50 protein-coding genes, 1 tRNA gene and 1 pseudogene (1 of these 52 cut by a window edge) are annotated in these 55,672 nt (G+C 70.9%); 34 read left to right on the top strand and 18 right to left on the bottom strand.

Features of this window, described 5'->3' with window-relative positions; genetic code table 11:
* Positions 1-15: 15 nt before the first annotated feature.
* Together V8J36_RS22900 and V8J36_RS19405 are read right to left on the bottom strand one after the other, a co-directional pair.
* Positions 16-438 (bottom strand): annotated as a pseudogene (locus V8J36_RS22900) (DUF6538 domain-containing protein); the annotation flags it as partial.
* 164 nt (positions 439-602) lie between these two features.
* A tRNA-Ser gene (locus V8J36_RS19405) sits at positions 603-692 on the bottom strand.
* 184 nt (positions 693-876) lie between these two features.
* On the opposite strand from V8J36_RS19405, the gene V8J36_RS19410 reads away from it, so the two are divergent.
* The 4 genes from V8J36_RS19410 to V8J36_RS19425 are packed head-to-tail and all read left to right on the top strand — an operon-like array spanning position 877 to position 5,879.
* Positions 877-2,127, top strand: coding sequence for a sarcosine oxidase subunit beta family protein (locus V8J36_RS19410; protein ID WP_336468976.1), 1,251 nt, complete (start codon positions 877-879; stop codon positions 2,125-2,127).
* A gap of 11 nt (positions 2,128-2,138) precedes the next feature.
* Positions 2,139-2,405 (top strand): sarcosine oxidase subunit delta, encoded by a 267-nt coding sequence (locus V8J36_RS19415; protein ID WP_336468977.1) that lies wholly within the window; start codon positions 2,139-2,141, stop codon positions 2,403-2,405.
* A complete protein-coding gene (locus V8J36_RS19420) occupies positions 2,402-5,338 on the top strand; it encodes a sarcosine oxidase subunit alpha family protein (protein ID WP_336468978.1) in 2,937 nt (978 codons plus the stop codon). The genes V8J36_RS19415 and V8J36_RS19420 overlap by 4 nt, the downstream gene beginning before the upstream one ends.
* Positions 5,331-5,879, top strand: coding sequence for a sarcosine oxidase subunit gamma (locus tag V8J36_RS19425; RefSeq protein ID WP_336468979.1), 549 nt, complete (start codon positions 5,331-5,333; stop codon positions 5,877-5,879). The genes V8J36_RS19420 and V8J36_RS19425 overlap by 8 nt, the downstream gene beginning before the upstream one ends.
* 166 nt (positions 5,880-6,045) lie before the next feature.
* Here V8J36_RS19425 and V8J36_RS19430 read toward each other — a convergent pair whose 3' ends face one another.
* On the bottom strand, positions 6,046-6,921 hold the full coding sequence (locus V8J36_RS19430; RefSeq protein WP_336468980.1) for a hypothetical protein: 876 nt from the start codon (positions 6,919-6,921) through the stop codon (positions 6,046-6,048).
* Between the two features lie 104 nt (positions 6,922-7,025).
* Here V8J36_RS19430 and V8J36_RS19435 point away from each other — a divergent pair, with 104 nt between their 5' ends.
* Both V8J36_RS19435 and metH read left to right on the top strand, forming a co-directional pair.
* A complete protein-coding gene (locus V8J36_RS19435) occupies positions 7,026-8,705 on the top strand; it encodes an ABC transporter permease (RefSeq protein WP_336468981.1) in 1,680 nt (559 codons plus the stop codon).
* A gap of 135 nt (positions 8,706-8,840) precedes the next feature.
* The gene (gene metH, locus V8J36_RS19440) at positions 8,841-12,584 is read left to right on the top strand and encodes a methionine synthase (RefSeq protein WP_336468982.1); all 3,744 of its coding nucleotides are present in this window, start codon (positions 8,841-8,843) and stop codon (positions 12,582-12,584) included.
* Between the two features lie 216 nt (positions 12,585-12,800).
* Here the strand turns inward: metH and V8J36_RS19445 are convergent, their stop codons facing one another.
* From V8J36_RS19445 to V8J36_RS19455, 3 genes are all read right to left on the bottom strand, one after another.
* On the bottom strand, positions 12,801-15,254 hold the full coding sequence (locus tag V8J36_RS19445) for a DUF3772 domain-containing protein (protein ID WP_336468983.1): 2,454 nt from the start codon (positions 15,252-15,254) through the stop codon (positions 12,801-12,803).
* Positions 15,255-15,292: 38 nt separating this feature from the next.
* Entirely contained in the window at positions 15,293-16,324 is a 1,032-nt protein-coding gene (locus tag V8J36_RS19450) for a cysteine synthase A (protein ID WP_336468984.1), read from the bottom strand.
* A 217-nt stretch (positions 16,325-16,541) separates the two neighbouring features.
* Entirely contained in the window at positions 16,542-17,864 is a 1,323-nt protein-coding gene (locus tag V8J36_RS19455) for a FliI/YscN family ATPase (RefSeq protein WP_336468985.1), read from the bottom strand.
* A 104-nt stretch (positions 17,865-17,968) separates the two neighbouring features.
* On the opposite strand from V8J36_RS19455, the gene V8J36_RS19460 reads away from it, so the two are divergent.
* From V8J36_RS19460 to V8J36_RS19500, 9 genes are read left to right on the top strand one after another with little or no spacing between them, the layout of a single operon-like run.
* The gene (locus tag V8J36_RS19460) at positions 17,969-18,346 is read left to right on the top strand and encodes a FlgB family protein (RefSeq protein WP_336468986.1); all 378 of its coding nucleotides are present in this window, start codon (positions 17,969-17,971) and stop codon (positions 18,344-18,346) included.
* Entirely contained in the window at positions 18,346-18,735 is a 390-nt protein-coding gene (gene flgC / locus V8J36_RS19465; RefSeq protein WP_336468987.1) for a flagellar basal body rod protein FlgC, read from the top strand. Before V8J36_RS19460 ends, flgC begins: the two co-directional genes overlap by 1 nt.
* 11 nt (positions 18,736-18,746) lie before the next feature.
* Positions 18,747-19,037, top strand: coding sequence for a flagellar hook-basal body complex protein FliE (gene fliE / locus V8J36_RS19470; protein ID WP_336468988.1), 291 nt, complete (start codon positions 18,747-18,749; stop codon positions 19,035-19,037).
* 2 nt (positions 19,038-19,039) lie between these two features.
* The gene (locus tag V8J36_RS19475; RefSeq protein WP_336469053.1) at positions 19,040-19,309 is read left to right on the top strand and encodes a flagellar biosynthetic protein FliQ; all 270 of its coding nucleotides are present in this window, start codon (positions 19,040-19,042) and stop codon (positions 19,307-19,309) included.
* Between the two features lie 17 nt (positions 19,310-19,326).
* On the top strand, positions 19,327-20,043 hold the full coding sequence (locus V8J36_RS19480) for a flagellar hook-basal body complex protein (RefSeq protein WP_336468989.1): 717 nt from the start codon (positions 19,327-19,329) through the stop codon (positions 20,041-20,043).
* A gap of 11 nt (positions 20,044-20,054) precedes the next feature.
* Positions 20,055-20,840: a flagellar basal-body rod protein FlgG gene (flgG, locus tag V8J36_RS19485; protein WP_336468990.1), complete on the top strand. Its 786-nt coding sequence runs from the start codon at positions 20,055-20,057 to the stop codon at positions 20,838-20,840.
* Positions 20,840-21,349, top strand: coding sequence for a flagellar basal body P-ring formation chaperone FlgA (flgA, locus tag V8J36_RS19490; protein WP_336468991.1), 510 nt, complete (start codon positions 20,840-20,842; stop codon positions 21,347-21,349). Before flgG ends, flgA begins: the two co-directional genes overlap by 1 nt.
* A 1-nt stretch (position 21,350) precedes the next feature.
* The gene (gene flgH, locus V8J36_RS19495; protein WP_336468992.1) at positions 21,351-22,085 is read left to right on the top strand and encodes a flagellar basal body L-ring protein FlgH; all 735 of its coding nucleotides are present in this window, start codon (positions 21,351-21,353) and stop codon (positions 22,083-22,085) included.
* 9 nt (positions 22,086-22,094) lie between these two features.
* Positions 22,095-22,619: a flagellar basal body-associated protein FliL gene (locus V8J36_RS19500; protein ID WP_336468993.1), complete on the top strand. Its 525-nt coding sequence runs from the start codon at positions 22,095-22,097 to the stop codon at positions 22,617-22,619.
* Positions 22,620-23,115: 496 nt separating this feature from the next.
* Here the strand turns inward: V8J36_RS19500 and V8J36_RS19505 are convergent, their stop codons facing one another.
* Positions 23,116-24,396: an Nramp family divalent metal transporter gene (locus V8J36_RS19505; RefSeq protein WP_336468994.1), complete on the bottom strand. Its 1,281-nt coding sequence runs from the start codon at positions 24,394-24,396 to the stop codon at positions 23,116-23,118.
* A 323-nt stretch (positions 24,397-24,719) separates the two neighbouring features.
* Between V8J36_RS19505 and V8J36_RS19510 the strand changes: the two genes are divergently transcribed.
* A complete protein-coding gene (locus V8J36_RS19510; protein WP_336468995.1) occupies positions 24,720-25,781 on the top strand; it encodes an aspartate-semialdehyde dehydrogenase in 1,062 nt (353 codons plus the stop codon).
* A 64-nt stretch (positions 25,782-25,845) separates the two neighbouring features.
* The gene (locus V8J36_RS19515) at positions 25,846-27,021 is read left to right on the top strand and encodes an MFS transporter (protein WP_336468996.1); all 1,176 of its coding nucleotides are present in this window, start codon (positions 25,846-25,848) and stop codon (positions 27,019-27,021) included.
* A gap of 267 nt (positions 27,022-27,288) precedes the next feature.
* Here the strand turns inward: V8J36_RS19515 and pnp are convergent, their stop codons facing one another.
* The 7 genes from pnp to rbfA all read right to left on the bottom strand — a co-directional run bounded on the left by pnp (position 27,289) and on the right by rbfA (position 34,833).
* Positions 27,289-29,430: a polyribonucleotide nucleotidyltransferase gene (gene pnp / locus V8J36_RS19520; RefSeq protein ID WP_336468997.1), complete on the bottom strand. Its 2,142-nt coding sequence runs from the start codon at positions 29,428-29,430 to the stop codon at positions 27,289-27,291.
* A gap of 191 nt (positions 29,431-29,621) precedes the next feature.
* Positions 29,622-29,891, bottom strand: coding sequence for a 30S ribosomal protein S15 (gene rpsO, locus V8J36_RS19525; protein ID WP_336468998.1), 270 nt, complete (start codon positions 29,889-29,891; stop codon positions 29,622-29,624).
* 216 nt (positions 29,892-30,107) lie between these two features.
* Positions 30,108-31,586 (bottom strand): calcium-binding protein, encoded by a 1,479-nt coding sequence (locus V8J36_RS19530; RefSeq protein ID WP_336468999.1) that lies wholly within the window; start codon positions 31,584-31,586, stop codon positions 30,108-30,110.
* A 456-nt stretch (positions 31,587-32,042) separates the two neighbouring features.
* Positions 32,043-32,606: a DUF1643 domain-containing protein gene (locus V8J36_RS19535; RefSeq protein ID WP_336469000.1), complete on the bottom strand. Its 564-nt coding sequence runs from the start codon at positions 32,604-32,606 to the stop codon at positions 32,043-32,045.
* Positions 32,603-33,502, bottom strand: a complete 900-nt coding sequence (gene truB, locus V8J36_RS19540) for a tRNA pseudouridine(55) synthase TruB (RefSeq protein ID WP_336469001.1) — start codon at positions 33,500-33,502, stop codon at positions 32,603-32,605. The genes V8J36_RS19535 and truB overlap by 4 nt, the downstream gene beginning before the upstream one ends.
* Before the next feature lie 147 nt (positions 33,503-33,649).
* Positions 33,650-34,396 (bottom strand): phosphodiester glycosidase family protein, encoded by a 747-nt coding sequence (locus tag V8J36_RS19545; protein WP_336469002.1) that lies wholly within the window; start codon positions 34,394-34,396, stop codon positions 33,650-33,652.
* Positions 34,393-34,833, bottom strand: coding sequence for a 30S ribosome-binding factor RbfA (gene rbfA / locus V8J36_RS19550; RefSeq protein WP_336469003.1), 441 nt, complete (start codon positions 34,831-34,833; stop codon positions 34,393-34,395). Before rbfA ends, V8J36_RS19545 begins: the two co-directional genes overlap by 4 nt.
* Before the next feature lie 205 nt (positions 34,834-35,038).
* On the opposite strand from rbfA, the gene dapB reads away from it, so the two are divergent.
* Positions 35,039-35,851 carry a 4-hydroxy-tetrahydrodipicolinate reductase gene (dapB, locus tag V8J36_RS19555; protein WP_336469004.1) on the top strand — a complete coding sequence of 271 codons (813 nt, stop codon included), beginning with the start codon at positions 35,039-35,041 and terminating at the stop codon, positions 35,849-35,851.
* Positions 35,852-35,934: 83 nt separating this feature from the next.
* On the opposite strand, the gene V8J36_RS19560 is transcribed toward dapB, so the two are convergent.
* Entirely contained in the window at positions 35,935-36,126 is a 192-nt protein-coding gene (locus V8J36_RS19560; protein ID WP_336469005.1) for a DUF1674 domain-containing protein, read from the bottom strand.
* An 84-nt stretch (positions 36,127-36,210) separates the two neighbouring features.
* Between V8J36_RS19560 and V8J36_RS19565 the strand changes: the two genes are divergently transcribed.
* The 8 genes from V8J36_RS19565 to mutL all read left to right on the top strand — a co-directional run bounded on the left by V8J36_RS19565 (position 36,211) and on the right by mutL (position 46,956).
* Positions 36,211-37,509: an RsmB/NOP family class I SAM-dependent RNA methyltransferase gene (locus V8J36_RS19565; RefSeq protein ID WP_336469006.1), complete on the top strand. Its 1,299-nt coding sequence runs from the start codon at positions 36,211-36,213 to the stop codon at positions 37,507-37,509.
* 90 nt (positions 37,510-37,599) lie between these two features.
* On the top strand, positions 37,600-39,369 hold the full coding sequence (locus V8J36_RS19570) for a heparinase II/III family protein (RefSeq protein ID WP_442902512.1): 1,770 nt from the start codon (positions 37,600-37,602) through the stop codon (positions 39,367-39,369).
* A gap of 15 nt (positions 39,370-39,384) precedes the next feature.
* Entirely contained in the window at positions 39,385-40,971 is a 1,587-nt protein-coding gene (gene purH, locus V8J36_RS19575) for a bifunctional phosphoribosylaminoimidazolecarboxamide formyltransferase/IMP cyclohydrolase (protein WP_336469007.1), read from the top strand.
* 19 nt (positions 40,972-40,990) lie between these two features.
* On the top strand, positions 40,991-41,482 hold the full coding sequence (lspA, locus tag V8J36_RS19580; protein ID WP_336469008.1) for a signal peptidase II: 492 nt from the start codon (positions 40,991-40,993) through the stop codon (positions 41,480-41,482).
* 95 nt (positions 41,483-41,577) lie between these two features.
* Entirely contained in the window at positions 41,578-42,135 is a 558-nt protein-coding gene (locus tag V8J36_RS19585) for a DUF3035 domain-containing protein (RefSeq protein ID WP_442902513.1), read from the top strand.
* Between the two features lie 161 nt (positions 42,136-42,296).
* Complete coding sequence (locus V8J36_RS19590; protein ID WP_336469009.1) at positions 42,297-43,703, top strand: M16 family metallopeptidase; 1,407 nt, start codon at positions 42,297-42,299, stop codon at positions 43,701-43,703.
* Positions 43,700-45,028 (top strand): M16 family metallopeptidase, encoded by a 1,329-nt coding sequence (locus V8J36_RS19595; protein ID WP_336469010.1) that lies wholly within the window; start codon positions 43,700-43,702, stop codon positions 45,026-45,028. The genes V8J36_RS19590 and V8J36_RS19595 overlap by 4 nt, the downstream gene beginning before the upstream one ends.
* Positions 45,029-45,090: 62 nt before the next feature.
* Entirely contained in the window at positions 45,091-46,956 is a 1,866-nt protein-coding gene (mutL, locus tag V8J36_RS19600) for a DNA mismatch repair endonuclease MutL (RefSeq protein ID WP_336469011.1), read from the top strand.
* On the opposite strand, the gene V8J36_RS19605 is transcribed toward mutL, so the two are convergent.
* The gene (locus V8J36_RS19605; RefSeq protein ID WP_336469012.1) at positions 46,953-47,594 is read right to left on the bottom strand and encodes a ChrR family anti-sigma-E factor; all 642 of its coding nucleotides are present in this window, start codon (positions 47,592-47,594) and stop codon (positions 46,953-46,955) included. The two genes, mutL and V8J36_RS19605, sit on opposite strands and share 4 nt — an antisense overlap.
* Before the next feature lie 5 nt (positions 47,595-47,599).
* Positions 47,600-48,106: a sigma-70 family RNA polymerase sigma factor gene (locus tag V8J36_RS19610; protein ID WP_336469013.1), complete on the bottom strand. Its 507-nt coding sequence runs from the start codon at positions 48,104-48,106 to the stop codon at positions 47,600-47,602.
* Positions 48,107-48,418: 312 nt separating this feature from the next.
* On the opposite strand from V8J36_RS19610, the gene V8J36_RS19615 reads away from it, so the two are divergent.
* The 6 genes from V8J36_RS19615 (at position 48,419) to V8J36_RS19640 (ending at position 53,368) form a co-directional block, all read left to right on the top strand.
* Positions 48,419-49,711, top strand: coding sequence for an NAD(P)/FAD-dependent oxidoreductase (locus V8J36_RS19615; RefSeq protein WP_336469014.1), 1,293 nt, complete (start codon positions 48,419-48,421; stop codon positions 49,709-49,711).
* A complete protein-coding gene (locus V8J36_RS19620; protein ID WP_336469015.1) occupies positions 49,708-50,466 on the top strand; it encodes a DUF1365 domain-containing protein in 759 nt (252 codons plus the stop codon). Before V8J36_RS19615 ends, V8J36_RS19620 begins: the two co-directional genes overlap by 4 nt.
* Positions 50,463-51,203, top strand: a complete 741-nt coding sequence (locus tag V8J36_RS19625; protein ID WP_336469016.1) for an SDR family NAD(P)-dependent oxidoreductase — start codon at positions 50,463-50,465, stop codon at positions 51,201-51,203. The genes V8J36_RS19620 and V8J36_RS19625 overlap by 4 nt, the downstream gene beginning before the upstream one ends.
* Positions 51,204-51,306: 103 nt before the next feature.
* Positions 51,307-51,636: a MucR family transcriptional regulator gene (locus V8J36_RS19630; protein WP_336469017.1), complete on the top strand. Its 330-nt coding sequence runs from the start codon at positions 51,307-51,309 to the stop codon at positions 51,634-51,636.
* 118 nt (positions 51,637-51,754) lie between these two features.
* Positions 51,755-52,180 carry a MucR family transcriptional regulator gene (locus V8J36_RS19635; protein ID WP_336469018.1) on the top strand — a complete coding sequence of 142 codons (426 nt, stop codon included), beginning with the start codon at positions 51,755-51,757 and terminating at the stop codon, positions 52,178-52,180.
* Between the two features lie 138 nt (positions 52,181-52,318).
* On the top strand, positions 52,319-53,368 hold the full coding sequence (locus V8J36_RS19640; RefSeq protein ID WP_336469019.1) for a flagellar motor protein MotB: 1,050 nt from the start codon (positions 52,319-52,321) through the stop codon (positions 53,366-53,368).
* Between the two features lie 82 nt (positions 53,369-53,450).
* On the opposite strand, the gene V8J36_RS19645 is transcribed toward V8J36_RS19640, so the two are convergent.
* Positions 53,451-54,530 carry a hypothetical protein gene (locus V8J36_RS19645; protein ID WP_336469020.1) on the bottom strand — a complete coding sequence of 360 codons (1,080 nt, stop codon included), beginning with the start codon at positions 54,528-54,530 and terminating at the stop codon, positions 53,451-53,453.
* Positions 54,531-54,749: 219 nt separating this feature from the next.
* On the opposite strand from V8J36_RS19645, the gene motA reads away from it, so the two are divergent.
* Positions 54,750-55,619 (top strand): flagellar motor stator protein MotA, encoded by an 870-nt coding sequence (motA, locus tag V8J36_RS19650; RefSeq protein ID WP_336469021.1) that lies wholly within the window; start codon positions 54,750-54,752, stop codon positions 55,617-55,619.
* Positions 55,619-55,672 carry the start of a hypothetical protein gene (locus V8J36_RS19655; RefSeq protein ID WP_336469022.1) on the top strand. 366 nt of this gene lie beyond the right edge of the window, so only the first 54 of its 420 coding nucleotides appear in the window; it begins with the start codon at positions 55,619-55,621; the stop codon falls past the right edge of the window. The genes motA and V8J36_RS19655 overlap by 1 nt, the downstream gene beginning before the upstream one ends.

Consider the following 55,672-nt stretch of genomic DNA (forward strand, 5'->3'; position numbering starts at 1 on the left):
GCTTCGCCATCGGGCTCAGCTCCGCCGGCCATTCAGGCCGTGGCGCCGACGCCCGTCATGCACTAAGATCGAATCCGGACCACCCGTTCGGGGCAGACCAGTGTCTTGGGCGGACACGCGAGGCATGGGGCGTCCCTTTCGTAGCCGCCCTACGAGCGATTCCACGAACTCCTCAACAGCGTGGTGGTCAGGGAAGCGAACGCCGTCACCCGGCTTCAGCCCAGCCGACGCTAGGGTAGCGACTGAGATCCTTGGATCTGCCCCAGAGGCCACGCCGTTCCGGTGTGTCGCCCATAGAGTATCGAGCCTCCGTGTCTCGGCATCGGCGCGTCGGCAGGCTTCAAGCTTGTCGGTGGTTTTCAGGCTGAAGAATAGCTTCGGGCGAGGTTTGCCAGTTGTTGGCTCACGGTGCAGTCCCCGGCAGTCTTTGGGAATGCGGCGGCGATAATATCAAGTGTTTGCCTTGAGTTGAATGTGCTCACACATGATCCGAAAAGCGCCGGTCTGAAGGAGGAGAACCACGGTGTGTAACCACGTGTGTTACCTGCCGCAACCCGGTTCTCTGGGTAAGATCTTGGTATTGGTACCGAATATCTGAGGAGTGGCGGACAGAGAGGGATTCGAACCCTCGAGACGGTTCCCCGCCTACACACTTTCCAGGCGTGCGCCTTCGACCACTCGGCCACCTGTCCGTGGAGCCGCTTCTACAGATGCGCGACCGACTGGGCAAGGGGCTCGGATCGCCGCTTTGGAGGTCCGATGATGCAAAAACGACGGCGGGCTGCCGCTTCCTGGCAAGGCTTCGCGGCGGCGTGACTTGAATACTCGCGGTCGGGGCGGTTCACTCCCCGACACGAGCCGCCAACGGAGTCGATCATGCGCTATTCAGGGGTCAGGGTCTTCGCGGAAGCCCTGCGCGGAAACCGCGGTTGGGGCGCGGCCTGGCGCACGCCAGAACCCAAGCCCGCCTATGACCTGCTGATCATCGGCGGCGGCGGCCACGGGCTCGCCACGGCCTATTACCTCGCCAAGACCCACGGGTTGCGCAACATCGCGGTGCTGGAGAAGGGCTACCTCGGCTCGGGCAACATCGGGCGCAACACAACCATCGTGCGCGCCAACTACTTCCTGCCCGGCAACTCGGAGTTCTACAGCCATTCGCTGAAGCTCTGGGAAGGGCTCGAGGCCGAGCTGAACTACAACGTCATGCATTCGCAGCGCGGGCTGATCAACCTGTTCCATTCGGACGGGCAGCGCGACGCGGCCGCCCGGCGCGGCAACGCGATGATCGCGCAGGGCGACGACGCGATCCTGCTGGACCGCGACGGCGTGCGGAAGATCCTGCCCTATCTCGACTATGACAATGTCCGCTTCCCGGTCTACGGCGGGCTCTACCACAAGCGCGGCGGCACCGCGCGCCACGATGCCGTGGCCTGGGGCTATGCCCGTGGCGCCGACCGGCTGGGCGTCGACCTGATCCAGAACTGCGAAGTGACCGGCATCGACGTGGAGAACGGCCGCGTCACCGGGGTGCAGACCAGCCGCGGCGCGATCCGGGCGAAGAAGGTCGGCATCGTCACCGCCGGCCGCTCGGGGCAGGTCGCGGCGATGGCGGGGCTGCGCCTGCCGATCGAGAGCCACATCCTGCAGGCCTTCGTGACCGAGGGGCTGAAGCCTGTCATCGACCATGTCGTCACCTTCGGCATGGGGCATTTCTACATCAGCCAGTCCGACAAGGGCGGCCTCGTGTTCGGTGGCGATCTCGACATGTACGCCTCCTACGCCCAGCGCGGGAACCTGCCGATGGTCGAGCATGTGATGGAGGCGGGGATGACGCTGATGCCGATGATCGGCCGCGCCAAGGTGCTGCGGCAGTGGGGCGGCATCATGGACATGACGCCCGACGGCTCGCCGATCATCGACCGCACCCCGATCGAGGGGCTCTACATCGACTGCGGCTGGAACTACGGCGGCTTCAAGGCCGTGCCAGCCTCGGGCTGGTGCATGGCGCATCTGATGGCGACCGACACCCCGCACGAGGTCGCCCGCCGCTTCCGGCTCGACCGCTTCCTCACCGGGCACCTGCTCGACGAGGAAGGCACCGGCAGCCAGCACAACCTGCACTGAGAGACCAAGGCATGCGCATCGACTGCCCCCTCTGCGGGCCCCGCGACATCCGCGAATTCTACTACAAGGGCGCGGCGGACTACCTCGACCGGCCGGCCGAGGATGCCGGCCCCGAGGCCTGGGACGCCCATCTGCACCTGCGCGCCAACCCCGAGGGGCCGCTGGACGAGCTATGGTACCACACCGCCGGCTGCACCTCGTGGCTGGTGGTGACGCGCGACACGAAGACCCATGTGATCTCGGCCGTGCGCGCCGTCGATGCGGGGGAGACGCCATGAGGATCGACGGCAAGGGCCTGATCGACCGCAGCGCGCCCCGCGGGTTCAGCTTCGACGGCGTGGGCTATCAGGGCTTCGCAGGCGACACGCTGGCCTCGGCGCTGCTCGCGAACGGCGTGCGGCTGGTCGGGCGCAGCTTCAAGTACCACCGCCCGCGCGGCATCCTGACCGCGGGATCCGAGGAACCAAACGCGCTGGTGACGACCGGGCAGGGCGCCGACCGCACTCCCAACGTCCGCGCGACGATGCAGGAGCTGTTCGAGGGGCTGCAGGCCGAAAGCCAGAACCGCTTCCCCTCGCTGGCCTTCGACCTTCTTGGGGTGAACGACCTGCTCTCGCCCTTCTTCGGGGCGGGGTTCTACTACAAGACCTTCATGTGGCCCGCGGCGTTCTGGGAAAAGCTCTACGAACCCGCAATCCGCCGCGCGGCCGGGCTTGGCGCGCTGTCGGGCCAGCACGACACCGCGACGCATGAGAAGGCCTTCGCCTACTGCGACCTCCTGGTGATCGGTGCGGGGCCCGCGGGGCTGATGGCGGCGTTGACCGCCGCCCGCGCCGGGGCCGAAGTCATTCTGGCGGACGAGGACGCGCGTCTGGGCGGCCGGCTTCTGTCGGAAACCCAGCTGATCGACGGCCGTCCCGCCACCGCCTGGGTGGCCGAGGTCGCGGCCGAGTTGGCGCAGCTTGGCGTGCGGGTGATGCCGCGCACCACGGTCACCTCGGTGCATGACGGCGGCAGCTTCGGAATGCTCGAGCGTGTGGGCCTGCATGTCGCGCGCGCCCCGGCCGATCTGCCGCGCGAATGCTTCTGGCGGGTCACGGCGCGGCAGGCGGTGCTGGCCGCGGGCGCGCAGGAACGGCTGGTCGCCTTCCCGATGAACGACCGGCCGGGCGTGATGCAGGCTGGCGCGGTGCGCACCTATCTGAACCGCTACGGCGTCGCCGCCGGCAAGCGCGTCGCGGTCTTCGGCAACAACGACAGCGCCCACCAGACCGCCTGCGACCTCATCGACGCCGGCATCGAGGTGGCGGCGCTGATCGACAGCCGCCCCGGCACCGTGCTGAGCGAGCTCGACATCCCGGTCTATGCCGGGGCGCAGGTCATCGACACCGCCGGCCGCCGCGGCCTGACCGGGGTCAGCGTCGCGACCGCCAGCGGCACCGTGCGGCTCGAGGCCGACTGCCTTGCCGTCTCGGGCGGCTGGAACCCGGCGGTGCACCTGACCTGCCACCACAACGGCCGCCCGGTCTGGGACGAGGCGATCGCCGCCTTCGTCCCGGCGCCGGCGGGCAGCCCCGGCTCGGTCCCGGACCTGATCCCCTGCGGCGCGGCCACGGGCAAGTTCACCACCGCCGCCTGTCTGCAGGACGGACAGCGCGCCGCGACAGAGGCGCTGGAACGGCTCGGGCTGACGGCAGGCCCCGCCGATCTGCCCGCGACCGCGGACGGCACCTATGCGATCGCCCCGCTCTGGGCGGTGCCCGGCAAGGGCCGTGCCTGGCTCGACATGGCCAATGACGTGACCACCAAGGACGTGAAGCTGGCCGCGCAGGAGGGCTTCCGCTCGGTCGAGCACATGAAGCGCTACACCACGCAGGGCATGGCGCCGGATCAGGGGCGGCTGTCGAACATGGGCGCGCTGGCGGTGCTGGCCGATGCCACCGGGCGGGGCATTCCCGACACCGGCACCACCACCTATCGCCCGCCCTTCACCCCGGTCTCGATCGCGGCGATGGGCGCGGGCGGCCGGGCCGAGGGCTTCGCGCCGCAGCGGTTCACCACCTCGCACCGCGCCTCGGTCGAACGCGGCGCCCCGATGATCGAGGCCGGGCTCTGGTACCGGCCGAGCTACTTCCCCCGCCCCGGCGAGACCAGCTGGCGGCAGGCCTGCGACCGCGAGGTGGTGACCGTGCGCAGCACTGTCGGCACCTGCGATGTCTCGACGCTGGGCAAGATCGACATCCAGGGCCGTGACGCGGGCCGGTTCCTCGACCTCGTCTATACCAACACCTTCTCGACCCTGCCGGTCGGCCGCGCCCGCTACGGGCTGATGCTGCGCGAAGACGGGCTCGTGATGGACGACGGCACCACCGCGCGGCTGGCCGAGGACCACTGGCTGATGACCACCACCACCGCCGCGGCGGGCGAGGTGATGCGCCATCTCGACTTCGTGGCGCAGGCCTTCTGCAAGGGCTGGGACGTACGCTTCGTCTCGGTGACCGAGGCCTTCGCGCAATTCGCCGTCGCGGGGCCGCTCGCGCGCGAGCTGCTGGACGGGCTTCTCGACGCGCCGGTCGACCTGCCGTTCATGGGCTGCGGCCCGGTCGCCCTCGGCGGGATCGAGGCGCGGCTGTTCCGGATCTCGTTCTCGGGCGAACATGCCTACGAGCTGGCGGTCCCCGCCCGCTACGGCGAGGCGCTCTGGCGCGAACTGGTGACGCGGGCCGAAGCCCTTGGCGGCTGCGCCTACGGGATGGAGGCGCTGAACGTCCTCAGGATCGAGAAGGGCTTCATCACCCATGCCGAGATCCACGGCCGCACCACTGCCTTCGACATCGGCCTGCAGGGGATGATGAGCCCGAAGAAGGACTTCATCGGCAAGGCCGCGGCCGCCCGCCCCGGCCTGATCGGCGAGACCCGCCAGCAGCTCGTCGGCCTGCGCCCGATCGAGCCGGGGCCGCTCCTGACCGCCGGCGCGCATCTCTTCGCGCCCGAGGCCGCGCCGGTCCGCGAGCACGATCTGGGCTATGTCACCTCGGTCTGCCATTCGCCGACGCTCGGCACCGCGCTGGGCCTCGGCTTCCTCGCCAATGGCCGCGCCCGGCATGGCGAGATCATCCGCCTCCTCGACCGGCTGCGCGATGTCGACGTGCTCTGCGAGGTGACGCATCCCGTGGCCTATGATCCTGAAGGAGCGCGCGCCCGTGGCTAACCTCTATGCCAGAAGCCCCGCCGAGGGCCTCGTCCCGCTCGCGATCGGCACCCTGACGCTGGACGAGCGCCTGCCCGGCCGCATCACTTCGGTCGCCCCCTACGAAGGACAGGAGGCCGCGACGGAACAGGCCCTGCAGGCACTGGGCCTCGGCTGGCCCGCGCCCGGCACCGGCCTGGCTGGCGCCGTCGCCGCCTGCCTCTGGACCGGCCGCGGACAGGCCTTCCTGACCGGCATCGCGCCCGAGGGGCTGGCCGGCCTCGCCGCCCTCACCGACCAGTCCGACGCCTGGACGGTGCTGACCCTGACAGGGCCCGACGCACGCGCGGCGCTGGCGCGGCTCACCCCCCTCGACCTGCGCCCGGCCGCCTTCCCCGAGGGCGCCGCCCAGCGCAGCCTTCTCGGCCACATGTCCGCGATCCTGCGCCATTGCGGCCCCGACAGTTTCGAGGTCTGGGTGTTCCGCTCGATGGCCGCCACCGCCGTGCACGAGCTGTCGGTCGTCATGCGCAGCCTCGCCGCCCGCGCCGCCCTGACCTGACCTGACGCCCGCCCCTTCGGCTTGGTAGAAATATTCCGAGGGAGCGCGGCACGCGCGGGGGCAGGGCCCCTCTTCGCGTCTTTCGCATTGGTGCAGATATCCCGGGGGAGGCGCCCGCAGGGCGGCGGGGGCAGAGCCCCCTGCACCGCTTCCCAAGGCCGCGCTTTCAGGGGGCGAGGAAGCTCACCCCCGGCATGGTCGCGATCGTCGCGCAATCCGCGTCGTAAAGCGCGGTGATCTCCTCGATCAGCGCGGCGTCCCAGCCGGGCAGCGCCACCTCGACCTCGATCTCGTCCTCGCGCCCGAACTTGCCGAGGAAGGCCGAGACGATCTTGCGCCGCTGCACCGCGCTCACCGGGCGGTGCTGGTCGAGATAGGCGCGCATCCGCTGCACGCCCTCGGGGGTCATGATCGACTGGGCGATCTCGTGATCGGCAGCCAGCGGCACCTCGGCGGGCAGGGCGGCGATCCCGTGCAGCACCTCGGGCCAGATCAGCGGCGTGTCCTCGTTGCACCAGGTCACGACCTTTGCCCGCGGCACTGCGTCGACGATCTGCTCGATCACCGGCAGCCAGCGCAGCGCCTGCGGGGCCATGCCCTCCATGAAGTCGCCGTAGCCCACGCCCTCGAGCCGCGACAAGAGCGCCGGCACCAGCGTCGCGGGGTTGCGCATCGCCAGGTGGAACTCGACCTGCGCCTCCGGGAACAGGTTCGCCAGCGCCGCGGCCTTCTTGCCGGCAAGGCCGTAGAAGGCGCCCTCGGCCACCACCCGGCGCGGGATGCACAGGAAGAACTCGTGGCTGAAGATCACCCGCTCGGCCCGGTCGTCATCCATCACCGCGTCCAGGATCACGTCCTGGATCTCGCGGCTGGCGGGCTGGCCGCGCAGCTTGACCAGCGTCTCGCGCAGCACGGCGCGGTAGCGGGCGGGGGGCGGGGCCACGGTGTGAACCTCGGCCAGCTCGACGCGGCCGCGCTGAAGCCCCCGCACGAGGCGATCCTCGTCGGTGCAATGCGCCCCAAGGTGAAAGACGACCTGCATCGCTGCCGTTCCGTTCGGTTTCTAAGCTGACCGTTGGCCCTGACTAGACCGCCTATATACGGCCATTTCTGGACAGGGAAACGTCATTCCTGTATCGGCGGGGCATGGATGTCCCCTCGACCGAAGCCCCCTACCGGCGCGAAGAGGCCCGGGCCGCGGCGGGCTGGGCCTGGTCGGCGGGCGCGCTGGCCATCGCCGCGCTGATCGCCGCGCCGATCCTGTCGGTGCTGTGGCTGGCCTTCCACCCGACCGAGAACATCTGGCCGCATCTGCTGTCCACCACCCTGCCGCGCTACCTTGGCAACACGCTGGCGCTGGCGGCGCTGACCGGGGCCTTCGCGGCGGCGGTCGGCACCGGGGCGGCCTGGCTCATCGCGATGTACCGCTTCCCCGGATCGCGGGCGCTGGAGTGGCTGCTGCTGCTGCCGCTGTCGGTGCCGGCCTTCGTCGGCGCCTGGGCGCTGGTCGACTTCCTGGAATACGCGGGCCCGGTGCAAAGCGGCCTGCGCGCGACCTTCGGCTGGGCCACGGCGCGCGACTATTGGTTCCCGGACGTGAAGACCCGGCTTGGGGCGGCGGTGGTGCTGGCCTCGGCGCTCTATCCCTATGTCTACCTCCTGGCCCGCGCCGCCTTCCGCGAGCAGCCGGGCGGCGCCTACGAGGTCGCGCGCGCCCTCGGCACCGCAGGGCCGCGGTTGTTCTGGCGCGTGGGCCTGCCGCTTGCCCGCCCGGCGATCGCCGCGGGCACCGCCATCGTGATGATGGAGACCGTCGCTGATTACGGCGTGGTCAGTTACTTTTCCGTGCAGACGCTGACCACCGGCATCTTCACCACCTGGCTCGAGCTGCGCAACGCCGGCGGCGCCGCGCAGATCGCCTGCCTGATCCTGGGGCTGGTGCTGGCGCTGGTCGCGGTCGAGCGCGCCTCGCGCAACCGGCTGCGCCACTACCAGTCAGCCCGCCAGCCGCGGCCGGTGGCGCGGATGGCGCTGACCGGCTGGCGCGGCGCCGCCGCCGGCCTGGCCTGTGCGGCGCCCATCGCCGCCGGCTTCGCGCTGCCGGTGGGGGTGATGGGCTGGCACGCGGCGCATGCGCCCGGCGCCTTCGTCGCGCCCGGGCTGGTCCGGGCGCTGACCCATACCCTGACCACCGCCTGCACCGCCGCCGCGATCACTGTCGCGCTGGCGCTGATGATGGTCTATGGCGCGCGGATGGCCGGTCGCGGCCTGCCGCGCCACCTGCTGCCGGTCACGGCGCTGGGCTATGCCGCGCCGGGGGCGGTGCTGGCGGTGGGGCTGCTGATCCCGCTCGCCGCCCTCGACCACTGGCTGGCCGATGGCCTGCTGGCGGCGACGGGGCATGACCCGGGCCTTCTGCTGACCGGCTCGGCCGCGGCGATCGTGCTGGCCTATGTCGTGCGGTTCTTCGCCATCGCGCAGGGCTCGACCGACGCGGCCTTCGGACGGGTCTCGCCCTCGCTGCCGATGGCGGCGCGCTCGCTCGGGCGCACGGCGGGGGGCACGCTGCGCGCGGTCTATCTGCCGCTGATGCGCGGCACCGTCGGCTCGGCCCTGCTGCTGGTCTTCGTCGACTGCGTGAAGGAGCTGCCGGCGACGCTGCTTCTGCGCCCCTTCAACTACGAGACGCTGGCCACCCGCGCGCAGGAACAGGCCAGCCTCGAACGGCTGTCCGAAGCCTCGCCCGCCGCGCTGCTGATCATCGCCGTCGGTCTTGTCGCGGTGGCCTTCCTCGCCCGCGCCACCCGCGAGAAGGCCCGCCGCTGAGCGCCCCCGGCGTCTTGGGACTTGAGCGGATTTCATCATCTTCATGTCGAACATGAATTTGGCTTCCGCTTTCGCAACGCCTATCTAGCGGCCGAACGCCCGCGAGCCCTCGCGCGGGCCGATGGAGTTTGCCCGATGACCAGCCCCCGCCGTTCCCCCGTCTTCGACCGCCTGATCGCCGCCGCGCGCGAGCGGATCCTGATCCTCGACGGGGCGATGGGGACGCAGATCCAGCAGCTGGGCCTCAGCGAAGACGACTTCACCGGCCATGGCTCGGGCTGCGCCTGCCATCACCACTCCGACCATCCGCAGAAGGGCAACAACGACCTTCTGATCCTGACCCAGCCGCAGGCGATCGAAGAGATCCACTATCGCTACGCCAAGGCCGGCGCTGACATCGTCGAGACCAACACCTTCTCGTCCACCACCATCGCGCAGGCCGATTACGGGATGGAGGGTGCGGTCTATGACCTGAACCGCGAAGGCGCGCGCATCGTGCGCCGGGCGCTCGACCGTGCCACGGCAGAGGATGGGCGCGAGCGCTTCGTCGCCGGCGCCCTGGGCCCGACCAACCGCACCGCCTCGATCAGCCCGGACGTCAACAACCCCGGCTACCGCGCGGTCAGCTTCGACGACCTGCGCGTGGCCTATGCCCAGCAGATCCACGGGCTGATGGATGGCGGCGCCGACATCCTCCTGATCGAGACGATCTTCGACACGCTGAACGCCAAGGCCGCGATCTTCGCCTGCGAGGAGGTGTTCCTCGAAAAGGGCACCCGCCTGCCGGTGATGATCTCGGGCACGATCACCGACCTGTCGGGGCGCACGCTGTCGGGCCAGACGCCGACGGCCTTCTGGAACTCGGTCCGCCACGCCGACCCGTTCACCATCGGGCTGAACTGCGCGCTGGGCGCCCGCGCGATGCGCGCGCATCTGGCGGAACTGTCGTCCGTCGCCGACACCTTCATCTGCGCCTATCCGAACGCAGGCCTGCCGAACGAGATGGGGGCCTATGACGAAAGCCCGGAATTCATGGCGAAACAGGTCGCGGAATTCGCGGCCGAGGGGCTCGTGAACATCGTCGGCGGCTGCTGCGGCTCGACCCCCGAGCACATCCGCGCGATCGCCGAAGCGGTGGCGAAATACCCGCCCCGCGCGATCCCCGAGGTCGCGCCGCAGATGCGCCTGTCGGGGCTCGAGCCCTTCACGCTGACCGACGACATCCCCTTCGTGAACGTGGGCGAGCGCACGAACGTCACCGGCTCGGCCCGGTTCCGCAAGCTGATCACCAACGGCGATTACGCGGCCGCGCTGGACGTGGCGCGCGACCAGGTGGAAAACGGCGCGCAGATCATCGACGTGAACATGGATGAAGGCCTCATCGACTCGAAGCAGGCGATGATCGACTACCTCAACCTGATCGCGGCCGAGCCCGACATCGCCCGCGTGCCGGTGATGATCGACAGCTCGAAGTGGGAGGTGATCGAGGCAGGGCTGAAATGCGTGCAGGGCAAGGCGATCGTCAACTCGATCTCGATGAAGGAGGGCGAAGAGGCCTTCCTGCATCACGCCCGCCTCGCCCGCGCCTATGGCGCCGCGGTCGTGGTCATGGCCTTCGACGAGCAGGGCCAGGCCGACACCGAGGACCGCAAGGTCGAGATCTGCAAGCGTGCCTACAAGCTGCTGACCGAGCAGGCGAACTTCGCGCCCGAGGACATCATCTTCGACCCGAACGTCTTCGCCGTGGCGACCGGGATCGAGGAACACAACGACTACGGCGTGGCCTTCATCGAGGCGACGCGGCGCATCACCACCGAGATGCCGGGCGTCCATGTCTCGGGCGGCATTTCCAACCTGTCGTTCAGCTTCCGCGGCAACGAGCCGGTGCGCGAGGCGATGCATGCGGTGTTTCTCTACCACGCCATCCAGGCGGGGATGGACATGGGCATCGTCAACGCGGGCCAGCTCGCGGTCTATTCCGAGATCGAGCCCGAGCTGCGCGAGGCCTGCGAGGACGTGGTGCTGAACCGCCGCGACGACGCGACCGAGCGGATGCTCGAGGTTGCCGAGAAATGGCGCGGGCAGGGCGCGGGTCCGGCGAAGGAGCGTGATCTGGCCTGGCGCGAGTGGACCGTCGAGAAGCGGCTGGAACATGCGCTGGTCAACGGCATCACCGAGTTCATCGAGGCCGACACCGAAGAGGCGCGGCTTCAGGCCGAGCGTCCGCTGCACGTGATCGAGGGCCCGCTGATGGCGGGGATGAACGTGGTGGGCGACCTCTTCGGGTCGGGCAAGATGTTCCTGCCGCAGGTGGTGAAATCCGCGCGGGTGATGAAGGCCGCCGTGGCGGTGCTGCTGCCCTACATGGAGGAAGAGAAACGGCTTTCCGGCGGCGAAGGTCGCCAGTCTGCTGGCAAGGTGCTGATGGCCACGGTGAAGGGCGATGTCCACGACATCGGCAAGAACATCGTCGGCGTCGTTCTGGCCTGCAACAATTACGAGATCATCGATCTGGGCGTCATGGTGCCCGCGACGAAGATCCTGCAGGTGGCGAAGGACGAGGGCGTCGACATCATCGGCCTGTCGGGCCTGATCACGCCGTCCCTGGACGAGATGGTGCATGTCGCGTCCGAGATGGAGCGCGAGGGCATGGCGATCCCGCTGCTGATCGGCGGCGCGACCACCTCGAAGGTGCACACCGCGGTGAAGATCCACCCGGCCTATGCCAAGGGGCAGGCGGTCTATGTCACCGACGCGAGCCGCGCGGTGGGGGTGGTGTCGCAGCTGCTCTCGCCCGAGCAGACGCGGGCCTATGTCGAAGGGGTGCGCGCCGATTATGCCGAGGTCGCCGAGCGTCACGCGCGCAGCGAGGCCGCGAAGAAGCGCCTGCCGCTGGCGGCGGCGCGGGACAATGCGCTCAAGCTCGACTGGGCCGGTTTCGCGGCGAAATCCCCCGCCTTCACCGGCGCGAGGGTGATCGACGACTGGGATCTGGCCGATCTCGCGACCTACATCGACTGGACGCCCTTCTTCCAGACCTGGGAGCTGAAGGGCGTGTTCCCGAAGATCCTCGAGGACGAGGCGCAGGGCGCCGCCGCGCGCCAGCTTTTCGAGGATGCGCAGCGGATGCTGGGGCAGATCGTGGCCGAGGGCTGGTTCAAGCCGCGGGCGGTGGTGGGCTTCTGGCCGGCGAATGCGGTGGGCGACGACATCCGGCTTTGGGCGGATGACGCGCGGACCAAGCCCTTGGAAACGCTGCACACCCTGCGCCAGCAGGTCGCCAAGCGCGACGGGCGGCCGAACGTGGCGCTGGCCGATTTCGTGGCGCCCGAGGGGCATCAGGATTGGGTCGGCGGCTTCGTGGTGACCGCCGGGGCCGAAGAGATTGCCATCGCCGACCGGTTCAGATCGGCGAACGACGACTATTCGGCGATCCTCGTGCAGGCGCTGGCCGACCGCTTCGCCGAGGCACTGGCCGAGGCGCTGCATGCCCGCGTCCGGCGCGAGCACTGGGGTTACGGCGCAGACGAGGCCTTCACCCCGCAGGAGCTGATCGCCGAGCCCTACAAGGGCATCCGCCCGGCGCCCGGCTACCCTGCGCAGCCCGACCATACCGAGAAACAGGCGCTCTGGCGGCTGCTGGACGCCGAGGCCGCGACGGGCGTGCAGCTGACCGAGAGCATGGCGATGTGGCCGGGCTCGTCGGTCTCGGGCCTCTATATCGGCCATCCCGACAGCTATTATTTCGGCGTCGCGAAGGTCGAGCGGGACCAGGCCGAGGACTATGCGCGGCGCAAGGGCATGACCCTGGCCGAGGTCGAGCGCTGGCTGGCGCCGGTGCTGAACTACACCCCCGCCGGGGCGGTGGCCGCGGAATAATCTTCCGAGACGGACGGAAAAGGCCCGCCCCTGCGAGGGGGCGGGCCTTTTGCTGCCAAGCGTCTGAGGCGGTTCGAAAATCGGGGGGTGATATCCGTGCACCCGCCGTACACCCCGCGGACACCCCCCGCGCGCTGTCCACCGACACCGCGTTAGGATTGCCGCGCCCAGGCGCAGGGGGGCGCGGGGGGGGGCGCGTCTCCCCCCGACCCTGTTTCAGCGGTTGTCCGGGACCCCGTCGCCATCGGCATCCACCTCGCCGCCGGCCTCGGGCGGGGCCTCGTCGCGCTGGGGGTGGACGGTGCGCGCCGGGGCGGGCGCGGCGGGGGCGGGGCGCAAAGCCTCGCCGTTCAGGATCCGGACCTCGCGCTGGGCGAAGGGGATCTCGATCCCCTCCTCGGCGAAGCGCCGGGCGATCTCGTGATTCAGGTCGGACTTGGTCGAGAAGCCGAAGTTCACGTCCGAGACCATCGCCCGGATCTCGAAATCGAGCGAATCCGCGCCGAAGGCGATGAAGAAGGCGCGGGGCGGCGGGTTCACCATGATCAGCGGATGGTTCTGCGCGATCTCCAGCAGGATCGCCTCGACCTTGCGGGTGTCGGTGCCATAGGCCACGCCCACCGGCACGATCACCCGGCCCATCAGGTTGCCGCGCGTCCAGTTCACCACCTGCCCCGAGATCAGGTCGGCGTTGGGGACGATCACCTCGGTCTTGTCGAAGGTCTCGATCCGGGTCGAGCGGACCGAGATCGACTTCACGATGCCCTGCCGCCCGCCGGCCTCGATCCAGTCGCCCTCGCCCACGGGGCGCTCGATCAGCAGGATGATGCCCGAAACGAAGTTCTGCACGATGTTCTGCATGCCGAAGCCGATGCCCAGCGACAGGGCGCCCGCGACGAAGGCCAGCGACGAGAGCGAGATCCCGGCCGCGCCCACCGCGGCCAGCACCGCGAGCGAGATGCCGATGTAGCCAAGGCCCGAGACGACGGCGTTCTGCCCGCCCTTGTCGAGCTTGGTGCGCGGCAGCACCGTCGAGCGCAGCGCGCCCTGCACCAGCCGGGTGATCAGCATCCCGAAGCCGAAGACCAGCGCCAGCGTCAGGAGGCTGGTCGGGTTCAGGGTGATGCCGCCCAGCGTGATGCCGGTGGTGACACGGGTCCAGAGATCGGACATGTCGGTGGCGCGTGCGCCCCAGATCAGCGCCAGCGCCGGCAGCGCGGCGATCATCAGCACCGCGGTGAAGACCACGGGCATCAGCGCGGTCTCGGCGCTGTCGCGCCGCGTCGCCAGCAGCCAGGCGTCGGTGGCAAGCTTCTGCAGCAGTGCCAGCAGCGCGAACAGCGCCAGCGTCGCCACCGTCGACCAGGTCAGCGCCGAGCCGAGCTTGGCCCAGCCGGCCCCGGCCAGCAGCGGGCCGACCAGCGCCACCGCGACCAGCGCGAGGCCGATCAGCGCCACCACCTGCCGGAAGAAGGTGCCGTGGGCATCGACGGTATCGGCCCCCTGCCGCGCGGCCCAGCGGCGGAAGAGCCGCCCCAGCCGCCACAGCGACAGCGCCGCGCCGATCTGGATCGCGAAGACCAGAAGCGCCTGCCCGGCATCGCCCGCCCCGGTCAGGAAGGCCGAGCGGAAGGCCTCGAGCGCGGAGGTCAGGCCCAGCACCCAGATATGGGCGCGGGCCTCGGCCTGGCGTTCGGGGGCGAGCGGCACGGTCGCGTCGGCCGAGCCGGGGAAGCTGGCGCGCCCGATCCACGAGGCGATGAACAGCGGCACCAGCAGCAGCGGCGCGGTGGAGAGGCCGAGGCCAGGGCCCGAGCCGGGCGTGCGCGCCGGGAACAGGCCCGAGGTCTGCAGCGCCACGGCCAGCAGCCCGAGCCCGATCGTCGGCACGATCACCTCGCCGATCGACAGGAGCGAGCCCGCGAGGCGCTGGGCGCGGTGTTCCTGCGAGGCGCGCAGGCGCTGGGTCCAGTGATGCACGAGGCGCGGGCCCTGCCAGAGCAGCGTGATCGCCACCGCCAGCAGGATCAGGAAGGCCGGCAGCCGCTCGCCCAGCGTCGCGGGCTTGGTGAAGCGGTCGACGCCGGTCGCGATCTCGGCGCCCACCTGGCCAAAGCCGCGGTGGATGTCGCCGAAGGCCGCGCCCCAGTTCGTCGGGTTGAAGGGGGCGGGCTGGGTCGCCAGCAGCTCGGTCTTCGAGCGGTCGCGCTGCAGGCTGTCGATCTCGCGGATGATGCCGTCGGCGCGGCTCCAGGCCTCGGTTGCGGCGGTGCGCGGCGCCTCGAGCTGGGCGAGCTGGTCGTTCAGTTCCTTGCGGCGGGCGGCGATGTCCTCGGCCTCGGTCGCGCCTTCGGCCGGGACCGGGCCCAGCGCGTCGATCTGGCCGCGCACGGTCTGGATCCGGCTTTCGCCCGCGGTCCGCGCCTGCGCGAAGCGGTCGCGCCAGCCGTCGACCTCGGTGCGCAGGGCGGCGAAGGCGCTGTCAGAGGCCCGGCCGTCCTCGATGGCGGTTTCGGCCCGTGTGGCGACCTGTGCCCAGGCGTCGTAATCGACCGCCGGGGCGTCGCCGTTCTGGGCCCAGGCGGGCCCCGCGGGCAGGAGCGGCAGGGCGGGCGAAAGCCCCGCCGCGGCCAGGAGAAGGACGAGAAGAAGGCGGGGCAGACGGGTCATGATGCTCGGGCGCTCTTGATGGCGATGCGCCCGAGGTATCAGTCTTCGTAGACCTCGGGAAGTTCCGCCGCGTCGCGGTCGAGCCAGCCGGGCACCGGCAGCGCCTTTTCGCGCAGGAAGTCCGGGTTGAAGAGCTTCGACTGGTAGCGGGTGCCGTAGTCGCAGAGCACGGTCACGATGGTGTGGCCCGGCCCCATCTCGCGCGCCAGACGGATGGCGCCGGCGACGTTGATCCCCGACGAGCCGCCAAGGCAGAGCCCCTCTTCCGAGAGCAGGTCGAAGACGATCGGCAGCGCCTCGGCATCGGGGATGTTGTAGCTGAAGTCGGGGGTGAAGCCTTCGAGGTTGGCGGTGATCCGGCCCTGGCCGATGCCTTCGGTGATCGAGTTGCCTTCGGACTTCAGCTCGCCGGTGGTGTAGAAGCTGTGCAGCGCCGCCCCGTCGGGATCGGCCAGCGCGATCTTCACGCCCTTGGGCTGCAGCGCCATGCCGACGCCGGCGAAGGTGCCGCCCGAGCCCACGGCGCAGACGAAGCCGTCGACCTTGCCGCCGGTCTGTTCCCAGATCTCGGGGCCGGTCGTCTCGATATGGGCCAGGCGGTTCGCGGTGTTGTCGAACTGGTTGGCCCAGATCGCGCCGTGCTTTTCGGTCTTGGCCAGCGCCTCGGCCAGGCGGCCCGAGTAGCGCACGTAGTTGTTCGGGTTCTTGTAGGGCGCGGCCGGGACCTGGACGAGCTCGGCGCCCGCAAGGCGCAGCATGTCCTTCTTTTCCTGGCTCTGGGTTTCCGGGATCACGATCACCGTCTTGAAGCCCATCGAGGCGCCGACCAGCGCAAGGCCGATCCCGGTGTTGCCGGCGGTGCCCTCGACGATGGTGCCGCCGGGCTGCAGCAGGCCCTTGTTCACCGCGTCCTCGATGATGTAGAGCGCGGCGCGGTCCTTGACCGACTGGCCGGGGTTCATGAACTCGGCCTTGCCCAGGATTTCGCATCCGGTCAGCTCCGAGGCCTTCTTCAGCCGGATCAACGGCGTGTTGCCGACGGCCGCGGCAAGATCGGAACAGATGCGCATGGCGGGACTCCCGGTATTTCCTGACATAGTCCTATGCCGAGGCCGCGGACGTCTCAAGGGCGGCGGACAAGAAGGGGAGGGCGTTCGGCGCCTCTGACGCAGCGTGGAACTTGGTTCCGCGGCCCGCGCGTGCCGTGGACCGTTCTTGCGCCGCGCCGGCGCCGCGGGTCCGGCATCGGTCCGGGTTTGGCCCGGTTCGGGTGGCGCAGGGGCCGGGTCAGGGGCCCGGCGGCGGCGGCCCGAGCACCGCGGCGAGGCGCGCGAAGCTGGCCGCGGCCGCCGGCGCGCTTTCGGCGAAGAAGGCGTCGAGCGCCGGCCAGACCGCCACCGCCGCGTCGATCAGCGGATCGCTGCCCGGGCTGTAGAGCCCGGCGCGCAGCATCAGCTCGACCCGTTCATAGGCGCCGAGCAGCCGGCGAGCGCGGCCGATCAGGCGGTTCTCGTCCTCGGACGCGGCCTCGGGCAGGGCCCGGCTGACCGAGCGCAGCACGTCGATCGCCGGGAACCGCCCGCGTTCGGCGATCTCGCGGTCGAGCACGATATGCCCGTCAAGGACGCCGCGCAGGATGTCGGCCACCGGTTCCTCCATGTCCGAGCCGGCGACGAGCACCGAGAAGATCGCGGTGATGTCGCCCGCGCCTTCGGGGCCGGGGCCGGCGCGTTCGGCCAGCGCCATGATCTGATGCGCGGTCGAGGGCGGGAAGCCGCGCAGCGTCGCCGGTTCGCCGCCGGCCAGCGCCACCTCGCGATGCGCCTCGGCGAAGCGGGTGATGGAATCGACCAGCAGCAGCACCTGCTTGCCCTCGTCGCGGAAATGCTCGGCCACGGTCATCGCCGCCCAGGCGCAGCGGCGGCGCATCAGCGGCGACTGGTCCGAGGTGGCGGTGACCAGAACAGCCCGCGCCATGCCATCGGGGCCCAGCACCCGCTCGACGAAATCGCGCACCTCGCGCCCGCGCTCGCCCACCAGCCCGATCACCACCACATCCGCCGCAACGTCGCGCGCGAGCCGGCCCAGCAACGAGGACTTGCCCACGCCCGAGCCCGCGAAGAGCCCGATCCGCTGGCCGCGCACCAGCGGCAGCAGCGTGTCCATGACCGCGAGCCCGGTGTCGAGCCGCGCGCCCAGCAGCCGGCGCCGCGCCGCGGGGGGCGGCGGGGCCAGCAGCGGGCGTTCGACCGGCCCGCGCGGCAGGGCGCGGTCGTCGAGCGGCTGGCCGGTCGGATCGACGATGCGCCCGATCCAGCCCTCGCCCGGCGCGATGCCGCCCTGCCCGGTCAGCACCACCCGGTCGCCCAGCGCGACCCCGCCGGCATCGCCCATCGGCAGCACGTCGACCCGGTCGGGGGCGAGGCCCACGATCTCGCCGGCCAGGGCGGCGCGGCCCTGGCAGCTGATGCGCACGCTGTCGCCCAGCGTCGCCTGCCGGCCGAGGCCCGCGACGGTGACGATGCCGCGCGCGATCGCCTCGACCCGGCCAATGGCGCGGACGGGACGCAGGTCCTGGATCTCGGCGGCCAGAAGCTCGATCTGCGGCATCGGGACCCTCGCGGCAGGGTGTTTCTTGCGGTTTCCGGGGCGTTCACCCTGCAAGGCTTTCTAAACGACTCAGGCTTAAGCCTTGGTTGAAAGGGAGAAGCCCGATGTTCGACACACCCGAGATCATGCAGCGCGCCCAGGCCTTCGCGCGCTATGCCGCGGACCGCCAGACCGCGATTGCCGGCAATGTCGCCAATGCCGACACGCCCGGCTACCGCGGCCGCGACCTGCCCGCCTTCGATCCCGATGCCGGCCAGCTGCCGCTGCGCCGTACCCGGGCCGAGCATTTCGGGGCCGGCAGCCTGTCGGTGCCGGGGGCCGAGGTGCGGGCCAAGGCCACCAGCCTGTCGCCCAACGGCAACGATGTCTCGCTCGAGGACGAGATGGTCGCCTCGGTCGAGGCGCGGCGCCAGCACGACCTCGCGCTGGCGATCTACGGCAATGCGCTGACGATGCTGCGCAGCACGCTGGGGCGGCGCTGATGGCGACGCTGGGCGATTCGATGGATGTCTCGGCCAGCGGCATGCGCGCGCAGGCGCTGCGGCTGCGGATCAGCGCCGAGAACATGGCCAATGCCGACACCCCCGGCTATCGCCGCAAGCTGGTCGGCTTCACCGCCGACCGCGAGCCCGGCCCGCAGGGGCGGGTGACCACCGGGCCGGTGCAGCTCGACCAGAGCGAGCCGGCGAAGATCCTCGATCCCGGCCATCCGCTGGCGGATGCGCAGGGCTACCGGACCGGGTCGAACGTGCGCAGCGTCATAGAGATGGCCGACGCGCGCGAGGCCCAGCGCAGCTACGAAGCCAACCTGCGGATGTTCGACCAGGCCCGGCAGATGTCGTCGCGCCTGCTCGAGCTTCTGCGCCGCTGACCGGAGGGGTCATGGACCTGAGAACGACACTCGCCTCGCTCGGCTATCAGAAGGCGCGGCCGGCGACCGCCGCCGACGGCACCGACCGGGTGCTGCCGCCGCCGCTGAAGGCGGTGCAGAGCTTCACCGAGGATCTGCGCAAGACCGAGGATCTGGGGGTGAAGGCGCTGGGCGGCGGCGATTCCGACCCGCATGCGCTGGTGCAGGCGCTGGCCGAGACCAGCCTTGCGGTCGAGACCACGGTCGCGGTGCGCGACAAGGTCGTGGAGGCCTATCAGGAGATCCTGAGGATGCCGATCTGATGCTGGCCGAGGGGCAGATCTTCGACGTGCTGCGGCAGGGGCTGTGGGTCTCGGTCCGGCTGGCGGCGCCGCTGCTGGCGGTCTCGCTGCTGGCGGGCCTGACCATCGGCCTGCTGCAGGCGCTGACAGGGATCCAGGAGATGACGCTGACCTTCGTGCCGAAGGTGGCGCTGATGCTGGCGGTGTTCTGGGTGACCATGTCGGGGATGACCGCGGCGCTGGTCGATTTCTTCACGCGCGGGCTGCTGCCGCTGATCGCGCCCGGCGGATAGGATGGAAGGGGGCTAGGATGGACAATGCCGTCTATGCACTGCTGAACCGCCAGTCCGGGCTGCTGTCGGAATTCGACGTGGTGGCGAACAACATCGCCAATGCCTCGACCCCCGGCTTCCGGCGAGAGGGCGTGGTCTTCGCCGAACATGTCCGCGCGCTGGCCCCGGTCGAGCCGGATCTGGCGCTGGCCGATGCCGCGGGGCGGGTGATCGACCTCGCGCAGGCGCCGCTGAAGCGCACCGGCGGCGCGCTCGACTTCGCCATCGAGGGCGAGGGCTTCTTCCAGATCGGCACGCCCGAGGGCATCCAGCTGACCCGCGCCGGCAGTTTCGTGATGAACGACGCGGGCGAGATCGTGACCGCGGATGGCCATGCGCTGCTGGATGCCGGCGGCGCGCCGGTCACGGTCCCGCCGGGCTCGGGCGCGCTGCGGCTGGCGCCGGACGGGACCTTGTCGGGCACCACCGGGCCGATCGCCGATCTCGGGCTGGTGCTGCCGGCCGATCCGACCCGGCTGTCGCACCGCGCCGGCACCCGCTTCGCCGCCGAGGGCGGCACCGTCCCGGCCGAGACCTCGCGCATCCTGCAGGGCTTCGTCGAGGGATCGAATGCCGATGCGGTGACCGAGGTCGCGCGGATGATCGAGGTGCAGCGCAGCTACGAGATGGGCCAGAGCCTGCTGACCTCCGAGGACGAGCGGATCCGCACCGTCGTCACCACCCTGGGCAGTTGAGGAGAGCGAAGATGAGAGCCCTGCAGATCGCCGCCACCGGCATGAGCGCCCAGCAGATGCGGGTCGAGGTGGTGTCGAACAACCTCGCGAACATGTCGACCACCGGCTACAACACCCGCCGCGCCGAATTCGCCGACCTGCATTACCAGCAGGCGGCCCGGCCCGGCGCGATCAATGCCACCGACGGCACGGTGCTGCCCACCGGCGTGCAGCTGGGGCTGGGGGTGCGGCCCTCGTCGGTCACGATCATGACCGGGCAGGGCACGATCTCGCAGACCGGCAACGACCTCGACATCGCGATCGAGGGCAACGGCTACATCGAGGTGACGCTGCCCTCGGGCGGCTCGGCCTTCACCCGGGACGGCGGGCTGAAGCGCTCGCCCGACGGGGTGATCGTCACCTCGGACGGGTACGAGGTGGCGCCGGGGATCACCATCCCCACCGACACCCGCAGCCTGACGATCAACGCCAATGGCGAGGTCTATGCCTATTTCAACGGCGACGCGACGCCGCAGCTGCTGGGGCAGATCACCCTGGCGGGGTTCGTGAATCCGAACGGGCTCGAGGCGATCGGATCGAACCTGTTCCTGGAAACCGGTGCCTCGGGCCCGCCGACGGTGGGGGCCCCGGGCGAGGATGGGTTGGGCACGCTGCGCCAGGGCTATCTCGAGGAGAGCACCGTCGATCCGGTCTTCGAGATCACCGAGCTGATCGAGGCGCAGCGCGGCTACGAGCTGAACGCCAAGGTGATCGCCGCCGCGGACCAGATCCTCGGCGCCACCGTTCAGGTGCGCTGATGCGGTGGCCTTCCGGGATGCTGGCGCTGTCGCTGCTGTGGGCGAGCCTGGCGCCGGCGGCGCTGGCCGAGGCGGCGCCGGACACCCTCGATGCGACGGGCACCACCGCCGCGACGGGCACGCTGGCCGCGACGGGCACGCTGGTCGCCGCGCGCACCCTGCCTGCGGGCACGGTGATCGGTCGCGACGACGTGCGGCTGGCGCCCGGGGAGGGGGCTGCGAGCGGCGGGCCCGGGCCCGAGCAGGTTCTGGGCCTGCAGACGAGGGTCGCGGTCTATGCCGGCCGGCCGCTTCTGGCGGGCGACCTGACCGCGGCCGCGCTGGTGCTGCGCAACCAGCGCGTCGGGCTGGTCTATCGCGACCGCGGCCTGACGATCCGCACCGAGGGGCGCGCGCTCGAGGAGGCCGCGGCGGGCCAGACGGTGCGGGTGATGAACATGGCGTCGCGGGCGACGGTGCTCGGCCGGGTGCTGGCCGACGGCTCGGTGGCGGTGGGACCGGAGGAATGACATGGCGCGACTGATCCTGATCGCGATCCTCGCGCTGGCGCTGCTGCCGGGCTGCGAGCGCATGAAGCAGGTGGGACGCCTGCCGCAATTCACCCCGGTCGAGCAGGGCAGCGAATTCTACGCGATGGCGACGCCCGGCCTGCCCGACGAGGTGCTGCGGGTGACGCCGGTCACGGGTGCCTCGCTCTGGTCGCACAACCGTCGCTCGCTTCTGGGCGATCGCCGCGCGCTCAACCGCGGCGACATCCTGACCGTCGTCATCGAGATCAACGACGAGGCGCGGATCTCGAATTCCTCGGGCCGCAGCCGCGCCAGTTCCGAGACGATGGGCCTGCCGGAGTTCTTCGGCCTGCCGCAGGTGCTCGACCGGCAGGTGTTGCCCGAGGGCGGCGGCATGGCCAATGCCGTCTCTGGCACCGGCAATTCCAGCTATCAGGGGGACGGCACGGTGAACCGGAAGGAGAAGCTGACGCTGCGGGTGGCGGCGACGATCACCGAGCAGATGCCGAACGGCATCCTGCGGGTGTCCGGCAGCCAGGAGGTGCGGGTGAATTTCGAGATGCGCGAGCTGCTGGTCAGCGGCTTCGTGCGGCCCGAGGACATCTCGCGCCAGAACGAGGTGACCTATGACAAGCTGGCAGGGGCGCGGATCTCCTACGGCGGTCGGGGCCAGATCAGCGATGTGCAGCAGCCGCGCTATGGCCAGCAGGTCGCCGACATCCTGCTGCCGATGTGAGGGGGGCCGATGGCGCTGCTTCTGCCGCTGATCCTCGTCATCTTCGGGCTCGGGGCCGGGGTCGGTGCGGGGCTGCTGCTGCGGCCCGCCCCCGCGCCGGTGCCGGAAAGCGCGGGGCTGGGCGAGGGCCTGCCCCCCTGCGGCCCCGCAGTGCAGGCGGGTGCCGAGGGCGGCCACGAGGCCGCGGCCAAGGAGGGCGAGGAAGAGGTCAAGAATTCCTTCGTGAAGTTCAACAACCAGTTCGTGGTGCCGGTGGTGACGGGCGAGCGGGTTTCGGCCCTGGTGATCCTGTCGCTGGCGCTGGAGGTCCCGGAGAGCAAGGCCGAAGAGGCGCGGACGCTCGAACCGAAGTTCCGCGACGCCTTCCTGCGGGTGCTTTTCGACCATGCGAACCAGGGCGGTTTCGAAGGGGCTTTCACCGGTTCGAACAACATGAAGATCCTGCACACGGCGCTGCTCGAAAGCGCCCGCGGGATCATGGGAGAGGATGCGATCGACGTGCTGATTTCCGATTACATGCGGCAGGACCGGTGACAGCGGCACGGGGGCGTCGGTCCGGTCGCGCCGCACCTCGGCCGTGCGGACCGACGAGGGATGCAACGCGCGCCCCGGTCCGGCGGGTCAGCAGATCTGGTGTCCCCTCGCCGGGGAGCATTTCGCAGGGCGCCCGGGGGCGCGCGTTGCGAAGCGATCGCCTCGGGAGGTCGCGAGCGGTCGCGCGGACCCTGTCACGGGCACTGTCGGCGCGGAGGGTGGCCGAAGGCGGCGCAGTCGCGCGGTGGCTGTCGCGCCCGCCTGGGCCGGCGGTCAGGCTGACGGCCGGGCGGGCGTCGTGCGTGGGAGACCCCGACCGGTTCGGAGTCTGCGCGCTGCGGGTCGGTGAGCGGTGGCCTGTGACGGCGGGACCGGCCCGGCTGCCCTGCACTCGTTCCGCCGCAGGTCACGGCACCGCCCCGCGGCGCAGTCTGGAAGCGCATCGGTGCCGGGGCGCGCCGGCTGGTTCCTCCCGGGGCGCGCCGGCCCGTTCCGCTCAGCCGCCGAGCTTCGCAAGCTCGTTCACGCAGAGCGCGATGAAGAGCAGTGCCGAGGCGCCGAGCAGCCCGTTCGAGATCCAGCCGTTGCGCCATTCCCGCGGCACCCGGGACGAATTCAGAAGCCAGATCAGGGTGATGGCGAGGAACGGCATGAAGAATGCCCCCAGCGCCCCATAGAGGATCACGAGGAAGAACGGCCGGCCGAGCAGGAACAGCAGCATCGGCGGGAAGGTCAGCCAGAGCAGGAAGAAGCGGAAGGCCCCGGTCCGATGCAGGTCCTCGCGCCCCTCGCCGCGCCGGCCCTGAACGTGGTCGCGCCAGAAGTCCGCGAACAGCAGCGAGACGCCGTGCCAGACCCCCAGCACCGAGGACAGCGAGGTGGCGAAGAAGCCGATCAGGAACAGCGTCGCGATCACCGGACCGAAGCGGTCGTCCAGCACGTCCTTCAGGTCCAGAAGCCCGCGGTCGCCGGACGAGAGCGTGACCTGCGCGGCATGCAGAAGCTCTGCCCCGATGATCAGCATGGCGATCACGAAGATCCCGGTGACGATGTAGGAGACCCGGTTGTCGAGCCGCATGATCCCCATCCAGGCCGGGGTCTGCCAGCCCTTGGCATTCACCCAGTAACCATAGGCCGACATGGTGATCGTGCCGCCGACACCGCCGATCAGGCCCAGCGTGTAGATGGTCGAGCCTTCGGGGATCGTCGGCACCAGTCCGCGCAGGGCCGAGCCGACATCGGGCACCACCAGCAGCGCCACGCCGACGACGATGACGAACATCAGCCCGATCAGCCACTTCATCGCCGTCTCGAAGATCTCGTAGCGGTTCAGCGCCACGAAGCCCGCGCAGATCACCCCGGTCGCCGCCGCCCAGACCCAGTTCGGCAGCAGGTTCGGGAACAGCGCCGACAGCGGCAGCGCGGTCGCGCTCATCGCGGTGGCGCCATAGACGAAGCCCCAGATCAGGATGTAGGTGCCGAAATACCAGGTCGTCCAGCGCCCGAGGCTGCGCCAGCCGTCAAGCATCGTCGCGCCGGTAGCGAGGTGATAGCGGGCCGAGCCCTCGGCCAGCGCGATCTTGACGATGCAGCCGATCACCGCGGCCCAGAGCAGCGCGTAGCCGTAGAGCGACCCGGCGATCAGCGTCGCGACGAGGTCGCCCGCGCCGACGCCTGTCGCCGCCGCCACGATCCCGGGGCCGATCAGCTTCCAATGGCCGGTTCTGGGCGGGGCGCCTGCCGCGTCTTCGCGCGGGATCGGGGTCGCATCCGTCATCGTCATCCTCCTCGAGACCGCGGAGCCCTGCCCGCGATGGGGAATTCCTGTCTGAACGGATCGGTTCCGTTCATTTTTGCACAGTTAGGGCCCCGGCAGGCCACGACGCGGAAAAGCGTTGCCTGACCCGGCGGAAGCTGATAGCAGCCGCGCCATGACCCATTTCGTGACCAAGACCACCACCACCAAGACCACCGCTCCGGCGGGGGTATCGGCGGTGTGCGCGGTCCAACGACCGGTCTGACCCCCGAAAGCCCCGCCGGAGACGGACGGGGCCCCGGAACACAGGTCGCCGTCCTCTCCGCCCGACAGGAGACAAGACGATGCCTGAAGATCTCGCACATTATGCCGAAGCCGCCCCCCGCGCCCTGCCCGCCAGTCCCGTCGTCGCCGTCGTTGGCGCGACCGGCGCCGTCGGCGTCGAACTGATCCGCTGCCTCGAGGCGCGCGGCTTCCCGCTGTCGCGGCTGAAGCTGCTGGCCTCGGCGCGGTCCGCGGGCCGCCGCTTCGATTTCGCCGGCGGCGAGGTCGCGGTCGAGGAACTGACCGAGGCGAGCTTCGAGGGCGTCGATCTGGCGCTGTTCTCGGCCGGGTCGGGCATTTCCAAGCGCTTCGCCCCGGCGGCGGTGGCCGCGGGCGCGGTGGTGGTCGACAATTCCTCGGCCTTCCGGATGCTGGACGAGGTGCCGCTGGTGGTGCCCGAGGTGAATGCGGGCGCGATGGCCGCCCATGGCGGGATCATCGCCAATCCGAACTGCGTGGCGGCGATCCTGACCGTGGCGCTGGCGCCGCTGGCGGGGCTGGCGACGATCGCGCGGCTGAACGTGGCCACGTATCAGGCGGCCTCGGGCGGGGGCGCTGCGATGATGGAAGAGCTCGAGCTGTCGACGGCGGCGGCGCTGCGCGGCGAGGCCTATGCGCCGCGCGTGCTCTCGGTGCCCTATGCGTTCAACCTGTTCAGCCACAACGCCGATATGGACGAAGAGACGGGCTACAACGGCGAGGAAGAGAAGGTCGTGGCCGAGACGCGGCGGATCATGGGCCGCCCGGCCCTGCCGGTGTCGATCACCTGCATCCGGGTCCCGGTGCTGCGCGCCCATGCGATGGCGGTGACGATCGAGTTCGACGAGCCGGTGGCGGTCGCGGCCGCGCGCGCGGCGCTGGAGGCCGCGCCGGGGGTGCGGGTGGTCGACGACCGCGCCGCGAACCGCTTCCCGATGCCGGCGGACGCCTCGGGGCAGGACGACGTGCTGGTGGGCCGGATCCGCACCGATCTTGGCGATCCCTCGGGCCATTCGCTGGCGATCTTCGTGGTCGGCGACCAGCTGCTGAAGGGGGCTGCGCTGAACGCGGTGCAGATCGCCGAGGCGCTGCTGCCGCGGTGACTTGACCTTGGGTCCGGGCCTGCGCCCTATGCGCGGGCCCGATCCCAGCCGAGACGCCGCGCCCGTGACCGACCAGACCCTTCCCCGCCGCTGGCCGGTCGTCTCGGCGCTGGGCATCGTCGAGATCTTGGCCTGGGGGACGAGCTATTACCTGATGGCGCCGCTGGCGGCGGCGATCGTCGCCGATACCGGCTGGCCGCTGCCGCAGGTGATCGGGGCGCTGTCGCTGGGGCTGCTGACCGCGGGCGTCGCCTCGCCCCATGTCGGGCGCTTGATCGCGCGCCATGGCGGGCGGCCGGTGCTGGCGGGGGGCGTTCTGTGCCTGGCGCTGGGGCTGGCGATCCTGGCGCTGGCGCCCTCGGTCCCGGTCTTCGTGCTGGGCTGGCTGGTGATGGGGCTGGGCATGGCCGCCGGGCTTTACGATCCTTGTTTCGCGGCGCTGGGCCGGATCTGGGGCCGCGAGGCGCGCGGGGCGATCACGCAGCTGACGCTGTGGGGCGGCTTCGCGAGCACGGTCTGCTGGCCGCTGGCGACCCTGCTGGAAGGCTGGTTCGGCTGGCGCGGCGCGATCCTGTGCTTCGCCGGGCTGCATCTGGGCGTCAGCCTGCCGCTGATCCTGATGGTGCTGCCACGCGAGGGGCGGGTTTCGCCCGCGGCCGGGGCGGCGGCGGCCGGGCTGCGGCTGACGGCGCGCGAGCGGCTGCGCTTCGGGCTGATGGCGGCGGTGTTCACGCTGGTCTCGCTGCTGATGACGGTGGTGTCGGTGCATCTGGTGGTGCTGCTGGCGGCGCGGGGGCTGAGCACGGCCGAGGCGGTGGCGCTGGGCGCGCTGATCGGGCCGGCGCAGGTGGCGGCGCGGCTGGTCGAGATGGCGGGGGGCGGCCGGCATCATCCGCGCTGGACGCTGGCGGTGGCGGCGCTGGCCGCCGGGCTGGGGCTGATCGCGCTGGCGACGGGCTGGGTGCTGCCGGGGGCGGCGCTGGTGCTCTATGGCGGCGGCAACGGGCTGGTGTCGATCGCGCGCGGCGCGCTGCCGATGGCCTGGTTCGGGCCCGAGCGCTATCCGCTGCTGATGGGCCGTCTGGCGCGGCCCGCGCTGCTGGCGCAGGCGGCGGCACCGATGATCGGCGCGGTGCTGATCGAGCGCGGCGGGGCAGGGGCGGCGTTCCTGATGCTGGGTCTGGGCGGCGTGGCGCTGATCGCGCTGGTGGCGGCGTTGCTGGCGGCGGGCGATCCCTAGGCCGGGACAGCGGCGCGACGCAGGCCGGTGGACGACCGCGGGGGGCCGCTCCGCCGCGGACGACCGGGCGATTTATGGTGACATCCCGCGAGACGGCTTTCATCGCACTGACGGCGCATAAGCGGCCGCCCGGGGGGCGGTCGGCCGCTGGCCGGGGGCCCTTCGGGCCCTGTTTCCGGCCGGTGCCCCAAGACTGCGGCGCGGAAGCAAAAGGGCCCCGGCATCGCTGCCGGGGCCCCTGAAGTCGGGTCAGAACCGTCGGGGCGCTCAGGCCTCGGTCGATTCCTCTTTCGACTCGACGATCTCTTCGCCGGTGGTCTGGTCGACCATCTTCATGCCAAGGCGGACCTTGCCGCGATCGTCGAAGCCCAGCAGCTTGACCTTCACTTCCTGGCCTTCGGTCAGGATCTCGTTCGGGTGCTTCAGGCGGTTCTTCGAGATCTGCGAGACGTGCACGAGGCCGTCACGCTTGCCGAAGAAGTTCACGAAGGCGCCGAAATCGACCAGCTTCACGACCTTGCCGGTGTAGACCTTGCCCTCTTCCGGCTCGGCCACGATCGAATAGATCATGTCGTAGGCCTTCTTGATCGAGTCGCCGTTGGCGGACGCGATCTTGATCACGCCGTCGTCGTTGATGTCGACCTTGGCACCCGAGACCTCGACGATCTCGCGGATGACCTTGCCGCCCGAACCGATCACTTCACGGATCTTGTCGGTCGGGATCTGCATCGTCTCGATCCGCGGCGCGTGCGCCGAGAATTCCTGACGGCCGGCCGAGAGCGCCTTGTTCATCTCGTTCAGGATGTGCAGACGGCCATCCTTCGCTTGCGACAGGGCCTGCTTCATGATCGCCGGGGTGATGCCCGCGACCTTGATGTCCATCTGCAGCGAAGTGATGCCTTCCGAGGTGCCGGCGACCTTGAAGTCCATGTCGCCGAGGTGATCCTCGTCGCCCAGGATGTCGGTCAGGACCGCCCACTTGTCACCCTCGAGGATCAGGCCCATGGCCACGCCCGCGACCGGCGCCTTCAGCGGAACGCCGGCGTCCATCATCGACAGCGACCCGCCGCAGACCGACGCCATCGACGACGAGCCGTTCGATTCGGTGATCTCGGACACGACGCGGATCGTGTAGGGGAAGTCGGTCGCGGCCGGCAGCACGGCCTGCAGCGCGCGCCAGGCAAGCTTGCCGTGGCCGATCTCGCGACGGCCGGGCGAGCCCACGCGGCCCACTTCGCCGACCGAGTAGGGCGGGAAGTTGTAGTGCAGCAGGAAGTTCGAGCGCGAGTTGCCGTGCAGCGCGTCGATGATCTGCTCGTCGTCGCCGGTGCCGAGCGTGGTGACCACGAGGCCCTGCGTCTCGCCGCGGGTGAACAGCGCCGAGCCGTGGGTGCGCGGCAGGATACCGACTTCCGACACGATCGGGCGGACGGTCGCGTTGTCGCGGCCGTCGATGCGGGCGCCACCGTTGATGATGTCACCGCGCAGGATGCCCGATTCGAGCGACTTGATCGCCGAGCCGAAGTTGATGTCGGCGAGGTCTTCCTCGGACATCTTCGACTTGATCAGGGCCACGGCGGCCGAGATCGCGTTGGTGCGTTCCTGCTTGTCCTTCAGAGCGAAGGCGGCGCGCATCTCGGTCTCGCCGGCGGCTTTCACCTTGGCGAGCAGGCCCGAGTAGTCCGGCGACTGGAAGTCGAAGGGCTCTTTGGCGGCGTCTTCGGCCAGGTCGATGATCAGGTCGATCACCGGCTGCATGGCGGCATGGCCGAACTCGACCGCGCCCAGCATCTCTTCCTCGGTCAACTCGTAGGCTTCCGATTCCACCATCATCACGGCGTCCTTGGTGCCGGCGATGACGAGGTCGAGGCGCTGCTCGGGGTTGTTCCGCAGGTGGTCCATGTCGGCCACTTCCGGGTTCAGCACGTACTGACCGTTGGCGAAGCCGACGCGGGCGGCGCCGATCGGGCCCATGAACGGCACGCCCGAGATGGTCAGCGCGGCCGAGGCGGCGATCATCGCGACGATGTCGGGATCGTTGACCAGGTCATGCGACAGCACGGTGCACATCACCAGGACTTCGTTCTTGAAGCCCGGGGCGAAGAGCGGACGGCAGGGGCGGTCGATCAGGCGGGCGGTCAGCGTCTCTTTTTCAGAGGGGCGCGCCTCGCGCTTGAAGAAGCCACCCGGGATCTTGCCGGCGGCGTAGTATTTTTCCTGGTAGTGGACGGTGAGCGGGAAGAAGTCCTGGCCCGGTTTCGGGGCCTTGGCGAAGGTCACGTTGGCCATGACCGAGGTTTCGCCCAGCGTGGCGATGACCGACCCGTCAGCCTGACGCGCGACCTTGCCGGTCTCGAGCGTCAGCGTGTCGTTACCCCATTCGATGGATTTCTTGACGACGTTGAACATGCGATTTTCCAATCTCGCGCAGGGACCCTCCCCGCGCCTGGTGCCTTTCGGCGTTGCGTACGGGCCCCATTGCCCGTGGCTTCGTTTCTTTCCCGGTAGCCCGCCCACGAAGCCCGATGGGAGGCCGACGCCGTGGGATCCCCCCGGCCTGAAAGACGAACGCGCCCCGCTGGGGGGCGCGTCCGGTTCGGTCAGCGGCGCAGGCCGAGACGCTCGATGAGCGAGGCGTAGCGCGCTTCGTCTTTCTTCTTCAGGTAGTCCAGCAGCTTGCGGCGCTGGGCGACCATCATCAGAAGGCCACGACGGGAGTGGTTGTCCTTCTTGTGCGACTTGAAGTGCTCGGTGAGCGTCGAGATGCGCGAGGACAGGATCGCGACCTGGACCTCGGGCGAACCGGTGTCACCCGGCTTCGTCGCGAATTCGGTCATCAGGCGGCTTTTTTCTTCCACGGTGATCGACATCGGGGTCTCCTTGGATAAGGGGTCATGGCGCAAGCCGGGATGTCGTCCAGCAGGGCCCTTGGAGGGTCCTCCGGTGAAACCGGGGGATGCGCGCCTATACGGGAAAACCGCCGTAAAGGAAAGCGCGGAATCCGAAGGGTCGTGCCCTGCAAAGGTGGGCGCGCGGTCCGGGGCGGCGTCGGGGCGCCGGTTTCCGATGCGCGGGCTTGCGCGGGCTCAGGCCGCGACCAGGTGGATGTCCGCGGGCGCAAGCGGCGTGGCCCCCAGCACGTCGGCGATGTGGAAGCCGTCCAGCGTGATCCGGCTGGTGCCGTTGTCCGAGGTGATGGCGATCTGCGGATCGGGATGGGCGGCGGGGTCGTAGGCCAGCACGATCAGGTCCTGCCCCGGTGCATAGTCGGTGATCACCGCCGGTCCCGTGGCATGGTCGATCCAGTCATGCAGCAGGAAGCGGTCGGCCTCGGCCCCGCCCGAGGCCACGTCGCCGGGGCCGAGGTCGATCTCGTCCTGCCCGTCGCCGCCGTTCAGGTAATCGGCCTCGGCCGTGGTCTCGCCGGCGGTCCCCGACAGGCTGTCGTTCCCCCCGCCGCCCATCAGCACGTCTTGCCCGGCCCCGCCTGACAGGTGGTCGTTCCCTGCGCCCCCTTCGAGCGCGTCATCGCCCGCGCCGCCGTCGAGCCTGTCGTGCCCCTCGCCGCCGATGAGGCTGTCCCGCCCGTCGCCGCCCGACAGGCTGTCGTCGCCCGCGCAGCCGGCCAGCGTGTCGTCGCCCGCGCCGCCGGCCAGCCTGTCCTGCCCCGCCTCGCCCGAAAGGCTGTCGTTGCCCGCGCCCCCGGACAGTCTGTCGTTGCCGTCCTGCCCGGTCAGCCGGTCATCGCCGCTGCCGCCGTCGAGCGTGTCGTCATCCGCGCCGCCGCCCAGCTGGTCGTTGCCGTCGCCGCCCGACAGGCTGTCACAGCCCGCGCCGCCCGACAGCGTGTCGGCCCCGTCGCCGCCCGAGAGCGTGTCGCGGCCGTCGCCGCCGTCGAGACTGTCGCGCCCCGCCTCCCCTGACAGGCTGTCGTCGCCGGCCCAGCCGCGCAGCGTGTCATTGCCGGCGCCGCCCGCGGCGGTGTCATCGCCGGCCCCGGCGCCGATCAGGTCGCGCCCGTCGCCGCCGGTCAGGCTGTCGTCGCCCGGGCCGGCCCAGATCGTGTCATTCCCCGCCGCGCCGTCCAGCCTGTCGTCCCCGGCGCTGCCCGCGATCCGGTCCGCGCCGGCGGTGCCGGTGACCTGCAGCCCCGGCTGGGGCGCTGTCGCGGCAGGCAGCGCGGACGGGTCGGGAAGCGCCGCCGGGTCTGGCGTCGCGGCCTGTGCCGGTCCCGGATCTGCCGAGACGGGGGCTGCCGTCGCCGTGTCTTGGGCGGCCCCCGGTGCGGCTTCCGCCACGGGATCCGTCGCGGAAGGGTCGCTGGAAGGCGTCGCGTCCCGTGCCGGGCTGTCCTGCGCATCTGCCGCAGGGTCTTGCGGTTCTGCGGCGGACGGCGCCGGGGTGTCGGGCACGTCCCAGAGGTCGACATCCGGCGAGGCGAGGTCGCCGCCGTCCTCCTCGTGGTCGGGCGGATCGTCCTCCGCATCGGACCCGTTGCGCGACAGCGAGAACTCGACGATCCCGCCCGCGGCCATCAGGCCCGCGAGCGCGGCCAGCATCAGCATGACGTCACCCCCGGCCGCGACAGGCGGCACCCCGGGGACATCCGACCACGAAGAGCTTGCGATTTCGGTAAGCGGGACGGGCTGTGGCCGGCCGTCGCGGGCAGGGAGGCCGGATGGCGCGGAGGGCGGCTGCGGTGGAGGCCACGGGGTCGCGGAGGGGGCATTGCCAGCATCGGCATGAGGCCCCCCCGGGCTCGACAGGCGGCACCCCGGGGAAATCCCGTCACGAAGAGGTTGAGCTTTCGGTAAGCGGGACGGGCTGCGGCCGGCCGCCGCGGGCAGGGCGAGCGGCTGACGCGGAGGGCGGTCTCGGGTCAGGTCCGTCGCGGCCGGCGAGGCACCTCGCGCCGGCACCGCCCGGCGGCAGTGGCGGCCACGGGGTCGCGGAGGCGCGCATTGCCGGCATCGGCATGACATCCCCCCGGGCGCGACAGGCGGCACCCCGGAGAAATACCGTCACGATGAGGTTGAGCTTTCGGCCAGCGGGAAGGGCTGCGGCCCGGCGGCCGCGGGCAGGTAGAGCGGATGGCGGGGGTGGCCGTCGCGGGTCAGGCCCAGCGCGGCCAGCGGGGCGCCCCGCGCCAGCAGCCGCGCCAGCACGGCGCGGTCGCGGCCGCGGTGGGTGCCATGCAGGCCCCAGGCGCAGATCGTCAGCGCCGCGGCCGCTGCGGCGCGGTCGAGCGCGGCATCGTTCCAGCGCCCGACGGGGCCGCGGGCGCGCTTCAGCCGGGCCGGGTCGGTGGCGCAGAGCGCGAAGAGGTTCGTGATCACCAGCCCGCCATAGCCCGCGGCGCGGGCGCGGGCCTCGCAGCGGGCGATGGTCGGGTCGTTGCGGGCTTCGGTCGCGCGGCTGGGGTTCAGCATCACGAAGCCCAGCCGCGGCCCCGGCGCCCAGCGGCGCAGCAGAAGGTAGCGATAGCGGCCGCAGCGCGACCAGAGCGCGAAGGACCGATGGCGCGAAGGTTTGCCGGGTCCCCGGTGGCGCCTGAGCTGCCAGTCGGGGACCGCAGCGCGGATCACGCGGCGAAGACGCGGGCCGGGTGCAGCTCGCCGCCGCGGTAGCGGCCGACGGCCACGGCGCGGCCCTCGAAGCTGGCCCAGGCCTCGGCGCCGTAATCGGCATGGCCCAGCACCTGCCCGGGGTTGCCGTGGCGCAGGCGGGCGGCGCCCTCGGCGGTGGCCTTCAGCTCGGGCAGGTCCTCGAGCGCGATCTCCAGCGGCAGCAGCGCCTGGTCCAGCGTCGGGTCGCCGAAACGGTCCTCGAGCTCGGTCAGCGACAGGCCGGCGGCGGCCTCGAACGGGCCCGACCATTCGCGGCGCAGCCATTGCACATGGCCAAGGCAGCCGAGCGCGCGGCCGAGGTCGCGGGCGATCGACCGGACATAGCCGCCCTTGCCGCAGACCATTTCCAGATCGACGTGATCGGCATCGGGCCGGCCGGTCATCGCGAGGGTTTCGACCCAGAGCGGACGGGCGGCGAGGTCCATCTGCTCGCCCTCGCGGGCGAGGTCATAGGCGCGCTCGCCCTCGACCTTCACCGCCGAGAACTGCGGCGGCACCTGCTCGATCTGGCCGCGGAAGGCGTCGAGCGCGGCCTCGATCTGCGCATCGTCGGGGCGCAGGTCCGAGGTCTCGATCACCGTGCCCTCGGCATCGTCTGTCGTCGTCGCGGCGCCGAGCGTGACGCGGAAGCGGTAGCATTTCAGCGCGTCGGTGACATAGGGCACGGTCTTCGTCGCCTCGCCCAGCGCGATGGCCAGCACGCCGGTCGCCGCCGGATCGAGCGTGCCGGCATGGCCGGCCTTGGCGGCGTCGAAGGCGCGGCGCACCTTCGAGACCACCGTGGTCGAGGTGACCCCGGCCGGCTTGTCGACGATCAGCCAGCCCGAGACGGCGCGGCCCTTCCTGCGTCCCATGTCGCATCCTTCGTGGTCGGTCGCGGGCAGCGGTCCCCGCGCGAGGACCGCCTGCTAACGCCCGGGGCGATTCCGGTCAACCGCCTGCGGGCGCCGCGCCGCGGCAATCTTGGGTTGTCCGCGGCCGGGGCGGGGCGACGGCGGGGGTCAGTCGGCGAGCAGGCCGACGATCGGACCCATCGGCCGGCCGCCTTGGTTCAGCCCCAGCTCGGGCGCGTAGATCCGCGAGATGTTGCCGTCGAAATAGAGCGCGTCGGGCAGGCCGAGCCGGTCGCGGAACATCCGGGCGAAGGTGTCGAAATTCACCGGGCCGCGCGACAGGGCGAAGACCGCGCGGGTGCCGTCCGCCGAGACGCCGACGCCGTTGCGGATATAGGCAGAAGTGCCCTCGGGCAGGAAGCGGGGGTGCAGCGCGCCGCCCAGCACCAGCGCCGGGCCCGACTGGGTGGCGAAGCGGCACTCGGGGCGGTTCGCGGCGAAGGCGCGGCTTTCGATGACCGCGAAACGCTCGGGTCCGATGCAGAAGACGGCGTTGGGCAAGAGGCCGAAGTTGCCGAAGCCCTCCTGCGTGACCAGCGGCGCGGTTTCGCGGCCCTCTTCGACATAAAGCCCGACGGGGCGGCGGTCGGCGTGATACATGCCGGCGTTCATCGCGAAGACCAGCCGGCGGTCGGGCTCGGACGCGGCGCGCAGCCGCTCGAACGTGCCGAAGGGCTTGCCGTCGGGGGCGGTGAGCCAGAGCCGCAGATCGGCGCCGAAGGGCACCTCGCAAAGCGCGTAGGCGGTGCCCTCGAACGTGTCGGCGCGGCAGGTGGTGCCGGTCGACTGGGCGTGGACGGCGGGTGCGGCAAGGACGAGGCCGAGCACCGCGGCCAACGCGCGGGGCAGTCTCATTCGGCGTCCGGGTCCTGGTCGCCGTCGGCGTCGTCCTCGCGGCCCTTGGCGATGTCGCGCTGTACGCGTTCGTCGGCGAACATCCGGCGGGTGTCGTCGAGCCGGTCGAAGGTCTCGTCGATCTGGAACCGCAGCTGCGGCGCGTATTTCAGCGTCATCGCCTTGGCGACATGGTGGCGCAGCTCGCCCGAGTTGCGGCGCAGCGCCTTCAGCGCCTCTTCCGCGCCCTGTCCGCCCAGCGGCAGCACATAGGCGGTCGCGACCTTCAGGTCGGGCGAGGTGCGCACCTCGCCGACGGTGATCGACATGCGGTTGAGGTCGGGGTCGTGGACCTCGGCGCGGTTGAGCACGTCCGACAGCGTGCGGCGGATGAGTTCGCCGACGCGAAGCTGGCGTTGCGAGGGGCCCGAGCCCTGGGAGAAGCGGTTGGCTGCCATGATGGACGGGATTTAGGGCAAAGGCGCGGCTGGCGCAACGGCGGGCACGGAAACAGGGTCGGGGGGCGAGCTCGCCCCCGCCGCCGATCGGTCCTCGGACCGATGGCGAACCGATCGTCGGCCCCCCTTGCTCTGGCGCCCTTGCCCGGCGCTGGTCTTGGGGGCGGTGTCGGGGTAGAGGGGCTGAAACGAAGGGAGCTTCTCAATGTCCGATCATCTGCCGGGTATCGTCGTCACCGGGGCCTCGGGCCGCATGGGCCGGATGCTGAGTGGCATCGTGCTGGCCTCGGACAAGGCGCGGCTGGTGGGGGCGCTGGAACGGCCCGGCCATCCGTGGGTCGGGCAGGACCTGGGCACGGCGATGGGCGGGGCCGAGGTGGGCGTGACCGTCACCGACGACCCGCTGGAGGCCTTCGCGCGGGCGCAGGCGGTGCTGGACTTCACCGCGCCTGCCGCCTCGGTCGAGTTCGCGGCGCTGGCCGCGCAGGCGCGGGCGGTGCATGTGATCGGCACCACCGGGCTGGAGCCCGAGCATCTGGCGAAGATCGCCGCCGCCGCCCGCCACGCGGTGATCGTGCGCGCCGGCAACATGAGCCTTGGGCTGAACCTGCTGCTGGGGCTGACGAAAAAGGTCGCGGCCGCGCTGGATGCCGACTGGGACATCGAGATCGTCGAGGCCCATCACAACCGCAAGGTCGATGCGCCCTCGGGCACGGCGCTGATGCTGGGCGAGGCCGCGGCCGAGGGGCGCGGGGTGGATCTGGCCGAGGTCTCGGACCGGGGGCGCGACGGCATCACCGGGGCGCGGAAGCGGGGTGACATCGGCTTCGTCGCGATCCGCGGCGGCGACATCGTCGGCGAGCATGACGTGATCTTCGCGTCGGAGGGCGAGCGGATCGTGATCCGCCATCTGGCCACCGACCGGGCGATCTTCGCCCGTGGCGCGCTCAAGGCCGCGCTCTGGGGTCAGGCGCAGAAGCCCGGCGAATACGACATGGCGGACGTGCTGGGTCTGTAAGCCCCGCCGACTGTCGGGGCAGGCCGGAGCGTCGAGGCCGCGGCAGCCGCTTGCCGTTCCGGGGCCGCAGGCCCCGGCCGGTTTCAGAAATCGACGGCGAGGCCCTTCTTCTCCCAGTCGCCGTAGCGCACCGGTTCCGGGCCGTCGCGGCCGCCGAGCTCGGCCGGCAGGCCCGGTTCGCCCGCGGCCTTGCGGCGGCGTTCCTCGGCCTCGGCCAGCGCGCGCTGGGCGGCGGGGGGCAGGTCGGGCGTGGGGGCTGAGGTCGGTTCAGACATGACGGGTCCTCGCGGGATGCTTGCGGCGGGCGTATCGTCGATATAGCCGCCTGACGCGGCAAGACCAAGCGGACGGGTGAGAGCATGGGCGAAGGACAGCAGCAGCGGGGCGGACCGCGGGGCGCGGCGGCGGCGCTGGTGGCCGAGGTCACCGGCAACGGCCGGCTTCTGGCCGAGGTCGAGGGCGCGATGCTGGCCGCGCTCGACCCGGCGGCGAAGGCGCGGGCGCTGCGGCTGGCGGTCGAGACGCTGCGCCAGATGCCCCGCGCCGACCGGCTGTTGAAGCCCTTCCTGCGCAAGCCGCCGCCGGCGCCGGTTCTGGCGGTGATCCGGGTCGCGGTGGTCGAGATGGCGGTCTTCGGCGGCGCCGCGCATGGCGTGGTGGGCGAGGCGGTGACGCTGGTGCGCGACGATCCGAAGACCGAGGGCTTCGCGGGCCTGACCAATGCCGTTTTGCGCAAGGCGGCGGATGCGATCGGCGGCTGGGCGGCGCTGCCGGTGCCCGAGCTGCCGGGCTGGCTGCGCGGGCGGATGATGTCGGCCTGGGGCAAGAAGGCGGTGCAGGCGATGGAGGCCGCGCATCTGGCGGGCGCGCCCCTGGACCTGACCCCGCGCGACGGCGATGCCGCGGCGCTGGCCGAACGTCTGGGCGGCACGGTGATCGCCGGCGGCTCGGTCCGGCTGGCGGCGGGGGGGCAGGTCAGCGCGCTGCCGGGCTATGAGGCGGGCGAGTGGTGGGTGCAGGATGCCTCGGCCGCGATGCCGGCGCGGCTGCTGGCGCCCGCGAAAGGCGCGCGGGTTGCGGACCTTTGCGCAGCGCCGGGCGGCAAGACGATGCAGCTGGCGGCGATGGGGGCCGAGGTCACCGCGGTCGACCTGTCCGAAAGCCGGCTGGCGCGGCTGCGCGAGAACCTTTCGCGCGCGAAAGTTTCCGCCCGCGTGGTGCAGGCTGATGCGCTGGAGTGGCGGCCCGAGGCGCCGCTGGATGCGGTGCTGCTGGATGCGCCCTGCTCGGCCACCGGCACCATCCGCCGTCACCCGGACCTGCCCCATGCCAAGGCCGGCGACTCGATCCGGCCGCTGGCCGAGCTGCAGGCCGGGATGCTCGACCATGCCGCGACCCTGCTGAAACCGGGGGGGCAACTGGTGTTCTGCACCTGCTCGCTGCTGCCCGAGGAGGGCGAGGCGCAGGTGACGGCCTTCCTCGACCGCCACCCGGAGTTCGCGCCGGACGTGGGCGCGCTGTCGCGGGACTGGATCGCGCCCGAGTGGCGCAGCGGTGCGGCGGGGCTGCGGCTGCGACCCGACTATCTGGCCGCCGAGGGCGGGATGGACGGCTTCTTCATCGCTTGCCTGCGGCGTGGTGCCCAAGCCTTGCCTTGAGCAACCCCGGCTTTTGCCGGTGACAGCCCGCAGGGGGCTGGATATGGTGCCGCCCGAGCCGACCGTCCCCCCTTCCGCCGTGCGAATGCAATGACCCGAGCCCTGCCCGATGTGACTGCCGCCGAGGGATTCGGGGCCTGGCTCGCCCGTCTGATGGACCGGCTGCACGCCTGGGCCGCGGTGCGTCGCGGCCGCTCTGCCGGCTTCACCGCCACGCCCGAGCCGCGCACCGTCGGCGCCTATGCGCGCGGCCGGCAGCTGATCGCGGGCAACTTCCAGCTGGCGGGGCACCTGGTCGAGGGCGGCACGCAGGGCATCTGGGATCTGGCCGTGCCCTCGGCCGCCTTCGAGCGCGCGGCGCAGGGCTTCGGCTGGCTCGACGATCTGGCGGCCGTGGCCGATGGCGCGGCGCGGGTGCGGGCGCAGGGCTGGACATGGGAGTGGATCGAGCGGTTCGGGGGCGGGCGCGGTCCCGGCTGGACGCCGGACCTGACCGGGCGGCGGCTGATCCGCTGGATCAACAACGCGGGCCTTCTGCTGGCCGGGCAGGACCGCGCCGCATCCGACCGCTATTTCCGCAGCCTCGGGCAGCAGACGCTGTTCCTGTCGCGCCGCTGGGGCGCCGCCGCCCCGGGCCTGCCGCGGTTCGAGGCGCTGGCCGGGCTGATCCATGCGGGCCTTGCGCTGAACGGGATGGAGCGGCTGGCCGGGCCCGCCGCGAAGGCGCTGGCGCGGGAATGCACGACGGCGATCGACGCCTCGGGCGGGGTTGCCAGCCGCAACCCCGAGGAACTGCTGGAGATCTTCACCCTGCTGACCTGGAGCGCCGAGGCGCTGACCGGCGCCGGGCGCGCGCTGGACCCGCGCCACATCGCGGCGATCGAGCGGGTGGCGCCGACGCTGCGGGCGCTGCGCCATGCCGATGGCGGGCTCGCGCGCTTCCACGGTGGCGGCCGCGGGGTCGAAGGGCGGCTCGACCAGGCGCTGGCCGGGGCGGGCGTGCGCGGGCTGCCCGCGCCCGGCGCGACGGCGATGGGCTATGTGCGCATGGCCGCGGGACGCACCACGGTGATCGTCGATGCCGCGCCGCCGCCCTCGGGCAGCGATTCCGACAATGCCCACGCCTCGACGCTGGCGCTGGAACTGACCTCTGGCCGGCGGCCGGTGGTGGTCAGCTGCGGCTCTGGCCTGGCCTTCGGCGCCGACTGGCACCGGGCGGGGCGGGCGACGCCCAGCCATTCGACGCTGGGGATCACCGGCTTCTCGTCCTCGCGCCTCGCGAATCCGGGGCTGGGCCGCCGCGCGCCGGGCCGGCAGCTGGAGGACGCGCCGACCGAGGTGCGGATGGAGCTGCTGCCCGACGAGGCCGGGCTGCGCTTCCTTGCCGGCCATGACGGCTATGTGCCCACCCACGGCATGACCCATGCCCGAGAGCTGCATCTGGACCGCGAGGGGCGGCGGCTGACCGGCGAGGACACGCTGGGGGCGCTGACCCCCGCCGACCGCAAGCGCTTCGACGTGCTGATGGCGCGCACCGATCAGGCGGGCATCGCCTTCGACCTGCGCTTCCACCTGCATCCCGATGTCGATGCGGCGCTGGACATGGGCGGGGCCGCGATTTCGCTGGCGCTGAAGTCGGGCGAGATCTGGGTGTTCCGCCATGACGGGGTCGGCACGCTGCGGCTGGAGCCTTCGGTCTATCTGGAACGCGGGCGGCTGAAGCCGCGGCCGACGCGGCAGATCGTCCTGTCCTCGCGGGTGATGGACTATGCCTGCCAACTGGGGTGGACCTTGGCGAAGGCTCAGGATACCCCCGCCGCCATCCGCGACCTCGACCGCGACGACACGACTCATTTCTGAAGGGTGGCCCCCCGCATGACCGATCTGCTTCCGATCTCCCGCGCGCTTCTCTCGGTGTCCGACAAGACCGGGCTTCTCGATTTCGCCCGGGCGTTGTCCGCCCGCGGGGTCGAGCTGCTGTCGACGGGCGGCACCTCGAAGATGCTGCGCGAGGCGGGGCTGCCGGTCACCGACGTGGCCGACGTGACGGGCTTCCCCGAGATGATGGACGGCCGGGTCAAGACGCTGCACCCGAAGGTGCATGGCGGCCTGCTGGCCCTGCGCGACAATGAAGAGCATCAGGCCGCGATGGCCCAGCACGAGATCGCGCCGATCGACCTCCTGGTCGTCAACCTCTATCCGTTCGAGGCGACGGTCGCGAAGGGCGCCGACTACGACGACTGCATCGAGAACATCGACATCGGCGGCCCGGCGATGATCCGCGCCGCGGCGAAGAACCACCTGTTCGTCAACGTCGTGGTCGATGTCGAGGACTATGCCGCCGTGCTGGCGGAGCTCGATGCCAATGACGACAAGACCTCGCTCGCCTTCCGCCAGCGGCTCGCGCAGACCGCCTACGCCCGCACCGCCGCCTATGACGCGGCCGTGTCGACCTGGATGGCGGGCGCGATCGGTCAGGCGACCCCGCGCCGCCGTGCCTTCGCCGGCACGCTGGCCCAGACCCTGCGCTATGGCGAGAACCCGCACCAGTCGGCGGCCTTCTACCTTGACGGCACCGGCCGCCCGGGCGTCGCGACCGCGAAGCAGCTGCAGGGCAAGGAACTGTCCTACAACAACATCAACGACACCGACGCGGCCTTCGAACTGGTGGCCGAATTCGGCGCGGACCAGCCGGCGGTGGCGATCATCAAGCACGCGAACCCCTGCGGCGTGGCGACCGGTTCAAGCCTGCTCGAGGCCTACAAGCGCGCCTATGACTGCGACCGCACCTCGGCCTTCGGCGGCATCGTCGCGCTGAACGGCCGTCTGGACGCGGCGACGGCGGAAGAGATCGTGAAGATCTTCACCGAGGTGGTGATCGCGCCCGAGGCCGATGACGACGCCATCGCGATCTTCGCCGCGAAGAAGAACCTGCGGCTGCTGGTGACCGGCGCGCTGCCCGATCCGAAGGCCGAGATCCTGACCTACCGCCAGGTCGCCGGCGGCATGCTGGTGCAGGGCAAGGACAACGGCCGGCTGACCCGCGACGATCTGAAGGTCGTGACGAAGAAGGCCCCGACCGAGGCGCAGATGGATGACCTGCTCTTCGCCTGGAAGGTCGCCAAGCACGTCAAGTCGAACGCGATCATCTATGTGAAGGACGGCGCGACCGTCGGCGTCGGCGCGGGGCAGATGAGCCGCGTGGACAGCACCCGGATCGCCGCCCGCAAGGCCGAGGACATGGCCGAGGCGCTGGGCCTCGATGCGCCGCTGACCAAGGGCTGCGTCGTCGCGTCCGACGCGTTCTTCCCCTTCCCCGACGGCCTGCTGACCGCGGCCGAGGCCGGCGCGCTGGCGGTGATCCAGCCCGGCGGCTCGATGCGCGACGCCGACGTGATCGCCGCCGCCGACGAGGCCGGGATCGCGATGGTCTTCACCGGCATGCGCCACTTCCGGCACTGAGGCACGGGTGGCGCGCGGCATGAAACCCGTGGCCGTGACCGCGGCCGTCGTCTTCCTGCTGGACCAGGTGACGAAGATCGCGGTGGTGCACGGGATGCGACTGGACCAGGTCGGCGCCATCGACGTCCTGCCGCCCTGGCTGCAGTTCCGCATGGCCTGGAACCAGGGCGTGAACTTCGGTCTGCTGTCGAACGAGGCCGATGTTGCGCGCTGGGGGCTGATCGTGCTGGCGCTGGGCATCTCGGCCTGGGTCTGGGTCTGGATCGGCAAGAGCCGCCACGGGCGGCTGGCGCGGATCGGGGCGGGGCTCTTGATCGGCGGCGCGCTCGGGAACGTGATCGACCGCATTCTCTATGGCGCGGTGGCCGACTTCCTGAACATGGGGCTTCCGGGCTTCCAGAACCCCTATTCCTTCAATGTCGCCGATATCGCGATCTTCGCCGGCGCTTTGGCGCTGGTGCTGTTCGCGGGCGAGGCCAAACCCCCGGCAAAGCGGCGAGAAGCCCCGTGACGCGCCCGGAGCGATCGGTTAGAACCCTTTCAGACCGAACGCCCCCCGGGGCGGGAACCGGCAGCAAGAGACGTGACGGGCAGGGGAGATCGCCGATGCTGGCGCGGCGCGACGACCACCAAGCAAGCATGCGCGCGGGCCGGACCGTGCTGGCCTTGACGGCGCTTCTGGCGCTGACGGCCTGTGCCGGCGACGAGAAGCCGAACCTGATGAACCTGCGCAGCGAGGGTGCCGACGAGTTCGGGATCCTGCCGACGAAACCGCTGGAGATGCCGCAGGACTATGCGGCCCTGCCGGCGCCGACGCCGGGCGGGGTGAACATCACCGATCCGACCCCGGAAGCCGATGCCATCGTCGCGCTGGGCGGACGTCCGGATGCGGCGGGCGCGGGCGTTCCCGCAGCCGACGCCGGCATCGTCAGCGCGACCAGCCGATTCGGCCGTACCGAGGCGATCCGCGGCACGCTGGCCGCCGAAGACCTGAAATGGCGGCAGGAGCACAACGGCCGCCTGCTCGAGCGGATCTTCGGCATGAACCGCTATTACAAGGCCTATTCGAACCAGAGCCTCGACCAGACCGAGGAACTGGAACGCTGGCGGGCGCGCGGCGTGCGCACCGTGACCGCGCCGCCGGCCGCGCTCGAGACCAAGTGAGCCGGACCAAGTGAGCCGGAGCTGATCGCAGGCCCCGCCCCGGTTGATGCCGCGGCGGGGCTTCGCTTTCGGGGCCTGTCACATCCCCGTGGCCCGTCTCGACGCCCGCCGGGCCCGCCGCTAACGTCCTGATCCAAGGATTTCCGAGGAAAGGACGCCCTATGGCGCTCAGGCAATTCGGTCTTGGCCGGTTCGGTGCGGCGCTGGTGCTGGCGGTGGCGGGTCTGCCGCTGGCCGCCGCGGCCGGAGAGGTCACCGATTTCACGCTGGAGAACGGGCTGCAGGTGCTGGTGATCGAGGATCACCGCGCCCCGGCCGTCACCCAGATGATCTATTACAAGGCCGGGGCCGCCGACGAGCAGCCGGGCAAGTCGGGTATCGCGCATTTCCTCGAGCACCTTATGTTCAAGGGCACCGAGAAGATCGGTCCCAAGGAGTTCTCGAAGATCGTCGAGCAGCTGGGCGGGTCCGACAACGCCTTCACCACCGCCGATTACACCGGCTATTTCCAGCGCGTCTCGGCCGCCAACCTCGACCGGGTGATGGAGATGGAGGCCGACCGGATGCGCGGCCTGATCCTGTCGGAAAGCGATGTCGACACCGAGCGGCAGGTGATCCTGGAAGAGCGCAGCCAGCGCATCGACAACGATCCCGGCGCGCTCTTTTCCGAACAGCGGCAGGCGGCGCAGTATCTGAACCACCACTACCGGATCCCGATCATCGGCTGGCGCCACGAGATGGAGGGGCTGACGCGCGAGGATGCGCTGGACTGGTACCGCACCTACTACGCGCCGAACAACGCGGTGCTGATCGTCGCGGGCGATGCCACCCCGGACGAGGTGCGCGCGCTGGCCGAGAAATATTACGGCCCCATCGCCCCCACCCAAGGCCTGACCGAGCGCGCCCGCCCGCAGGAGCCGCCGCAGATCGCCGAACGGCGGGTGACCTTCGCGGACCCGCGCGTCTCGCGCCCCTATGTGGTGCGCAGCTACCTTGCGCCCGAGCGCAACGCGGGCGACCAGAAGCAGGCCGCGGCGCTTGCGATTCTGGCCGAGCTGCTGGGCGGCGATGCGCAGACCTCGGTCCTGGGGCGCAAGCTGGTGTTCGGCGCGAAGAAGGCGCTCTACACCTCGGCCTTCTATGACGGCACCTCGCTGGATCCGACGACCTTCGGCGTGGTGATCATGCCGCTGCCGGGGGTCGAGATGGCCGATGCCGAGGCCGCGATGGACAAGGCACTGGATGAGTTTCTGGCCGAGGGCGTCGATGCCGCGCAGTTCGAGCGGGTGAAGACCCAGGTCCGCGCCAGCGACATCTATGCCAAGGACAGCGTCGGCGGCCTTGCGCGAAAATACGGCGAGGCGCTGACCTCGGGCCTGACCATCGCCGATGTCGAGGCCTGGCCACAGGTGCTGCAATCCGTCACCGAGGACGAGGTGATGGCCGCCGCGCGCGACGTGCTGAACCGCGACCATGCCGTGACCGGCTGGCTGACGAAGAAACCCGGGCCCGCGGAGGCGGTGGTTCCGGCCTCCGCTCCGGCGGCTGGTGGCGAGGTGCTGCAATGATCCGCGTTCTGTGTTCCGCCGCGCTGATGGCCGGCCTTGCCCTGCCGGCGCTGGCCGATGTCGAGATCCGCGAGGTGACTTCGCCCGGCGGCATCAAGGCCTGGCTGGTCGAGGATCACACCCTGCCCTTCGTGTCGGTCCAGATGGCGTTCCGCGGCGGGGCGAGCCTTGATCAGGACGGCAAGCGCGGCGCGGTGAACCTGATGGCCGGCATGCTCGAAGAGGGCTGCACGCAGGACGACGGCGCCGCACTGACCTCGCAGGGCTTCGCCGAGGCGCGCGAGGCGCTGGCGGCGGGCATGAGCTTCGATGCCTCGGACGACACCGTGAGCGTTTCGGCCAAGATGCTGACCGAGAACCGCGACGAGGCCGCGGCGCTGCTGCATTGCGCGCTGGCCAAGCCCGCCTTCGGGGCCGAGGCGCTGGAACGGGTGCGCGGGCAGGTGCTGTCGGGCATCCAGTCCGATGCCGTCGATCCCGAGGCGCTGGCGGCCAAGGCCTTCGACGCGCTCGCGTTCGGCGACCATCCCTATGCGACGCCGATCAGCGGCACCGAGGACAGCGTCACCGGCCTGACCGCCGCCGACCTGCAGGCGGCCAAGGACCGCACGATGGCGCGCGACCGCATCGTGGTTTCGGCCGCGGGCGACATCTCGGCCGAGGATCTGGGCAAGCTGATCGACCGGCTGGTGGGCGACCTGCCCGCGACCGGGGCCGAGATGCCGGGCCGCGCGCCGATGGACCTGACCGGCGGCGTCACCATCGTGCCCTTCGACACCCCGCAATCGGTGGTGATGTTCGGCGAGAAGGGGATGAAGCGCGACGATCCCGACTTCTTCGCGGCCTATGTGCTGAACCAGATCATGGGCGGCGGCGGCTTCTCGTCGCGGCTGATGGAGGAGGTCCGCGAGAAGCGCGGCCTGACCTATGGCGCCTACAGCTATGTCGTGCCGCGCGACCATCAGGAGACATGGCAGGGCAGCTTCTCGTCCTCGAACGAGAAGGTGGCCGAGGCGGTGGGCGTCGTCCGCGACGTCTGGGCGGATATCGCGAAGAACGGCGTGACCGAGGCGGAACTGGCGGCGGCGAAGACCTACCTGCTGGGATCCTACCCGCTGCGCTTCGACGGCAATGCCAATATCGCCAACATCCTGCTGGGGATGCAGCTCGACCACCTGACGCCCGACTATCTGAAGACCCGCGACGGCGAGATCGAGGCGGTGAGCCTTGAGGACATCAAGCGGGTCGCGGCCGAGTACATCGATCCGGCGCGGCTGCGCTTCGTGGTGGCGGGGCAGCCGGTGGGGCTGGAAGCGTCGAACTGAAGCCGGCCCAAGACTGCCGCCCGGGCTTTGCGAATCCGGGCGGCTTTGCTAAATCTGGGGGCATGAGCCTTGATGCCCCCAATATCTCTTCAAATCGCCCGGTGATCCGCCAGCTCGACGAGGCGGCGATCAACCGAATCGCCGCGGGCGAGGTGCTGGAGCGCCCCGCCTCGGCAGTGAAGGAGCTGGTCGAGAACGCGCTCGACGCCGGGGCGCGGCGGATCGAGGTGGTGATCGCCGAGGGTGGCAAGCGGCTGATCCGGGTCACCGACGACGGCTGCGGGATGACGCCCGAGGATCTGCCGCTGGCGCTGTCGCGGCATGCGACCTCGAAGATCGACGGCAGCGACCTTCTCGACATTCACAGCTTCGGGTTCCGGGGCGAGGCGCTGCCCTCGCTGGGGTCGGTGGCGCGGCTGACGATCACCTCGCGCGCCGAAGGGCACGAGGCGGCGCGGATCGCGGTGACCGCGGGCCGGGACGAAGGGGTGAAGCCCGCGGCGCTGACCAAGGGCACCGTGGTCGAGCTGCGCGACCTGTTCTTCGCGACGCCCGCGCGCCTGAAATTCCTGCGCACCGACCGGGCCGAGGGGCAGGCGGTCGCCGACGTGATCCGCCGGCTGGCGATGGCCGCGCCGGGGGTGGCCTTCAGCCTGCGCGACGAGACCGCCGACCGGCAGGTGTTCCGCGCCGAGGCCGAGCAGGGCGAGCTGTTCGAGGCGCTGTCGGCGCGGCTGGCGCGGGTGCTGGGCCGCGATTTCGCCGACAACGCGCTGCCGATCGACGCCGAACGCGAGGGGCTGCGGCTGACCGGCTTCGCGGCGCTGCCGACCTATTCGCGCGGCGCGGCGGTCGAGCAGTTCCTGTTCGTGAACGACCGTCCGGTGCGCGACAAGCTGATGATCGGCGCGCTGCGGGCGGCCTATATGGACGTGCTCAGCCGCGACCGGCATCCGGCGGCGGCGCTGTTTCTGACCTGCGATCCGCAGATGGTCGACGTGAACGTGCATCCGGCCAAGGCCGAGGTGCGGTTCCGTGACCCGGGGCTGGCGCGCGGGCTGATCGTGTCGGGGCTGCGCCATGCGCTGGCGGCGGCGGGGCATCGGGCGTCCTCGACCGTGGCGGGCGCGACCCTGGGCGCGATGCGGCCCGAGGCGCCGCCAGCGGGCGCGGCGCCGCGTGTCTATCAGATGGATCGGCCCTCGGCCGGGGCGGTGCGGTCGAGCTTCGCCTTCCAGGCGCCGCCGGCGATGCCCTTCGAGCCTCCCGCGCAGGTCTTCGAGGGCTTCGCCGAGGCCTCGGGCCGGTTCGAGGCGCCGGTGCCGGAGGTCGAGGAGACCGCGGTGCGCCGCCCGCTGGGCGCGGCGCGGGCGCAGCTGCACGAGAACTGGATCGTCTCCCAGACCGAGGCCGGCTTCGTCATCGTCGACCAGCACGCCGCGCATGAGCGGCTGGTCTACGAACGGCTGAAGGCGCAGGCGGCCGAGCGCGGGATCGCGGCGCAGGCGCTGCTGATCCCCGAGATCGTCGAGCTGCGCCCCGGCGAGGCGGCGCTGCTTCTGGACCATGCCGAGGATCTGGCCGGGCTGGGGCTGGGGATCGAGGCCTTCGGCGGCGGCGCGGTCGCGGTTCGCGAGGTTCCGGCGCTGCTTGGCCGCTGCGATGCCGCGCGGCTGGTGCGCGACATCCTCGACGAGCTGTCGGATCTTGGCGAAAGCACGAAGCTGCGCTCGCGGATCGACGCGGTGCTCAGCCGGATGGCCTGCCACGGTTCGGTCCGCTCCGGCCGGCAGATGCGGGTCGAGGAGATGAACGCGCTGCTGCGCGAGATGGAGGCCACGCCCGGGTCGGGGCAGTGCAACCACGGGCGGCCGACCTATGTCGAGCTGAAGCTGTCGGACATCGAGCGGCTGTTCGGCCGCAGCTAGATCCCGATGAAAGGCTGCAGCAGCCGCGGAATCAGGCCGCGGAAGCGCAACGGCGCATCGGTCGCGATCAGGCAGAGGCAGGGCCCGCCCGGTTCCGCGACCGGCGTGTGTTCCAAATCGTCGCCGGCCGCCTCGACATCGCCGCGGGCATAGCGCCCCTCGGCATCGGCATAGGCGCCCTGCAGGACCAGCGTGACCTCGCGCCCGCGGTGGCCGTGTTCCGGCATCGCGACGCCGGGCGGGATCGACAGCAGCCGGGCGCTGCCGCCGGGGCCGGACGACACGACGGCCTGTTTCACCCCCATGCCGACCGGGCGCCAGCGCACCGCGGCCAGGTCGCCGCCCACCGCGTCGCGCAAGGGCGCGGGCAGCACCGCGCCCGGTGTCGGCGCCACGCGGATCGGCGCGGCCCCGGGGGCGCGGGCGAGAACGGCCTGAAGCGCGCCCGGGGCCATCGCGACGGGCGGGGCGGTTTCCAGAAGCGCGCCCCCGAAGGCCTCTTGCGCGGCCAGCGCGGCGCGGCACTCGTCGCAGAGCGACACATGGGCGGCGACGACCAGCGCGAAGGGTTCGGCCAAGCGGCCGGCGGCGTAATCGGCAAGAAGGTCGTCGGGAAGGTGATGGGCGATCGGTGTCATGGCTGTCACGTCATTTCCGCGCGCAGGCGCGCCAGCGCCAGGCGGATCCGGGATTTGATGGTGCCGAGCGGCAGGCCGGTCTGGGCCGCGATCTCGCTCTGGCTGCGGTCGGCGAAATAGGCCTGCAGGATCAGCGCCCGCTGCGCCTCTGGCAGACGGGTCATCGCCTCGGTCAGCGCGTCCGAGGCCTGGCGCAGGGCCAGCGCCTCTTCGGGGTCGGGTTCGGCCTCGGGGCCCCAGGGCAGATCCTCGGGCTCTGGCCGGCGGGTGCGGCGCAAACCGTCGATGCGGCGGTTGCGGGCGATGGTGAAGATCCAGGTCGCGACCGAGGCGCGGGCGGGGTCGTAGAGATGCGCGCGGTGCCAGCAGATCGCCATCACCTCTTGCGCGCAGTCCTCGGCCACGCCGGGTTCCGAGCCCGACTTGATCAGGAAGCCCTTGATGCGCGGGGCGAAGTGGTCGAAGAGCCGCGCGAAGGCCGCGGCATCGCGGCGGTCGCGGATCGCGGCCATCACCGGCGCCCAGTCCGGCGTTCCCAAGGGTGGGGAAGCTGTCTTCTTAGCGTCGCCGGGGGGCACCGCTGTCCTCCGTCCGCGCGGGGAGGAGGGCCCCGCCGCCCGAGGATAGGACGGCGCGGGGGCGGATGCATCCGCAAACTCGGCAAGGGCGGGTTCGGTGAACATGACCGGTCTACGCCGCGCCGCCGGGTCTGGATCACCCGGGGCGGACGGTTATGCTGGTGCGGATCTTCCGGCGGGCGTGGTGATCCGGCCCGCGCCCCGGGGCGTAACCCCTTACAAGACCCCCCGAGAGGTGAGACGGCGATGCCCTTCGACTATCCCAAGACCGCGCCCCGGCGCATCGCCGTGATCGGTGGCGGCATCTCCGGCATGGCGGCGGCGCGGCTGCTGGCCCCGACCGACCGGGTCACGCTGATCGAGGCCGCGCCGCGGCTGGGCGGACACGCGCGCACGGTGCTGGCCGGGCGGCGCGGTGATCAGCCGGTCGACACCGGCTTCATCGTCTTCAACCGGGTGAACTACCCGCGGCTGACGCGCCTGTTCGAGGATCTGGGCGTCCCTGTCATCGACAGCGACATGAGCTTCGGCGCCTCGATCGACGGCGGGCGCTTCGAATACGGGCTGCGCGACCTGAACGCGCTTTTCACCCAGCGCCGGCGGCTGGGCGATCCGCGCTATTGGCGGATGCTGCGCGACATCCTGCATTTCAACCGCAACGGTCTTGCCGCCGCCGACCGGCCCGAGATGACGATTTCCGGCCTGCTGGACCGGCTGGGGACGGGGCGGTGGTTCCGCGACTATTACATCACGCCTCTGTCGGGGGCGATTTGGTCGACGCCGGTGGCGGGGATCCTCGATTTCCCGGCGCAGCCGCTGATGCGCTTCTTCGCCAATCACGCGCTTCTGTCGGTCACCGGCCAGCACCAGTGGCTGACGGTGAAGGGCGGCTCGCGCGAGTATGTCTGGCGCCTGGAGGCCGATCTGCGGGCGCGGGGCGTCGAGATCCGCACCGCCGCCCCGGTGCAGGCGGTGCGGCGCGGCGCGGAGGGGCCCGAGATCCGCTGCGCGGGCGGCGACTGGGAGGCTTACGACGAGCTGGTGATGGCCTGCCATTCCGACGAGGCGCTGGCGCTGCTGTCCGACCCCTCGGTCGTCGAGCGCGAGGGGTTGGGCGCGATGCGCTATCAGCCCAACACCGCGGTGCTGCATGCCGATCCGGCGGCGATGCCGCGGCGGCGGCAGGCCTGGTCGAGCTGGGTCTATGCCGAGGCGCCCGGCGCCCGGCCCGACCGCATCCACCTGACCTACTGGATGAACCGCCTGCAGGGCATCCCCGAGGACGATCCGCTGTTCGTGACGCTGAACGGGGTGACGCCGCTGCGCGACGAGCTGATCTATGACCAGACCACCTTCCGCCACCCGGTCTACGACCTGGCGGCGCTGCGCGGGCGCGAGCGGATCCGGGCGCTGAACGGCACCCGCCACACCTGGTATTGCGGCGCCTGGATGCGCGACGGCTTCCACGAGGACGGCTTCGCCAGCGCCGAGGCGGTGGTCGAGGGGCTTGCCCGCCCGCGCGCGCTGGCGGCGGCGTGAACCGGGTCGAGCATATCGCGGGCCAGACCTACCACGGCCGGCGGGGCGGGCCTGCGCACGGGTTTCGCCACGGCTTCGACTATCTTCTGATCCCGGACATGGAGGCCGAGGCCGTGGCGCCCTGGCCCTTTTCGCGCAAAGGCGGGCCGGTCTGCCTGCGCGACCGCGACCATGGCGGGCCGCCGGGCGCGGGGCGGGGGGCGGTCTGGCTGCGCGAGGTGCTGGCGGCCGAGGGCGTGGACATCGATGGGCTGACGATCGGGCTGATCGCGCAGGCCCGTCTGTGGGGCCATGTGTTCAATCCGGTGTCGTTCTGGCTGGCGCGCGACGGCGCCGGGGCGCTGCGGGCGGTGGTGGCCGAGGTGTCGAACACCTTCGGCGACCGGCACAGCTACCTGTGCCTGCGCGAGGACGGCGGGCCGATCACCCGCGAGGACCGGCTGCGGGCGCGCAAGGTCTTCCATGTCTCGCCCTTCCAGGACGTCTCGGGCGGCTATGTCTTCCGCTTCGACATCGCCGAGGACCGGGTCGGGATCTTCATCGACTACGTCACCGCGGGCGGCGGGCTCTATGCCAGTTTCAGCGGGAGGCGGCGGGCGCTGACGCGCGCGGGGCTGGCGGCGGCGATGCTGCGCCGGCCCTTCGGTTCGCGCCGGGTGCTGGCGCTGATCCATTGGCAGGCGCTGCGGCTGTGGGGGAAGGGCGCGCGCTATCGCCCGCGGCCCGAGCCGCCCTCGGCCGAGGTGAGCCGATGAGCGGCGCGGACCCGATCCGCGGGCGGCGCTGGTGGCTGGTCGGCGCGAGCGAAGGGCTCGGCCGGGCGCTGGCGGCGCAGATGGCGGCGCAAGGGGCCGAGCTGGTGCTGTCGGCGCGGGGCGGGGATCGGCTGCACGATCTGGCCGCGACGCTGCCGGGGCGGCACGCGGTGCAGGCGATGGACGTGACCGACGCGTCGTCGGTGGCCAGTGCCGCGGCGGCAGTGGGGGCGGTCGACGGGCTGGTCTGGCTGGCGGGCGTCTATTGGCCGATGAAGGGCACCGCGATCGAGCCGGAGAAGGCCGCGGCGATGGCCGAGGTCAATCTGGCCGGCTGCCTGCGGGTTCTGGGCCATGCCCTGCCGCCGATGCTGGCGCGGGGGCAGGGGCGGGTGCTCTTGACCGGATCGCTGTCGGGCTATCGCGGGTTGCCGGGGGCGGTGGGCTATGCTGCCTCGAAAGCCGGGGTGATGTCGCTGGCCGAGGGGCTGCGCATCGACCTGCGCGGCACGGGCGTGCGGGTGCAGCTGGCAAACCCGGGCTTCATCCGCACCCGGCTGACGGCGCAGAACGATTTCCGGATGCCGGGGCTGATGGAGCCCGAAGAGGCCGCGGCCCGGATGCTGGCGCATCTGCGCAGCGGGCGGTTCCGCTGCGACTTCCCGGCAGGCTTTTCGAAGGTCTTCCGCTGGGGCCGGCTGTTGCCGGACCCGCTGTGGGACCGTCTGTTCGGCTGAATGTTGAAAAGAAAGTAAAGATTGCCGGTCGTTTCCTTGTCGCGGGCAAAATCTGGCAAAATTTAGACGCTGTTTTAATCTTCGCGCTTCTATGGTCCGGCGCATGGGGATGACGTTTCTTCATAGGCTCGGCCGGTATGTCGGTCACTGGCGGTCCGGATGGCGATCCGGCACGACGGACCGGGTGCGCCCGCGGCCCGCGGTCGCGGTCGAGCGCAGCATTGCCGCGGATCACCTTGTCTGCCTTGAATCCGGCGAGCGCGTGGTGCTGCTGGGCAGCCATCTGGCGCGGCGTTTCGGGCTAACGCCGGCCGAATACCGGCGGCGCTGGGGGCTGCCGGAGAGCTATCCGATGGTGGCCCCGGCCTATGAACACCGCCGACATGTGGCAAAAACCGCGACGGATGCGGCGCGATCTGACGTTTTGCGATGACCATGCATTCGCAATTCTTGAAATACATGCTAGATCTTGTCGGCCGGGCAGAACGCCCGGGACGGGAATCGGCGCCAGCGGGGAATGCGTGACAGAGAAACCGGACCAAACCGCGGAGATGATCGCGAGCATCGCGGCCTCTTACGCTGCCCGGCCCGATACCGGGATCGAGGATATCGTGCGTCTGGTCGCGCGGCTTCGGGAAGAACTCGGATCCGCCCCGCAACCGGTCGCGAGCCGGACTGCGCGCTCTGTTCCGGTGGCAGCGGCCCATGCCCCCGCCACGGCCGCGGGCCCCGAAGCGCCCGCGCTGCCGGTCGCGCAGGCGGTCACCCGCGACAAGGTCTACTGCCTGTGCTGCGGCAAGGGCTTCAAGATGCTGAAGCGGCATCTGGGCACAGAGCATGGCCTGACCGAGGACCAGTATCGCCGTCGCTTCTCGCTGCCCGAGGACATGCCGCTGGTCGCGCCCAGCTATTCGGAACGCAAGGCCCGCCATGCCCGCGATGTCGGCCTTGGGCGCTATGCCCGCGTGGGCGCCTGAGCGCGCTTCCCCGGCCGGTTTCCGGCGGCTGCGCCGCGCCGCGGAATTAGACATCTGTTAACCCAATTGCGCCGCTTTTTCGGCGCGATTGCCCGCCATGGTCCGGCCGAGAGCAGAAGGCTTGAGGACGATTTCATCATGGCGATTCCCAACACGGCACCGATCATCGTGAAGCGCGTGGTCGATGACGGCCACGACGGCCACCATGGGGGAGCCTGGAAGGTCGCCTATGCCGACTTCATGACCGCGATGATGGCCTTCTTCCTGCTGATGTGGATCCTGTCCGCGACCGAGGAAGAGACCCGCCACGGTCTGGCCGACTATTTCTCGCCCGCGAGCACCCAGACCAACGGCCCCGGTGGCTTCGGCCTGCTGGCCGGCACCAGCGACGCGACGCTGGGCACGCTGTCGGCGGAACGCACGCCGGTGACCTCGGACGGCAAGCAGGGCGACGCCTATGCCGAAGGCCATTCCTCGGACGCCAACCAGACGCAGGTGCAGGCGGCGCAGGACACCTGGGCCGGGCTCGCCAAGAGCGCCGCGCAGCAGATGGCCGCGAATTCGGCCTCGGCCCCTGTCAGTGCCGACGATCCGGAACCCAGCGCCGAGCAGCTGGCCAAGGCCGCCGCCGAGCGCCGCGCCGAGGACGAGGCGAAATTCGCCGAGCTGGCGCAGAAGATGCAGGAGCAGATCACCAACTCGCCCGAGTTGAAGGGCCTGAGCGAGAACGTCCGCTTCGAACGCACCACCGACGGCCTGCTGGTGCAGATCATCGACCGCAACGGCAAGTCGATGTTCGCCTCGGGCTCGGCCCGGCCGGGGCAGGAGACCGAGATGCTGATGGAGAAGCTGGGCGCCGCCATCGCCGCGCTGCCGAACCAGATGATCATCGCCGGCCATACCGATGCCGTGCCCTATACCGGCAGCCGCGACTATTCGAACTGGGAACTGTCCTCGGACCGCGCCAACGCCACCCGCCGGGTGTTCATGGCCGCCGGCGTCGATCCGCGCCGGATCGTGCGGATCTCGGGCCTGGCGGATACCGAGCCGCTGAACGCCGCCGACCCGCGCGATCCGACCAACCGCCGGATCACCGTGCACCTGATCTATCGCGACCGCGCCGTGGGCGGCGAGGAAGACCTGCCGGTCGGCGCATCGGCGGAAACCAAGTCGGCCGACGTGCTCTGACCGGGCGCAGCCCGCGCCGTCCTGACAACGAGCGAAGCCCGGGCCTTTCGAGAAGGTCCGGGTTTGCGCTGTGAAAGAGTCTTCAGCGGAAGATCTGTGCCCGCAGGTCGCTGAGCTGGCGCTGGATCTCGGTCGGCGCCTCGCGGGTGGTCGTCGCCGCCTGAAGCGCCACCGCCAGCATCGCCGACAGGCCCATCGCCGCAAAACCGCCGCGCACGACCCGGGCCAGCCCGCGGCCGCGCGGCGCGACCGGTCCGATCAGCGAGCCCGCAGCGGGTTCGGGCGCCTCGGCGCGCGGAACCGGCGCCCCGGGCAGGACATGGACATGATCGCCGATCACCGTGACGCGCGCCCGCAGCGGCCCGGCCTCGAGCGGGGTGGTCAGCGCCTCGGTCAGGGCTGCCGCCTCGACCGTGAAGCGCTCGGGCAGGTCGCCGGCCGGGGTCTCGACCTCGGGCAGGCGCAGGGCGAAGGCGCCAAGGTCATCGCGCAGGTAGACGGTCTGGGCGCGTGGCGCGCGGCGGCTGTCCTCGGGCGTGCCCGGCTCGGTCTCGATCACCACCAGCCCGCGCGGCTCCAGCCGGATCTCGCAGTCCAGCGCGCGGGCACGGGCGCGCTCCTCGGGGGCAAGGGCGCGATAGCCTGCGGGCGCGGCCTCGGTCGCGAAGGACTGGGCCGAGAAGCGGTGCGCGAAGGGGGGTTTGGCCGCATTCGGGGACGCGTTCGGGGCCAGGGCCTGCGGCGCGGGCGACGGGTGGGCGGGGCGTGGGGCCACGAAGCGCGTGGGGTCGAGCCCCTCTTCCAGCGCGAAGCGGAAGTTCAGCGAATAATCCTCGGCCGCTTCCAGAAGCTGTTCCGGCCCGCGTTCCTCGGCGGTCAGCGCCAGCAGCGCCAGCAGGCGCTGCTCTTCCGAGAAGCGCAGCGGGCGGGTGCGGGCGCCGGAAAGCTCTGGCACCACGACCGTTTCGGCCGGGGCGCTGCCGAGCGCCGCGGCGATGCGCGGCAGGATGCGGTCCGATTCCTCGGCACGGTAGAGCAGGGCCGAACAGGCGCCGCCGGCCTCGAGGCAGAGCGCAAGGCGCATGTCCACGGGCCAGCCGCGGAACATCCGGGCCAAATCCTCGGCGCCCGGCAGGAAGGCAAAGGCATCGCTCGTGGTCATGGAAAGCTCCGGGAATCGCCGTCCCGTGCGAGGGTAATTGACCACAAAAGCTAGGCTCGGCTACTATAGATGTCAATTCGGACGCAGCTTTTACACAACACTTGGTGGTGGATAACTGCCGGGGATTGCCAAGTCGGGCCGCTTTTCCGACATACTGTCGCCAATCGTGAAACCTAAACCTTCCCCTGACGCCGCATCCCGTTCCGGAGCTTCCCCAGCATGACGATCATCATCGGCCTGGTCACCGTCTTCGGCCTCGTCTTCGGGGGGTTCATGCTGTCGGGCGGCAAGATGGAGATCATCCTGCACGCGCTGCCCTTCGAGGGGATGATGATCGGTGGCGCCTCGCTGGGCGCCTTCATCATGGCGAACTCGTTCGGGATGGCGAAGAAATCCGCGGGCGGGCTTCTGAAGGCGGTCAAGGGCAGCAAGTGGAAGGCGAAGGACTACACCGACCTTCTGAACCTGATGTTCGAGCTGAGCCGGCTTTACAAGACCAAGGGCATCCTCGCGCTGGACGAGCATATCGAGAACCCGGACTCGAGCCCGATCTTCAGCAAGTATCCGAAGATCCAGAAAGAGCATTTCGCGACCGACCTGATCGTCGACAGCTTCCGGATGATCGCGATGCAGTTCGACGACGCCTTCCAGATGGAAGAGGTCATCAACCGCAAGCTCAAGAAGCACCATCACGAGGCCGTCGCCCCCGCGGGCGCCCTGCAGACCGTGTCGGACGGCCTGCCGGCGATCGGGATCGTCGCGGCGGTTCTGGGCGTGATCAAGACCATGGCCTCGATCGACCAGCCGCCGGCGGTGCTGGGCCTGATGATCGGCGGCGCGCTGGTCGGAACCTTCCTGGGCGTGTTCCTGGCCTATTGCATCGTCTCGCCGATGTCGGCGCGGCTGAAGCAGATCGAGGACGAGGACGGCGCCTTCTACAACGTGATCCGCGACATCATCGTGGCCATGGTCGCCGGCCATTCGCCCAACATCTGCGTCGAGATCGGCCGCGGCTCGATCCCGACGTCGATGCAGCCCGGTTTCGCCGAGGTCGAGACCGCGCAGCGCGAACTGGCGATGGCCGCATAATGGCCTCGCGCCGCGATCACGCGCTTTCGGTGATGCGCCGGCTGGCGGACGAG

It is taken from the genome of Frigidibacter sp. MR17.14, from assembly GCF_037095735.1.
Classification (GTDB): domain Bacteria; phylum Pseudomonadota; class Alphaproteobacteria; order Rhodobacterales; family Rhodobacteraceae; genus Frigidibacter.

Excerpts from the sequence above, each read along its gene's own strand:
- V8J36_RS19455 (WP_336468985.1), bottom strand. The coding sequence starts at position 17,864 with ATGCCGCAGATCGAGCTTCTGGCCGCCGAGATCCAGGACCTGCGTCCC.
- V8J36_RS19480 (WP_336468989.1), top strand. The coding sequence starts at position 19,327 with ATGGACAATGCCGTCTATGCACTGCTGAACCGCCAGTCCGGGCTGCTG.
- lspA (WP_336469008.1), top strand. The coding sequence starts at position 40,991 with ATGAAACCCGTGGCCGTGACCGCGGCCGTCGTCTTCCTGCTGGACCAG.
- dapB (WP_336469004.1), top strand. The coding sequence starts at position 35,039 with ATGTCCGATCATCTGCCGGGTATCGTCGTCACCGGGGCCTCGGGCCGC.
- rbfA (WP_336469003.1), bottom strand. The coding sequence starts at position 34,833 with ATGGCAGCCAACCGCTTCTCCCAGGGCTCGGGCCCCTCGCAACGCCAG.
- V8J36_RS19640 (WP_336469019.1), top strand. The coding sequence starts at position 52,319 with ATGGCGATTCCCAACACGGCACCGATCATCGTGAAGCGCGTGGTCGAT.
- V8J36_RS19610 (WP_336469013.1), bottom strand. The coding sequence starts at position 48,106 with ATGGCCGCGATCCGCGACCGCCGCGATGCCGCGGCCTTCGCGCGGCTC.
- V8J36_RS19445 (WP_336468983.1), bottom strand. The coding sequence starts at position 15,254 with ATGACCCGTCTGCCCCGCCTTCTTCTCGTCCTTCTCCTGGCCGCGGCG.
- V8J36_RS19435 (WP_336468981.1), top strand. The coding sequence starts at position 7,026 with ATGGATGTCCCCTCGACCGAAGCCCCCTACCGGCGCGAAGAGGCCCGG.
- V8J36_RS19630 (WP_336469017.1), top strand. The coding sequence starts at position 51,307 with ATGGGGATGACGTTTCTTCATAGGCTCGGCCGGTATGTCGGTCACTGG.
- V8J36_RS19430 (WP_336468980.1), bottom strand. The coding sequence starts at position 6,921 with ATGCAGGTCGTCTTTCACCTTGGGGCGCATTGCACCGACGAGGATCGC.
- V8J36_RS19565 (WP_336469006.1), top strand. The coding sequence starts at position 36,211 with ATGGGCGAAGGACAGCAGCAGCGGGGCGGACCGCGGGGCGCGGCGGCG.
- V8J36_RS19505 (WP_336468994.1), bottom strand. The coding sequence starts at position 24,396 with ATGACGGATGCGACCCCGATCCCGCGCGAAGACGCGGCAGGCGCCCCG.
- rpsO (WP_336468998.1), bottom strand. The coding sequence starts at position 29,891 with ATGTCGATCACCGTGGAAGAAAAAAGCCGCCTGATGACCGAATTCGCG.
- flgH (WP_336468992.1), top strand. The coding sequence starts at position 21,351 with ATGGCGCGACTGATCCTGATCGCGATCCTCGCGCTGGCGCTGCTGCCG.
- flgC (WP_336468987.1), top strand. The coding sequence starts at position 18,346 with ATGGCGACGCTGGGCGATTCGATGGATGTCTCGGCCAGCGGCATGCGC.
- pnp (WP_336468997.1), bottom strand. The coding sequence starts at position 29,430 with ATGTTCAACGTCGTCAAGAAATCCATCGAATGGGGTAACGACACGCTG.
- V8J36_RS19590 (WP_336469009.1), top strand. The coding sequence starts at position 42,297 with ATGGCGCTCAGGCAATTCGGTCTTGGCCGGTTCGGTGCGGCGCTGGTG.
- V8J36_RS19560 (WP_336469005.1), bottom strand. The coding sequence starts at position 36,126 with ATGTCTGAACCGACCTCAGCCCCCACGCCCGACCTGCCCCCCGCCGCC.
- V8J36_RS19510 (WP_336468995.1), top strand. The coding sequence starts at position 24,720 with ATGCCTGAAGATCTCGCACATTATGCCGAAGCCGCCCCCCGCGCCCTG.
- V8J36_RS19530 (WP_336468999.1), bottom strand. The coding sequence starts at position 31,586 with ATGCTGATGCTGGCCGCGCTCGCGGGCCTGATGGCCGCGGGCGGGATC.
- V8J36_RS19645 (WP_336469020.1), bottom strand. The coding sequence starts at position 54,530 with ATGACCACGAGCGATGCCTTTGCCTTCCTGCCGGGCGCCGAGGATTTG.
- flgA (WP_336468991.1), top strand. The coding sequence starts at position 20,840 with ATGCGGTGGCCTTCCGGGATGCTGGCGCTGTCGCTGCTGTGGGCGAGC.
- V8J36_RS19420 (WP_336468978.1), top strand. The coding sequence starts at position 2,402 with ATGAGGATCGACGGCAAGGGCCTGATCGACCGCAGCGCGCCCCGCGGG.
- V8J36_RS19410 (WP_336468976.1), top strand. The coding sequence starts at position 877 with ATGCGCTATTCAGGGGTCAGGGTCTTCGCGGAAGCCCTGCGCGGAAAC.
- flgG (WP_336468990.1), top strand. The coding sequence starts at position 20,055 with ATGAGAGCCCTGCAGATCGCCGCCACCGGCATGAGCGCCCAGCAGATG.
- truB (WP_336469001.1), bottom strand. The coding sequence starts at position 33,502 with ATGGGACGCAGGAAGGGCCGCGCCGTCTCGGGCTGGCTGATCGTCGAC.
- motA (WP_336469021.1), top strand. The coding sequence starts at position 54,750 with ATGACGATCATCATCGGCCTGGTCACCGTCTTCGGCCTCGTCTTCGGG.
- V8J36_RS19500 (WP_336468993.1), top strand. The coding sequence starts at position 22,095 with ATGGCGCTGCTTCTGCCGCTGATCCTCGTCATCTTCGGGCTCGGGGCC.
- mutL (WP_336469011.1), top strand. The coding sequence starts at position 45,091 with ATGAGCCTTGATGCCCCCAATATCTCTTCAAATCGCCCGGTGATCCGC.
- V8J36_RS19605 (WP_336469012.1), bottom strand. The coding sequence starts at position 47,594 with ATGACACCGATCGCCCATCACCTTCCCGACGACCTTCTTGCCGATTAC.
- V8J36_RS19545 (WP_336469002.1), bottom strand. The coding sequence starts at position 34,396 with ATGAGACTGCCCCGCGCGTTGGCCGCGGTGCTCGGCCTCGTCCTTGCC.
- V8J36_RS19625 (WP_336469016.1), top strand. The coding sequence starts at position 50,463 with ATGAGCGGCGCGGACCCGATCCGCGGGCGGCGCTGGTGGCTGGTCGGC.
- V8J36_RS19415 (WP_336468977.1), top strand. The coding sequence starts at position 2,139 with ATGCGCATCGACTGCCCCCTCTGCGGGCCCCGCGACATCCGCGAATTC.
- V8J36_RS19570 (WP_442902512.1), top strand. The coding sequence starts at position 37,600 with ATGACCCGAGCCCTGCCCGATGTGACTGCCGCCGAGGGATTCGGGGCC.
- metH (WP_336468982.1), top strand. The coding sequence starts at position 8,841 with ATGACCAGCCCCCGCCGTTCCCCCGTCTTCGACCGCCTGATCGCCGCC.
- V8J36_RS19450 (WP_336468984.1), bottom strand. The coding sequence starts at position 16,324 with ATGCGCATCTGTTCCGATCTTGCCGCGGCCGTCGGCAACACGCCGTTG.
- fliE (WP_336468988.1), top strand. The coding sequence starts at position 18,747 with ATGGACCTGAGAACGACACTCGCCTCGCTCGGCTATCAGAAGGCGCGG.
- V8J36_RS19585 (WP_442902513.1), top strand. The coding sequence starts at position 41,578 with ATGCTGGCGCGGCGCGACGACCACCAAGCAAGCATGCGCGCGGGCCGG.
- V8J36_RS19595 (WP_336469010.1), top strand. The coding sequence starts at position 43,700 with ATGATCCGCGTTCTGTGTTCCGCCGCGCTGATGGCCGGCCTTGCCCTG.
- V8J36_RS19460 (WP_336468986.1), top strand. The coding sequence starts at position 17,969 with ATGTTCGACACACCCGAGATCATGCAGCGCGCCCAGGCCTTCGCGCGC.
- purH (WP_336469007.1), top strand. The coding sequence starts at position 39,385 with ATGACCGATCTGCTTCCGATCTCCCGCGCGCTTCTCTCGGTGTCCGAC.
- V8J36_RS19635 (WP_336469018.1), top strand. The coding sequence starts at position 51,755 with ATGATCGCGAGCATCGCGGCCTCTTACGCTGCCCGGCCCGATACCGGG.
- V8J36_RS19615 (WP_336469014.1), top strand. The coding sequence starts at position 48,419 with ATGCCCTTCGACTATCCCAAGACCGCGCCCCGGCGCATCGCCGTGATC.